We start from the raw sequence: 57,671 nt of genomic DNA, 5'->3' as shown, positions 1-57,671 counted from the left end.
GGGCAAGACCATCCTGGTCGTCGAAGACGAGGCCGACCTGGCCAAGATGCTCCGCTTCAATCTGGAGCGCGAAGGGTACAACTGCCGATGCGTGGCCGACGGCCGCGAGGCGGTCGCGAACGCCCGGCGCGATCCACCCGACCTCCTGCTCCTGGACCGCATGCTCCCGGGAATCTCCGGCGACGAAGTGCTGCAACAGCTCAAACGCGAGCCACTGACCGCCACCATCCCCACGATCATGCTCACCGCCAAGAGCGAGGAAACGGATGCCCTGGTGGGCTTCGCCTTGGGGGCCGACGACTACGTCACCAAGCCGTTCTCCATCAAGGTCCTTCTCGCCCGGATCGCCGCCCTCTTCCGACGAACGGAACCCGCGGAGCTGGATAGCCAAGTACTGGCCATCGGGCCGATCCGGCTGGACAGCGGCCGCCACGAACTCCACGTCAACGGCCAAGGCGTGTCCCTGACCGCCATGGAGTTCCGAGTCCTGCGAGCCCTCATGGGAGCCAACGGACGCGTCCTCTCCCGCGGGCAGCTCATCGAGTCCACTCTCGGCATGGGAGTCGCCGTCACCGACCGGGCAATCGACGTCCATATCACCGCCGTTCGCAAGAAACTCGGCGAGGCCGCGGCGTGGGTGCAAACCGTTCGGGGCGTCGGCTACACCTTCCGGGAGCCGATAGAATCCGAAACATGAAGCCCGAACAGGCTCAAACATAGCCCAGGAGAGCCCGCTCCACGAACCTTTTCGACGACCTGCCACGCCGATCGGTCTGACTTCGGCTGCCACCAATCCTGTTTCACTGGAACCGGGATCACGGCCGACGAGCTCCCCGTCGATTGAGCAACCACCCTGGTGCAACGAACACACGGTCCGCAATCAGTTGTCGTAGATCTCGTAACAGCGCACATCGCTCGAGGACGGCCGCCGCAACTCCACGGTGATCACACCATCGGAATCGCACCGGTACACCTCGCACACCGGCTGATTGGCGAAAGCATCGGTGGCGTGTATGTCCGCTACGCTGAGCGGGGCACTCAACGGCTGGCCCGGATCGTAAGGGAAGAAGATGTCCGACCAGGCACGGACGTTTCCGTCGGGCAGCCCGTCCCGCCCGATCGCAGTGCACTCCAGATACCGCAGGTGGCCGACGTTGTGGGCCGGATGATACCAGGCAACCCTTTCAAGAGGCTTCTCACCCTTACGCGGAATCGGCGTACCGGCCGGGAAAATGGTGTCGAAGGTCTCGATCCGCCCGTGGTCGCGAAGCCTGAGCAAGCCGAAGTGGCGGGCAAATACGTCGCGAAAGGTGACCCGGTCCATCGCGCAGATGGCGGCTCCCATGGCCACCGACCGGAACGGCTTGTCGGTCAGAACGACTTTGCTGGCCGGGAACGCCTCCGCTACCATCTGGCCGACCAGCGGCAGCTTGGACGAGCCGCCGACCAGGTAGACGGTCAGCCGCGAACCATCCTCGATGCCCGGCTGCTTGATGGCAGCAGACTCGATCACGCCCTTCAGCATCTTGACCGCCGGCACCAGCATCGGGCGGATGCGGTCGTAGTAGGCCACCACCGGAATCGTGACCGGCCGGCCGTCAAGCCCATAGTCCGCAGGGTTGAGGAACAGACTCCGAACCGCCCCGGTCGAGATGCTCTCCTTCTGAGAGCGGGCCTGATGAATCAGGGCCTGCCGCGTCAAAGGACTCATCACCTGGTTTGGCCCACCCAGCTTGGCCAAAAACATCTCCAGCAGAACCCGGTCAAAATCGTCACCTCCCAGGTCCTCGATCCCCGCAGATGCGATCACCCGGAAGTCCTGGTTCTCGATCCAGACCAGCGATGCGTCAAACGTGCCACCGCCGAGATCGAAAACCGCCACCGCCATCGGCTCCGATTCCTTGCCGGTCTTGCGGCCACCCTTCTTGCCGCGGCCGGCCGTGAGCCAGTCGGCCAGTTCGATGGCCGACGCCGTGGGTTCGTTGAGCGTCCCGATGACCTCGAAACCCGCCTCCCGGAAGCAGGCCCGGGTGATGTGCCGCTGGGCGCCGTTGGCATTCGCCGGCCAGGTGATGACCGTTTCGAGCAACTCGTCGTCCGGGATCATCTGCGACTGACGGATCGAACTCGCCAGCGACCTCAGAAAACCGGTCAGCAGGGCGGCCGTCTCCTGCGAGTGGCCGTCGCCGCGAGCGGTGTAGTCCCGAAGCTGCCGCTTGAGCGACGGAACAAACAGATACTCCGCCGATGCCGGCAACTGGGCGAACCGCCGCTCGGCCTCAAGACCGAACCACTGGCGGCCGGTCGCCCGCTCAACCAGAATGGCCGAAGGATAAGTCTCTTGAACAACCGTACCCGCGCCGGTCTGGGCCCCGTGAAGGACAATCGAGAACATACCCCGATCGTGGATCGCGGCCACGGTATTGGTCGTGCCGAAGTCGATGCCCAACCGGGCCATGTCCTTACCTCCTGTTGACCAGCACCTTCGCGGCCACCAAAACCTTGCCGCGCGCAGAGCGGAAACCGGGCTGGACAGTCTGACCCACACTGTTGGCGGCCAGATCCTGACGATGACACTCCCCCACCGCCAGATGAATAATCGGATCGAACAGCTCGCCAAGCCGAGGCTCGTAGCTCTGTACCCCCGCAAGCATCAAAACGTGGTCCAGCGTCTCCTTGCCACGCTGGGCAAAATCGTCGTCCGCCGCCTCCTGGCCGTTGCCATCGACCCGCTGGGCAAACTCGTTGCGAAGACTGATCAACGGCGGCAGCATCTCGGCAAGCTGGTCATCGATCACTTCGGCAACAAGCCGCTGGAATGTGGCCGTCGCCCGGTCCAGGGGAGCCGTCCGCACCACCGCGTGACCCTTGCCGCATTGCGCTGCCGCCAACTCGGTCAGCCGACTCATGGCCGAGTTCATCTGGTTGTTCATCGCTTCAATCGCCGCGGTGATATCGGCCTCCGCCCGAGCGAGAATACGGGAGGCCGCGGCCTTGTCCTCTCCCACGCGGACCGTACCCGCACCCGCGCCCTTCGCGGCGTCTGCCTTGTGGGCGACGTCGTCCGCCCGCTTCACCGCCTTCGCCGCGGCCGGAGACCTCTCCGCAACCGCTGACGCCGGTTTCGTCTTGGCCTTCGTCGCCACAGCCCTACCCGTCGATGCGGTGGCCGTGCTTCGTGACGCGGTACTCTTCTTCGCCATAAGTACACCTCGTTCCCGATGTTGCAGCCGGATGGAGATTGCGCGGCATCGGCGCCCGGCATAGCAACCGCGCCACCGGACGTCAACGTCGCCCCACATTATACACCGTCCCGGCCAAGACGCGAGAGGTAATCACGTCAATGCCCACCGCCGCAAGACGAACATCCGTCGCACGCGGCGAACCGCCGCCAGCCAGCCACCCCCGCCCTTCGCAATCAAGGACAGGGGCATGGCAAGCCAGCCAGCGACCCCGGCCACTTCGGCCCGGCCAACTCCTCACAAGGTCGACAAGTCCCGGCGAACGAAAACGAACCCACCCACCGTCCAGAGCACGCTCCCCAAGCCAAGTAGGACCAAGATGTCAGCCACCGGCCAGCGCCCACTGCGGATGATCAAGAGCGGATTGTAGTAGTGCAGCAGCGACAAGAACGACAGGCGATCCGCCAGTGGCCAGAACTGGCCCAGGAAGTTCAACAGAAACGAAGCCAACACGAAAGCCAAAACCCAGCCGACCGCCCTCCCACGTCGGTCACTCATCGCGGAAATGAGCCAGGCCAGCCCCCCCACCGCCACATACAAACTGAAGAGGTTGACCACAACCATCGTCAGAGGCCGAGGATCAAGCCGCAATCCTTCGGCGGACAACCGGCACCCAATGAGATGCCCGATCACCGCCATCAACATGAGAACAACGCCCGCCGCGAGCCACGCCACCGCCCCTGCCACGTACACCTGCCAACGCGAGACCGGCAGACCCAACAACATGTCGACCGTCCCGCGATCCACCTCCCCGGCCGGGACAAGCGTGCAGTACGCAATGGCATGAGCCCACAGCAGAGCCAGAACCACCGGATGCACCCAGGTGAGAGCCCCGATCATCTCCGGTCCCAGCCCCCCGGAGATCTTCGTGCCCAGCAACGCCTGTAGAATGCGCTGCACAAAAACCAGCTGTGACAGCACCGCGCCAATCTGTTCCTGCACCCGAGGCAAAGCCCGAGCCAGGAGCGCTTCCGCCAGCCCCAGCCCTGCACCCAGGAGCAGCGTCAGAAACCCCACGTCACGCAGCGACTTGGCCAGCAGACCCCTGTTCATGGCGCCTAGCCCCCTTGCCGATAGTACCCGCGAAACAGCGTGTCCAGATCCGGTCGTCCAACGCTGAAATCCTCGATCGGCCGGCCAGCAGCCCATTGCAGCAGATCCTCCGGAGAGCCGGCCAGCAGACAGCTCCAGGTCTGCCCATCACGCCGGCGAACCTCGAGAAACGGCGGCGGAACCTGCTCGGCCTGGGCCACGCCCTTCCACCGGATCATGACCTCCCGCCGCGAACGGCCGCGGAGCTCGTCAAGACCGGCGTCCACAATCACCCGCCCTTCACGCACGATGGCCACCCGGTCGCACAGCTGCTCCACCTCACTGAGCGTGTGGCTGGAGAAGAAAACCGTGTGCCCGGCAGCCGCCAGTTCGCGAAGATGACCGTGCAGCTGCTCCTGCATCAGCGGATCAAGAGCCGTGGTCGGCTCATCCAGGATCAGCAGACGCGGCCGGTGAGCCATGGCCAGGATCAGGCCAAGTTTCTGTCTCATGCCCCGCGACATCTGCCGGGCCTTGACGCGGAGGTCGAGATTGAACTCCTCAGCCAGACGGCGCCCCTCAACCATCAGATCGCGACGCCGGATCGCCCCGAAGAGCCGAAGGGCCTGCCGCCCGTCCATCCAGGGATGGAGGCGGAGGTCACCCGGAAGGTAGCCCACCTCCGCCTTCGCCCGGTGTGAGCGCTGCCAGCAGTCCAGGCCAAACAAGCTCGCCCGGCCCGAGGTCGGACGCAGGAACCCGAGAAGTACGCGGATCGTAGTCGTTTTCCCGGCACCATTGGGACCGAGAAAACCGGACAGGACCCCCTCCCGCACCACCAGGTTGAGCTCCTCAATTCCGGTCCGCCGGCCGTACCGCCGCGTCAGTGACTCCGCAACGATCGCATCCACCGCAAGACCCCAACACCCCGCCCGCTGGATCGAAATCCAGTCCGACGACCCGATCAGCCGCACCCGTACGCCTCAACACGGTTATAACCCACACACTCGCCCCGCAACAGGGACCGTAGCCCGGACCGACGCTATCTCGAGAACACCCGACAAGACGCTTCGCCAAGCCCGCCAGCACACCAACACTGGACAGCGATTCCTTCAGCCACCAGACCCTACAACCCAGAATAGATCAGTCCGGGATCCCCCGGTAACATGACGGTAACATGCCGCCGGTAGACTCCTCCGCAGCCATCGTCGGCCAGGGAGACGCCAATCATGCCAAAAGCCAGCCTGCTACTCCTCCGCAATGCCCTGCTGTCCGCAGCGGCCCTGGCCGCCACCGGGACCCCGGCGCCCGCCGCCCCGCCGAGAGTCACTACCTCCACCCCGTTGCCGGACGCAACCAGTGTCGACCCCGCCCTCAGCTCGATCCGTGTCACCTTCGATCAGGACATGAACACCCGCGGCTTCTCCTGGGTTGGCGGTGGACCCACCTTCCCCACCACACGAGACAAGCCCCGCTGGATCAACGCTCGCACGTGTATCCTGCCTGTCCGGCTGAAACCCAACCACGAGTATTGGCTGAGCATCAACAGCGACCGGTTCCAGAACTTCCGCAGCAAAAGTGGCGAACCGGCCATCCCCTACCCCATCTCGTTCAAGACCGGCCCGTCCAAGGCCGGCACCAGGGCGACATCGGAACCGGCAGCCGAAGAGGAAGATCCGGAACCAGACCACGAGACGTCCACCCTGGAGTTCAAGCTCCAGGATACCTTCGGCCGGGAGATCCGCTCGAGCGACTATGTCCGCACACCGGTGGCGATCATCCTCGGCGCATGCTGGTGCGGCGGATGCCAGCAGGACGCAGAACCGTTCGCAGATCTGGCCGCCAGCTTCGGACCGCGCGGCGTGCAGTTCATCCGCAGCGTCTCCGGCGACAACGAGCTGGAATCGCTCGAGTTCCAGCGGCACTACCGGCTACCCTTTGTCAACGTGCTCGACCCCGATCGCACCTTCGAAAAGAGGTACAACCCCGATGGGTGGACCTTCATCATGCTCGTCGATCACTCGGGTCAAGTGGTCTACCGGGCCAACAACCCGAAAATGACCTCCCTGGCCGCCAGCCTCGAGAACCTCGTCCAGCCCCAACCGGAAGCCCAGGTGATCGTTCGCGACGGGGTATCGTACATGCGGGCAACACTGGAACGGTCGGGCGAAATCGACAAGGCGCGCCCTTCGGAACGGTTCCCCGCTTTGGCCTGCGGACCGGACAAAACCACTTACCTCGTCTTCTCCGGCAACCGTCGGGGCAACAACGACATCTTCGTACGGGTCCACGACGGCCGGGGCTGGTCGCAGGACCGACCGGTGGCCGCCACCGAGGCCGACGAGTTCGACGCCTCGGTCCTCGTCGACCACCAGAAACAGGCCTGGATCAGCTGGACAAGCAACTCCGACGGCAAGAAATACAACGTGTTCGTCACCTCCTTGGACGCGACCGGCAAACCGGCCCCCGCCATGCAGCTCAGCCACGCCGACAACGACGCCATGCACGCGAGAATGGCCTGCGACCGAAAAGGACGGATCTGGTGCACGTACTACCGCTGGCACAGAATGGGTCGGTTCTCGCGCGACAAGGAGGTGTATGTCCGGCGGTACGACGGGAAAGAATGGTCGCCGGAAATGCAGGTCAGCCCGACGGATGTGCCCAACTACGAAGACCACAGCGATCCGACCGTCGCGGCCTATCGTGACGGCATCCTCCTGGGCTGGAGCTGGGATTATCACACGCCACCGGGCTACACCCGGGATGCCGAGTGCCCAACGATCTTCCTCCGCGAGGTCGGCCAGGACCTCCGCCTCGGCCAGGCCAGGCACGTCAGCGGGCGATCCATCGACGTCACTCCCACCCTCGTCGTCGACCGCAAGGACCAGATCTGGTGCGCTTGGGACGCACTCGGCTGGGATGACGACGCGGGCGCCAACCGCAAGACGGTCCAGGTCACCCAACGAGACATGAGCGCCACCCGCCCCCAGCCCGCCCAGGCACTGAGCCCCCCGAGCACCAACGTGTGCACACCCATCCTGGCCGTCGCCCCCGACCAAACCGTCAGCCTGGTGTGGAGTCAGAATCAGCGCCGCACAGGCTGGACGCTGCAACTGGCAAGCTGGAGCCCCCTGCAATCGAAATGGTCCGACGCAACCGAGATCGAGGCAGACGGAAATCCCCGCTTCCCGTCCGCCACATACGACGCCGCAGGCACGCTGTGGGTCGCTTACTCGGCCGAGGGCCCCGGCGGACGCGAGATTAGAGTGAAGACAATAACCCGCAAGTGAGCGCTCCCGGACCATCCGGCTCCACTTCGGCAACGTCTCCCGGTGCAGCCTCGAAACCTCGCACTCGACCGCAGGATCGACTCAGCCACCGCCGAGGATACAATACGCCAACCTCATTCCCAAAGGAGTCGTCTCATGCCGAGTCAACGGGTAGTCATGCTCCTGCTGCTGATGAGCCCATCGCTTCAGGCGGGAACGGAACTGGGCGTGAAGGACACCCAATTCACATTGAACGGCCGGCCGGTCTTCCTCCTCGGCATCAGCTACTACGGCGGCTTGGATGCCTCCGACGAAACCGTTCATCGCGACCTGGCTCGCCTCCGGGAAAGCGGATTCAACTGGATCCGGGTGTGGGCTACCTGGCACTCCGGCGAGAACAACGCTTCCGCGGTCGATGCTCAAGGGAAAGCTCGCGAGCCCTACATGACACGCCTCAAGGCCCTGGTCGCCAAATGCGATCGGGCCGGGCTCGTCGTGGACGTGACGCTCGCCCCGCAGCGGGCCTCCCCCGACGGCAGGAAGCCGGGATACCTGGCAACATTCGACAGTCATCGCCGGGCGGTCGAGACGATCACGGCCACCCTGCGCCCACACCGCAACTGGTACCTCGACCTCGCCAACGAACGCAACATCCGTGACCCCCGATACGTCAGTTTCGATGATCTCGTCAAGCTCCGTGCGGCCGCCAGACAGGCCGATCCCACCCTGCTGGTCACCGCGTCCCAAGGCGGCGACATCGATGAACGCGAACTGCGCGACTACTTGCTCAAGGTCAAGGTGGACTTCATCTGCCCACACCGGCCGCGCGATGCCGCTTCGCCCGCCAGCACCGAGGAGACAACCCGCCGATACTTCGCCCGGATGCGGGCCCTGGGACGGGTGGTCCCCGTCAACTACCAGGAACCGTTCCGTCGCGGCTACGCCGACTGGCAGCCCCGAGCGGAGGATTTCCTGACGGACGCCCAAGGCGCCCGGCGAGGAGGAGCCGCCGCTTGGTGCCTGCACAACGGCTCCCAACGCCAAGGCGGCGAGCCTTTCCGATCGTTCGACCTGCGAAAGAAGTCGCTGCTCGAGCAACTGGACGAGCAGGAACGCCGGGCCATCGAGTTGCTCAAGACGCGGGTCGGCTCAACACGTCCGCAATAGCCTGATGCCCGCGCCCGCAACCACCCCAAGCCCCAGGCTACAGCCACTCCTTCAGCTCATCCTCACTCGCAATGAACCTGCCCGTCGGCCGGCTGTCACTCCAGTCGACCACCCCCAGTCGGATGCACCCCTCGCAGAAGGTACTGAGAAGCGACCGCTCACCTCGGTCCCGGATCACCTCGATGCCGACCGCCCCCGGCCAGAAAGACCGGCGCCTGCCAAAATCAAAGGCGTCGTTCCTGTCACTCTCGATGATCCACGAGTACGTGCTGTCGCCGCGAACCTTGGCCTTGACCAGCAGGATCCACCGGCCCGCGCGGTTCAACAGGCTGGCCGATTCGAGGCTGCCTTGAGGATGCCCACCCTCCAGTCGGGCTTCATAGCCGTCAGCCGGTCCGACGCAGATCGGGCCGTGGTCCCGCCAGTCGCGGAAATCGGTGCTCGAGACCATCGCGATACACGAGGCACCTTCTCGGGTGTTCGCGGTGTAAATCAGCCAGTAAACGCCTCCATTCGCGCAGATGCTGGGGTCGCGGCAGCTGGAAATCCCGTCAACGCGCCAGAAAGCCCACGACTTGCCCTTGCAGGGCGACAGCGGATTGCTGTTCCACCGCTGCCATGTGAACAGGTCCTCGCTCGACGCAAAGCCGATGTCCTGGCTGATGTACCGATTCACCCCTGTGTACGCCATGACGAACCGGTCGCCCCGGCGAACAATGCACGGGGCCCAGAGGTGAGCTTCCTCCCAACTGTCCGGCCGAACGATCATCGCCGGATCGTGCACCTCCCAGTCAGTGAAGTCGGCCGTCGAGGCATGACCCAGGTAGATCTCGTGACCCGGATAGAACGGTGTCCCCTCCTGCAGCCGCCGCTCGATGTAGAAGAAGTGAAAGCGGCCCAGGCCCTCCGCCACGGCAAAGTCGGCCACCTTCCCACCCACCGGCCGAAAACCGGCCCTGACCATATCAACCCTGCGGCGGCGATAGAACGCCTCCCGCTGGGCGAAGAGCGTCTTCTCAAACTCGATCACGTTGCTGGATTCGGCAGCCCCGGCCGCACGCGGCCCGTTGACCACCAGCCCCAATAGCCCGGCACCGGCACCTTGGAGACACACCCGTCGATTGAACCGCCCGCAACCCTCAGACATGGTCATCATGGATGGCAACCTCTCATGAACCGTCCCCCACGGCTTCAGTCGGCAACAGGTCAATCTAGCCGATACGAGAGAGGATGGCTATGCTGAAACCCGGAATGTCCGTCCGACTGGAGTCCATGTTGCCGCATGCGGCGGGCCCCACGAGCTCTACGATCTCCAGAAGGACGCCGGCGAAACCACCAACCCGGCCGACCAGCCCGAATACCGCCAGCGGCTGGTCACCCTGCGAACCCGGCTGTTCAAGTGGTTCGACAAGTACGCCGAGGCCGGACGAGATCCCATCGGCCATGAGTACCTGCGACCAGACAACACGGAGTGAGCGGCCAGGTCACCCGATCGCCGGCAACTCAACCCACGCCCGCTTCCGCCAGGACTCCAGTCCCTTCTCGGCGAGCTGCACACCTTTGGCACCTTCGAGCAGACTCCATCGGAAGGGATCACCCTTGACCACATGCTTGAGGAAAAGCGCCCACTCCACTTTGAACGCATTGTCGTAGTCCATGGTCGTCGGCACGGGCCCCCAGGTGTCGAAGTGGTTGATCGGACTGTCAACGTCCGGATTCCAGACCGGGCGCGGCGTGGCCGCCGCCGGCTGGATCAGGCATTGCCGCAACCCGGCCACAGCGCTGCCCTGGGTGCCGTCCACCTGCAGCGTGAGCAGGTCGTCACGCCGCACACGCACACACCACGAGGAGTTCATGTGGGCAATGATCCCCCCTTCGATCTCAAAGGTGGCATACGCGGCATCATCGGTGTCGCAGTCGTAGGGCCGGCCGTTTTCGTCCCAACGCTTGGGAATGTGCGTCGCCCCCAGGCAGGAGACACTCTTGACTGGACCAAAGAGATTGTCGAGCACGTAACGCCAGTGGCAGAGCATGTCGAAGATGATGCCGCCGCCGTCGGCCTTGCGGTAGTTCCAGGACGGCCGCTGGCAGGGAACAACATCACCTTCGAAGACCCAGTAGCCAAACTCGCCGCGAACCGACAGGATCCGCCCGAAGAAGCCCATATCACGCAGCATCTTGAGCTTCAACAGACCGGGCAGCCAGAGCTTGTCCTGAACCACCCCGTGCTTGACGCCAGCCTTGGTAGCCAGCCGATACAGCTCCAGGGCTTCCGCGGTGGATAGCGCGGTGGGCTTCTCACAATAAACGTGCTTCCCCGCGGCGATCGCTTGCTTCACCGCAGCCACACGACGGTCGGTCGTCTGGGCGTCGAAGTAAACCGTATACCGTGGATCGGCCAGGGCCTTGGTCACGTCCGTCGTCCATGCGGCAACGCCAGACATGGCCGCCAGCTTCTCGAGCTTGACCGGATTACGCCCAACCAAGATGGGATCGGGCATGATGACCTCCCCCTCGCCGATCCTCACCCCCCCTTGCTTGATGATCGCCACGATCGAGCGCATCAGATGCTGGTTGGTGCCCATGCGTCCGGTAACGCCGTTCATGATGATGCCAACGGTATGGGTCTTCACTTGTCCCATGGCTGCTCCCTCGTCTTTCACGCAATGGTCTTGAACATGCATTTCTCGGGAATGAACATCACCGGCACGGCCGGAAAGGCCCGGGTCAAATGATCGGCCAGCTTACGCAGGCCAAACTCCTCCGAGCAACCGTGATGGACGACGATCACCGGGTATTCCATATCCACGGCCAGGGCCCCGTCGCGCCAGTAGCAGAAGCCGTCGTCGGTGGCAATGACCAGATCGGCCTTCAGTTCGCCCACCATCCGCCGGAACGGCGTGATCGCCCCGGTACCGATCGCCACCGTGCGGATCTGCTTGCTCTCCGGGCCAATGAGCTCGACAGCCTGCTGGCCGAGAAACGCGACCTTCGCCGCCACCTCCCGGGCAAAATCGTGGACCGTCGTGCTCGGAACCTCGTACACGTGGCAGAAGGTGTCCTTCCTCACCAGCCGGGTGAGCCCCAGAAACTCTGCCCAGGCGGAGGGAATGCCCTCCTTCTCCACGCGGTCCCAGACGTCATGACAGCGGACAATGACCAGCTTGCTTTCACGCACGAACTCGCGTTTCTTGCGGGCGGCTTCAAAGGCGAAAACCGACTCGTCCTTGTCGACATGATCGTAAAAGGTCGGCTCGTGGCACACGAACAGGTTGCAGCCCTGCTCAACCGCCTGGCGCAAAGCCCAGGTGTAGCTCATCCAGGCGACGGCCATCTTCTTGACCACCGTGGCCGGATCACCGGCCTTGAAGGTGTCCACCGTATCCTTCAGGTCCACCCATGGACCCAGACGCATCAGATAATCGTGGACGTCCTGGGCAGTCACCCGGCCGGCACTCCCGCCCGACTGGGCCCGCAACGAGTTGGCCGAAACCGCGGCCGCCGCTCCCAATAACCCGCTTCTGATGAACGCTCTGCGATCCATGGGCTTCACTCCTCGGCCGCAACCACACGGCCCCGGCATTGTACCGGCTGGGAGGGCAAAACGGCCAGCCGTCGGCGATCCCAGCTTTCAGCCGTCAGTCTCCACCGGATGGAAGCGACAGAAAAACCTGTCTTTGGGGATTTAAACTGCTACAATCTGGTTCGGCAGGATAAGAGGTGCACGCCTTACTGATGCCCCTCCGTAGACATTCATACAAGTCACCCGGCACTCCGGCGGGAACCACGGGCGCGGGCCTGAAGAGGGACCATCAGCGTCCACTTGTGGGTTCGTTCACTTGCATTCCCTCCTGAGCGAGCTGGGACCCGAACTGTCACGCGGCTCAGGTGAGGCCGGTCCGCGGGAGCGACCGAGCCCGCAGACCAGTGGATCAATCCGACGTCACCCTTCACCAGCGTCGGGAAAGGAGTATCCAACGAGAGACAGGCTCTCGAGAGTGCTGTGGATCGTCGTGCTGCTGCTCACTAGCGTGGCAACCGTCGAACAAACCGCCGCTCAGTGTCGGGTCGGCGAGTTGGGCGGCTTGAAGGGCCTGATTGGCTTCTGGAATTTCGACGAAGAGGAGGGTGGCCGAAACCAAGTCCTCGGCAGGCGATAGAATGCGATGCGCCTGAGTCATTCGACGGTCATCGGGCAGCGCCTGCCCAGCGTGTCGCCGGGAAGGCCACCAGGGCCGAAGGAGACCACTTGGGCTCTCGTTCCGTCCGCGGGGGTCATCGATTGCCCCCTGCCGCCGTGGAGACCGCCGACCCGAGGCGTGGCCCGGCCCCTGAAGACTTGTCGGGATCCGGGAAAGCCAAATTGCATTCCCGACAGCCTGCTTTACAATATCTTTCTGGGCGTACCGGTTCTTGATTCTCTGGGCCTCGAGCGGCTGTCACGCCGACTCACATACAGGAGGAGTGACCATGTGTAAGCAGTGTTCCGGACTCAGGGGCGGCTTCTCTCGCCGTGACGTTCTGCTCACCGCGGCCAGCACGGGGCTGGCGGGCAGTCTGCTCCGCAGCGGGGTCTCCCTGGCCGCCGGGGCTGACGGCCAAGCCTCCGTGTCGGCCGGCAACCCGACGGTCATGGCCGTCTTCCTGCGCCCCAGAGAAAAGTACTGGCTCGGATGGCCGGGCACCGCATGGGATGTCGAGGGGTTCGTCAAGAAAGCCAAAGAGGCGGTCGCTCGATTTGCCGGCGAGCTCAAGGTTGACATCAAGTGGGAGGCCGAACCGCTGTACGACGATGCCGCCGTCGACGCCTTCGTCAACAAGATCAAGCGGGACAAGCCGCAGGGCGTTCTCGTGTTCCCGCTCCATATGGAGTATTGGAGCCGCATTGACAAGATCGCGAAGGCCAGCGAGCCCACGCTCATCTTCGCCCCACTCGGCGTCTGCTTCACCGGCCACATTCAGAACCTCGGCAAACAGCCCAAGGTCTACCTGGCCTCATGCGGCGACTTCGAGTTCAAGCCGGTGCGGTTCGCACTCAAGATGGTCCGGGCCAATCACGACATCCGCCACACCAAGGTCGCCGTTCTGGTCGGCAAGAACACCAGCGAGCAGGTGCTTGAGCCGCTGGGGCTCAGCATCCGTCACTTGCCGCGCAGCCGCTTTCCCGAGGTCCTCAAGACCGTGGAACTCAACGACGAGGTGAGAGCCATCGTCGATGACTACAAGAAATCCGCAGCCAAGATCGTGGAGCCCAACGAGGAGGACCTGGTCAACGCCGCCAAGAACTACATCACTGCGGCCAAGATCATGGCCGAAGAAGGCTGCCAGGGAATCTCGCTCGAATGCCTGGGCCTGGTCGTCGAGAAGATCATGACCTGCCCGCCATGCATGGCTTGGTCGAAGCTGCTGGACGCCGGCGTCTCCGCGACTTGCGAGGCCGACGTCAACGCGGTCATGTCCCAGGAACTCTGCCTCAAGCTCCTGGGAAAGCCGGGCTTCGTTCAGGACCCGGTGCCCAATACCGTGGACAACACCTTCATCGGTGCCCACTGCGTCTGCGCCACCAGGCTGAACGGCCCGGACCAAGAGCGCGCCAAGTTCATTCTCCGCAGTCACTCAGAGTCGAACCTCGGCGTCTCCGTACAGGTCATCTGGCCGGTGGACACCGACGTTACCATCATGCAGTTCGTCGGACCGGGCAAGATAATCCTCGGCCAGGGCAAGGTCCTGCGGAACTTCGACACCCCGCCGGCGGGCGGATGCCGAACCTCAGTTGAACTGGCAATCGACGGGCCGGCCGACACGCGCGATACCAAGGGTTTCCACCAGCTCTTCATCGCCGGCAAACACATGCGCGACTTCCAGGCGTACGGCCAACTGTACGGAATCACGACCGAGCACATCTGAGCCCGGTCGGCGAACGGCAGCTCAGGAGTCCATCCCAAGCTCGCGGATGCCGGGCGGTGGCAGGCCGGTTCCAGGCGCAGCTCGGGATGGGCTCGTTTTTACAGGGGAGTGACTTCGGGCGGACTCTCCAAGCCAATGCATTCCGCCAGGTAGGCGGCCAAGTCGCCCAACTCCTTGAGAATGTGAAGATTGACCGACGATTGAACCTCCGGCGCCAGGCCGGGAACCGACTTGGGCAGATAAAGCTCGTACCGCGCCGTCGCAGTGAAAAGGCTCGGGGCCGGTCGAGCCAGCACGCGCACGATCACCGGCCACCGGTTGAACTGCCCCTTCGTCAGCCGGTCAGGCACCGGCGACCCCATGCCCAGCAGGCTCCTGCGCCACAGGCCCCGCCGAAACTCGAGCCGGAAGCGCTCGCGACGTTCGCAGGTGTAGTCCCCCCCCGGATACGACGCGAAGAAAGCCTCCAGCACCTCCACGAGCCGATCGTAGGGCGGGACTTGAATCTGGTATTCCCAGGTGTAGGAACTCGTCATGGAAAAAGCCGAAACGTCGAGACATCGAGCCGGGAAAAGGACGCCGCCCTGATGCCTCAAACCGCCAACCGGACACCGGCCTCAGAGGACGCGGCAGCTTGCCCGTCGAGCTCTCACCGGCGGCCGACCACTGACTGTTTACCGTCCATCCGAACCGCCCCCCCCCCTGTCAACCTCCTTCGCCTGTCAACCTCTGTTACGCCGGCCACGCCTGATCGGTATAATAGCTCCCCAGTCGGCGACGTGAAAGGCGGGGAGGAATCGGGTCGATCAAAGCCTGATGACGCGTTGGATAAAGCATATTCTGGTCGCAGTCCTGCTGGGCGGCGGGGCTTGGCTCTCGGCGGAAACGGTCATCCTCACTAACGGTGACCGGATCGAATGCGAGATTCTCCACCAGTCGCCCTCCGAGATCTCCATCCGTCGACTGTCGGACGATGGCCGGGTCCGGTTCGTCCAGACCATCGCCCGTTCGAGCGTTCATGCCATCGAACCGGGGGCGATTCCCAAACTGATCCCCAAGGTGCAGAGCCGCCCCGCCGAGGAAGCCGACGGCCCGCCCAGTACTCGACCTGCAGCAAGCCGGCCTGCCGCGGCCAAGGCCAGGACAAAAGTATCGACCCTCGCTCCGGCCGATCGCCAGGAACTGCTCAAGCTCGCCATCGATCAGTGGAGAAAGCAGGAGTACGGCTCGGCCGGCCTTAACCTCTCGCGACTGATCAACAACCTGAACGAGACGGATCTGGCGGTCATCTCCGCCCAGACGGAAAAGGCCCTGGACATGTCCCTCGGGCACCTGGCCGCCGAAGCCCACTTTCGGGCGGCTATCGACGTCGGCCGGGATCGGGTCAGCCCTCTCCAGTACGTCACCGGCTATGAAAAACCCTATCTCATTCCCCGGATGGTCGACGCGTATGAACAGGCCCTGGTTGAGGAGGTGGGCGTGACTGGCAGAACCCTCTCGACCCGATCGCCCAAGCGGACCAGGCGACGCGAGGAGAGCCGTACCCCGGAAACCGGGCCCGTGACTACCAGCCAGCCTGACACCACCCGGCCCAGTGAGCCCCCCTCCCCACGGACCGTCGCGGCCTGGCTGGATCGGCCAGAAGCGTTCAATCTGCCCAGGGAAGAGGCCCGGCCGTTTGCCCGCCAAGTCATCTTCGCCGTTAAGCTGATATCCGAAATCGCCCGGCTCGATCCTGAGACTCGGGCGAACCGAAACCGGCTGGAGGAGCTGACTCGGTCCAGGCGGAAGCTCTACGCCCTCTATCGCGTGGCCATCGCTCGGGCAGGAGGCGCGCTGACCCCTGAGGAGCGGGAAGCTCAACAGGCCGGCATCGAGGAACAACAGGAGCGGTTGCGCAAGATCGTCGAGTTGAACCAGAAGAAGCAACAGGAGATGATGGACAAGGCTGTCCAGATCGCCAAGCAACGCGGCGCATTGCCCGCCGACGCTCAGGTGCCAACTTCGGCTCCGGCCGAACTCCAGGGTAGGCTGCCCAGCCCTGCCAACACCGACGACGTCACGACTCTGGACTACATCTTGAGAAACAGAGCCCAGGAACTGGACAACGAGAGGTAGGCAATCATCGGCTATTGCGAATCGAGCTCTGGAGAAGACGGAGGCCGCATCCGAGGGAGCGCCCCGCGCACCCACTCGCCACAAGCACTCTCCTCTCCCGGTTCCCGGCACCGATCGAGTGGTTTTCAGCCCTCCAACCCAAAGTGTCCCCGCTTTCGGCGTTTCGGCTTTCTTGCCTAAGGAGTTCGCTCTTGGCTTCCCAAGTCATTCTGCAGACCAGTATCCCCGGCTTCCCCGTCCGGCGCGGCAAAGTGCGCGACGTCTATGATCTGGACGATCGGCTCCTGATCGTGGCCAGCGACCGAATCAGCGCCTTTGACGTGGTCATGCCCAACGGCATACCCTTCAAGGGCGAGGTCCTGACCCGAATCAGCGCTTTCTGGCTCCGCCGGCTCAGCATCGCCCGCCACCATCTCATCGAGTTGATCGAGGACCAGGCTCCTCAGGAATTCGCGCCCTACCTCGACCAGCTCCGCGGCCGCGCCATGCTGGTCAAGAAGACCAAGGTCGTCCCCATCGAGTGCGTGGTCCGCGGCTACATCACCGGTAGCGGCTGGAAGGAGTACCTGAAGAGCCAGTCCGTCTGCGGCATCAAGCTCCCGGCCGGTCTTCGCCAGTGCGACCCGCTGCCCGAGCCGCTGTTCACTCCATCCACCAAGGCCGAGGTGGGTCACGACGAGAACATCTCCTTCGAGCGGGCCTGCGAGCTGGTCGAGCCCCGCCTGATGGAGACAATCCGCGATCGCAGCATCACCATCTACCGCGAAGCCGCCGAGTACGCCCGAGGACGAGGAGTCATCATCGCCGACACCAAGTTCGAATGGGGCCTCGATGGCAACGAGGTCATCCTCATCGACGAAGCTCTGACTCCAGATTCCTCGCGATTCTGGCCAGCCGCCAACTACTCCCCCGGCCGCGATCAGCCCAGCTTCGACAAACAGTACGTCCGAAACTACCTCGAAACCCTGAACTGGAACAAAACCCCGCCCGGTCCAACCCTGCCAGAGGAAGTCGTCGCCCATACAAGCAAGAAATACATCGAAGCCTACGAGAAACTGACCGGCCGGCCGTTCCCAAATCGCTGAACATCAGCGTCGTGCATCCGCCCATCACCGTCGATCAGCGACACCTGCTCCACAGGGACGAGGCACTGCCCAAGGGACGGACACCTGCCAGCCACTGCCAAGCGAACATAACCACTTTGTCAACAAATGCTTATAGTCAATTGCAGGCCGCGGAAACGCCCACCCTTGACGCGGTCCCACGCGCGTTTCATGCTCCTGTTTCATGCCAGGGTTTTGCGCGATCCGCATCGTCGTCCTCTGTCTGCACCCACCATCACGCCCGGCCGGTCATCTCGCGCCTGTACCCGGACCAGACTGATGAGCCCCCCGACATCGACGCGATCGCCGAACACCTCACCCGTTTCTCACTGGCGGCCCGGACACTCCTGCCGCCCCATGCAGCCGAGGTGGAATCATGAGTCTCGTCGCCCCGAGAGCGCCGTTCTCCGAGCAGGTTGACACACGGGTTCCACAGTTGATATACACCTTCAAGCGTGGGAACGGGCTGCGTCCCTCGGCCGACCAGCGAGCCTTCTCATTGAGGCCCTGGCCATCCGGCCGGCCATTGGGGCCTCCGCGCCGCCGACACCCGAGGGCACGAGGATCAGAAGCCCGTCCCTGCGACGGCGGGACGGAAACCTCGCCGACCGACAACAGCAAACGAATAGCCTGTCGCACACGATCTGCTGAGGCGGGCTCTACTGGAGGACGACCGTGATACGATCAACCATGCATTTCCTCAGACTCGGCTCCCTGTGGACATTGGCCTTGAGTGTGGGCTGCTCTGTCGGACCAAACTACCAGCCCCCCACGACCACCATGCCGGCGGGTTATTCCGGGGTTTCGGCCACACAGCCCGCCGCCACCCAGCCAGCCCAGCTGGATCGCTGGTGGGAGATGCTCAAGGACCCGATGCTGAACTCGCTGGTCGAACGGGCCTCCCAGACGAACCTCGACCTGCAGTTGGCCGAGGCGAGAATCCGCCAGACCCGGGCTCAACGCGGAGTCATCGCCGCCGATCTCTGGCCCCAGCTCAACGCCGCAGGCTCGTATGACTACATGGGCAGCAGTCTGAACACCCGCGAGGAGACCGCCGGCGCCGCCGGCATCGGCCGGCAGCTGCGCAACACCGCCGCCAGTTCGGCACTGGGTACCCTGCAGTCCAACGGCGCGTTTGGCCCCGGCCCGCTCGCCAACGCGGCGGTCACCACCCTGCGTACCGGCTTGGCCCAGAACGCCCCCCGTAGCGGGAGCCGGGTGAGCCATCGCGGGTCAAACTTGTTCCAGGCCGGCTTCGACGCGTCATGGGAACTCGACCTCTTCGGAGGAATTCGCCGTGAGGTCGAAGCCGCCGACGCCGACATTCAGGCGGCCGAGGAGGCCCGATCCGACGTGCTCGTCACGCTGCGCTCGGAGGTCGCCCGCAACTACGTCGAGGCCCGAGTCTATCAGCGGCGGCTGACCATCGCCCGCGAGAACATCAAGACCCAGCAGGAAAGCCTCGAGTTGACCCGGGACCGCTTCAGGGCCGGCTTGACCAGCGAGGTGGATGTGGCCCAGGCCACCGCCGCACTAGCCACCACTCAGTCGCAGATCCCACTACTCGACTCCCTGTGGCAGCAATCCGCCCATCGCCTGGCCGTGCTCCTCGGGCAGGAACCCGCCGCCTTGCTCGCCGAGCTGACCCGCGAAGCGCCGATTCCGACCGTGCCGCCCGAAATCCCTGCCGGCCTGCCTTCCGAGCTGCTCCAGCGCCGTCCGGATATTCGCCAGGCCGAACGCCAGCTGGCCGCGGCCACCGCACGCATCGGCGCCGCCACCGCCGACCTCTATCCGGCATTCTCGCTCACCGGCTCGGTGGGCTCACAGAGCCACGACGCCCGGCTGATGCTCGATCGCAACAGCTTCCTGTGGTCGCTCGGCCCCGCGGTCCGCTGGCCAGTCTTCGATGCCTGGCGGATCCGATCGAATATCGAGATCCAGAACGCGATCCAGGCTCAGGCTCTTACCACCTATCAGCAGACCATCCTGATCGCCCTGGAGGAGGTCGAGAACGCCCTGGTCGCCTACCGCCAGGAGCAGGTGCGCCATGTGTCCCTCGCCGAGGCAGTCAACGCCAACCGAACGGCTCTCACCCTGGCCAACGACCGCTACGCCAAGGGCATCGATGACTTCCTGACTGTGCTGGAATCGCAACGCGCACTCTATCAGACCGAGGATGCCCTAATTCAGAGCGAAGGCACCGTGGTCTCCAACCTGATCGCCCTGCTCAAGGCGCTCGGCGGCGGCTGGCAGCCGACGCCCGCGGCCCCCTGACGGCGCCGACCCAGCTCACCACCAAGGACCCGAGGAGAAAAGCGGCACTTGACCTCTGGCCAACGCACTTCGGCCAGGGCCTCCGCTCACCCACCCATCGATCGTTACCAGGACACCGTCGACGCAGCCCCCCGAATCCAAGGCCGCACAAACGAAACCAGCCGCCTCATCGCTTCCGGCTAATGGCCGCGGGCCGTGTTCGCCCCGTGGAGCGATTCCGCGCGGCTCAGCTTGGGCCACGAGTAGCCATAGAGCGATATCAGCACGAAGCACAGCAACGGGACAATGAAGCCCCGGGACATGTCGTAGTGGTCCGCAACCGCCCCCATCAGCTTGGGCAGCAGAGCCCCGCCCACGATAGCCATGACGATGTAGGCCGACGCACCTTTCGCCTTGTCACCCAGCCCGAAGATGCCCAACGCAAAAATGGTCGGGAACATGATCGACATGAAGAAGTAGCTCACGAATACGCATATGACCGAGACCCAGCCGAGCTTGAGGAAGATCACGAAACAGGCCACGGTATTCAGCAGCGCGTAGAGACCGACAATCTTGTGGGCGGAGACCCGCCGCAGCAGCGCCGCTCCTACCACCCGCCCCAACAAGAAGCAGATGAATCCGAATGACGCTAGCGTGGATGCAAACTGGTTGGTGACTGCCACCACCCCGTCCCGGTATGACAGCTCCTTCGAATAGGCATCGGCCAGAAGCAGGCGGTTGAGTCTCGACTCGTTTCGGCCCTTGGCATCCTGAGCCAGCACTTGTCTCGTCGCCTCCTGCAGGGGGATCCCCTCGAATCGTTCCGGGCTGTACACGCTCTGTTTCAGGATGAGCGTGTTCAGGTCCTGCATCACCGCCACCCGGGCCGCCGTCTCACTGGCCGCGCCCTCCTTGTACTGTCCTAGGGTCTCTCGGGTTGAATCCGAGAGGTTCCCGGCCAGGTACTCCGACAGCGGATCCGACGGCGCACCCAGCTTCGCGACCAGAGACGACATGTCCTTGAAGTCAGACCCGGCGAACGTCGTCCGGGTCTCCACCCAGGTGCTGTCCGCCTTCAACCACGAAGCCGGCAGCGAGGGCGGCTCCGAAGTCATGTAGTTGATCAGGAAGCTGAAAATCCCCGCTTGGGCGGCCACATAGAAGAACTGGGCAAGCACCGCACCCGTGAAATGCTCGTGCGACCAGATGCTGTGATGCGTCAGTCGCTTGGTCACGCCGATCAGCCAGACCGCCGCAACCACCAGGGCCAGGCATCCAACAGCGAAAAGCGTCAGCAGCAAGGCGGTGTCAGCGGTCACGACCAGGCCCATCGCCGAGGCAAACGCTGCCAGAGTCGGACCGACATGCAGCGAGCCAAGGGCCAGCCACAGAATCATGCCGAAAACACCGAACAACGCGCACACATTGCCCAGCAGCAACAGGAACGACAAGCCACGGTTCACATGCCGTGTGACCGGGGCCTTTCCGCCGGCGTCATCCCTGCCGCCGATACCGTAGTCGTCCTTGGCCTTGATGTCCGGAACCGGAGCGAAGAAGAAGACAACGGCCAGCAGCAGCACCACCACACCCACGCCGGCGTAGGGGATCCACAGCGTCTCCGAGCCGGTGCTCCGACCGGACGCGTCCTTGCCATAGAAGAAAAGACCGCCGGCGATCGGCCCCAGCACCCAGCCGACGCCGTTGCAGGACTGGGCGAGGTTGATACGCGTGGCCGCATAACGCGGCGGCCCCAGCACCGTGGTGTAGGGATTGGCCACCGTCTCCAGGAACGTCAGACCGGAGGCCACCACGCACACCCCCAGCAGAAACGCCCAGAACGCCGCAATCTTCGCGGCGGGAATGAACCAGAAGCCGCCCACGGCCACCAGCAGGAGCCCGGCAATGATGCCACCTCGGTAACCCAGACGCGTCGCCAGCCAGCCCGCCGGCATCGACATGAGGAAGTAGCCCATCCAGTGCGCGAACTGCACCCAGGCCGACTGCGAAAGGCTGAGGTGCAATTCCTCCTGGAAGTGCTTGTCCATCACGTCAATCATGCCGTTGCAGAACCCCCAGAGGAGGAACAGCGAGCTGACCAGACAGAACGTCAACAGAACATTCTTGCCGTCGACGACAAACATGCTCTCGGAACGCCCCAGCATCGGTGCCGCGTATTCAAGGGCGCTCTGACCGTCGGTGGCCATGGACTTGCTTCCTTTGTCTTCGGTCATGGTATTCGGCTCTCTTTAGACGCAGATCACCCACCACAGATCCGTGGGCGGCCAGTTTTCACATCAGGGCGCGCCGGGCCGGATCACTTCTTGAACACGGTCTTGATGTCCTCGAGCGGCACACCCAGCGTCGCCTTGGCGATCTCGTCGAGCGCGGGCTCCGGTCCGGTCAGGTGGATCGTGCGATGCGTGTGCGTCAGGCTCTTGCCCGGAGCCAACGCGGCAGCCGGAGAGGAAGACTCAAGCTCGTAGAACGGCCCCATCGGCTTGGCACCCGGAGCGGGTGGCCCATCGTTGTAGCTGTTGGCCGCATCGCCACTGAAGGGATTGTCCTGCAGTTTCCACAGCGAGTTGACGTAGTCGGTCACGCCCGCCGGCTGGTTGAACTGCACGATGGTCAGCACCTTGCCGTCCGCATCATAGCTGCCCAGAATCGCCTTGCTCCGCTTCGGACTGATGCCGATCTTGCTGCGGTACTGGCCGTCGGCACGGAGAAAAACCACATCCTCCCGCACCACCAGCCGATCCGGCGGCACCTGGCCAAAATAGTCCGAGGTCACCTTCACACCGAGTTCCGCCTCCGGTCCGGCCTTGATCGGCACAACAACCGTGGTGGACGGCGACGGATTGAACATGCCCAGAATCCAAACCGACAGGAGTCCCGTCTCCTTCTTCCACGCGTCCTTACCCTTGTTGACGATCTTGTTGTTCGAGGCGTAGGCCACGACGCCCACGTCCTTGGCAGCCTTCACCCCCAGCTTCTCCCAGGCAACATCCGGCGAAAGCAGGCCCACTTCGCGCTCCACGCCCACCTTGAAAACCGTGCCCGAGTAGTTGGTCAGCGAGAACTCCGCACCGAACACGGCCTTGTCGTCCGCCTTGCTCAACACCTTGAAGGGCTCCGTGTCGAAAATCGCCGGCGTCTGCCAGTCGGCGAACTCGAACTTCTTGCCCTTCTCGAAGAAGATCGAGAACTGGCCACCCTCCGGCCCCATCCAAAAACGGTCTTCGCCGCCGAACGCGTTCATGTGCGGCAGGATCTTCCCCGAAGCGATCAGCTCGCGGTTGATCCAGCCGAAACTCGGGCCGGCGTCGCCGCCCGTCGTGCTGGTCATCACCCGGCCCTGCCAGGCCGGCACGAGGGCCACCTTGGCCAGGCCGGCCTTGTCGCTCAGGACAATCAGGTCGGTGTGCTTCTTCAGGAACGCACGGTCATCGCCGAAGTTGGCGCCGAGGGCAAAGTGTGGGATTGAGGTCATTGCAGTAAAAGCGACCATCGCCGTAATGAAAAGTCTGTGGTTCATGGATAGTCCACAACGTGTGGCGCGACACGGCCCTCCGCCCCGGGACCGCGCCGCCGCCCCTGGCGGAATCGAGATTCCTATTCAACCGCCAGCGACAGTCTACCGCGCTCGAACCACCCGTCAAGCCCAGCTGGCCCTTTCCAAACCCCCTCGCCAAACCCTATCCCCTCGCCACCGATCTGGCCAAGGGAGACTACCTGGTCCTGGTTCGCAATCCCGAGGGTAACATGATCGAGCTGATCGGCCCGCTGAGCTGAGCACCGCAGGCCCGGATCCGACATCAAGTTCGAGGCCGCGGCCGGATTCCCGCAACCGGGGCCCGCTCGCGAGACCACCGCTCCAGACCAAGAGCCGCGAGCTCAAGCCCGCGGCGCCTTGCCTGGCAATCGATGGACGACGCCCGGACCGCAATCACGCGGTCACTCACTTCGCCACAGGGGTCTGGGAGACGGCCTGAGGGCTGGCCGGCCTGATCGGGATGACGATCTCCTTCATCTCCGCGTCGTCGGTGCGAATCGTGATCTTGTCGCCCGCGACCGGCGGGGTGTAATTCACCGGAAAGGTCAGATACAGCCGATACGACGCTCCATCCGGCTCGGGAAAGAACTGGGCCCCGATCTTGTCGTTGCTGCGCGTGATCTCCAGCATGTGGATCGGCGATGGCCCGTTGTTGGTGATGCTGATCTCGCTCTGCTGGACGCGCGGGGCCGGGGCCATCGACAGCTCCGCCGGCAACACCTCGATCCGGGGCGGCATGTACAGCGTCGCAGGCACCTCGACCGTCGGCTGATCGGGCTTGCCGGTCTCGATGCTGAGCACCCCCTTGTGCTCGCCCACCTCGAACGGCGGAACGGCGTAAACGGTCAGCGTGGCGTAAGCCGGGGTGTTGGGCAGGGGCTTGACTTCTCCACGGAACTTAGGAGAACTAGAGGTGATCTTGCCATACTTGATCTCGCCCTGCCCGTTGTAGATCAGCGTGGCCAGCCGAGGCAGATCGTGGAGCTTCGGGCGACGGGAAAAGTCCACCCCAGAGGAGGGATCGACCTCGACCAGCGGCCGAACCATCCCGCTCAACTCCACCACGGTGGGTGACCGGGCGGTGTCATTGGAGACGATGGTCAGCGTCCTGCTGAACTCCCCGGGCTGGTCGGGGGTGACAAGCTCCAGCTGCATGATCCCGGATCCGCCGGCTTCCACAGTCTTGGTGAAACCAGGATCGACCTTGACCCCCTCCGAGGGGCTGACATGGGTGATCTGCAGCGATAGCGTACCCTGGTTGCGGTAGCGGAGGCTGTACTTCACCGTCTCGGCGGCTTTGCGCCGGCCCACGTCCTGCTGCCGCGAGTCCACCCAGATCTTCGGCGAACTGATCGCGGTCTGGGGCGGCGCCGCCTCCAGCAGGGTGAAGGCCGCCGAAGGCTGAGGCTTGAGCCGCAGACTGGCCACCGTGCGGCCCTCGGACAAGGCTTCAATCTCGGCAGCAAGGGTCTGCTTGAGAGCCTCCAGGGCCGCCTCGCTCGAGCCCGCCCCGCGGTGGATGGCCTCCACCAGGCCGGTCTTGCCAATCACCACCAGGAGCGGAATCCCGTTGACGCCGAACAGACGTTTGGCCTGCTGAGCCGAGTCCAACAAAACGGATTGGCTGACGCCGTTCTGCTTGGCCGTCTCGGCAATTTCAAGCCCCGGCCTCAGCTGGTCCACCGATACGAAGTGAAAGTCCACGTTGTGACGCCCCAGCTCACTGGCCAGACGCTGCACCATCCCAAGCTGGCGGCGGGAGTTCTTGCACCAGCTGGCCCAGAAGTCGATGACCGTCACCCGGCCACTCCTGCCCCCCCCAATCTGCGTGCCCCGGCCATCCACCCCCTGAACCGTCACCTGCGGCGCAGGTCGACCAAGCAGTGCTTCTGGAGTGGTCTGGGCAAGCTGCTGCTGCGGCGGGGTATAGGACTGGGGCCGCATCTGGACCGGGATCGTGATTTCAGGCTGCTTCGGGTTGTCGGTGGTCAACTTCACCATCGCAGGCTTGTCCGGTGGAGGACTGAAGCCTGTCGGCAACGTCACCATCACCTGGAAGTCCTTGCCCGGCGTACGCTCGCTGACATTCACCTTGACCGATTCGTCCGAAGCCACGGCGTTGAGGATCTTCAGGGCTCCCTGAGCGTTGTACCGAATCTGAACCGGCCTCGGCATGGGCTGGGTGGGCGGCATGGCCAGAATGATCGAGATCGGCAGGACCTCGATGTCCGGCGGAGCAAACAGAGAGCAGCGAACCGACACCAGGGGCTGCTCCTTAAGCCCGGTCTTGAACTGCAGCTCCACGTAGTTGTTGCCCTGGTTGAAGGGCGGCTCCGCAGTCACCGTGACTTCGAAAACCTTGCCCGCCTCAACCTCGGCCACCTCGGCTTTGAAGACCTTGCTGGCCGTGGGCGATACCGGCTCAATCTTGATCGGCATGTTCACGTTGCTGGTGATCTTGACCTTCTGGGGCTTGAAGGGCTCGCCCAAGTACCGGCCAAAATTCACGCCTCCACCAATGGGCTCGAGAGCCAAACGCTCCTTCAGCGTGCCCTGCAGCGTGAGCCGGATGGTCGGATTCTTCGTGTCGTTCGTCGTCACATTGATGACCTTGGCAACGTGGCCCCTGAAGCCCGTGGTGCGGAGGACCGCCTTGACCTTGCCCGTCTGTCCAGGCTCAACCTTCTTGTCGGCCTCGACCACCGTGCAACCACAGGTGCCGACCACCTGGGGGAGAAGCAGCACGCCTTCACCCTCGTTGTGGAAAACAAACTCGTGCTCGATCAGATCGCCCGACCAGGCTTCGGGGAAATCGTAGACCACCTTCTCAAACCGGATCCGGGGCTGCGGACCGCTGGGTTGCGTCGCCGCCGCCGGCGGCCTCGGAGCCACCACCGCACCCGGGGCCGGCGTGGCGGCCCTGACCGCGCTCACCGACGGCTGACCGCCAACCTGCTGCCCGAGAGCCAGCCCACTCCCCAGAAACAACGCCACTCCAACCGCCAAACACCTGCATTTCAATCGTCGCATGATCCCAACCTCGACCCTTGTCATCGTGTGACCGAAAAAAACGATATGCCTCATCTACGCCAAAGTTCCAAACAAGGTTCAAACGCCGGCCGTCCGAAAGGGAGCCAACCGCGCGCACCCTCTCACTATAGCCGGCGCAGTACATGGTTGCCAGATCGGCAGGATACGGTCCCGAATCGAGACCCCGACCGCCATTTCACAGGGGTATGAAGGCATCCACACCGACCCATCCCGCGCTTCGTGCCCCGGGAAACCGTCCGCGGATGCCCATCTCACTTGCACACCCCCATTCTACTGCCGCCCAAGCGTCCGGGAGCCACCGCCCCATGCCAGGACCGAAAACCAGCACCAGACCCACAGGATGCCGTCCCCGACCCGCCCACGACCGTGCCCCCCATGCATCCACGAGCCGCCGTGCCACCTTCGGTCCCCCCCCTTCCCACGCCCACCCGGGCACGCCCGCATGTGCAGTTTAGAACGAAAAAAGACATGCACACACCAATCCGCCCTGATCCATTCGCCCACTTCCCGTCTGACGTGGGACAAGCGGTCCCCAGGTTCCTCTGTCGCCATCGCCGGGACCATCCCGCCGCCCGAGACCCGTCTGGCCGCTTGACCCCTTGTACGCCCCCCCTATCATGCTGCCCATGAGACTCATTAACGTCTGCGGCGCGCGCCCCAACTTCATGAAGATCGCCCCCCTGATGCGAGCCTACCAGGCTGAACCGGTCATCGAACCGGTCTTGGTTCATACCGGCCAACACTATGATCAGAAGATGAGCCACCTGTTCTTCGAGGAATTGGGGATCCCCCAACCCGACATCAACCTCGAAGTCGGAAGTGGCTCGCACGCCCAACAGACCGGCCTGATCATGCAACGCTTTGAGGCCGTCATCACCGGGCACAAGGCCGACGCCGTCCTGGTGGTCGGCGATGTCAACTCAACCATCGCTTGTGCCCTGGTCGCCGCCAAGATGGGTGTGGCCGTCTTCCACGTCGAGGCCGGCTTGCGCAGCTTCGATCGCACCATGCCCGAGGAGATCAACCGCGTACTCACCGATGCGATCAGCGACCTGTTGTTTGTCAGCGAGCCGAGTGGGCTCGAGAACCTCACGCGAGAGGGCATCTCCTCGAAAAAGGTGCATTTCGTCGGCAATGTCATGATCGACACGCTGGAACGCAACCGGCGGCGAGCGGAATCGTCCACCCTGTTGGAGGATCTCGACCTGCCGCCCGGCGGCTACGGCGTCATCACCATGCACCGACCGGCCGCGGTCGACCACCCCGAAATCATGGGGCCGCTGATTGACGCGTTCGCCGAGATCCAGCGAGACCTGCCCCTCGTTTTTCCTGTCCACCCCCGCACCCGCGCCCGGCTGGCCGAAACCGGTCTCGATCGCCGCATCGCCGACTTGGGGCGGCTGCGACTGATTGACCCGGTCGGCTACCTGGACTTCCTCAAGCTGATGGCCCGCGCGGCCATCGTCCTGACCGACAGCGGTGGCATTCAGGAAGAGACCACCATCCTGGGCGTGCCTTGCCTCACCCTGCGGGAGAACACCGAGCGGCCGGTCACCATCACCGATGGCACCAATCAGCTGGTGGGAATGGACCCGGCCAGACTCCTGGCCGCCTACCGGCAAATCCGGCACGCCCCGCCACGCTCGGCACACCGCCCCAACAAATGGGATGGGCAAGCCGCCCAGCGAATCGCGGGAATCATCGCACACTGGGGGAGAGGACAGTAGGTCCGACAAAGGATGAACCTGGATCCCATTGACCTGCTGATTCGCGTGCCGCTCGTGCTGCTGGCCCTGACCGTGCACGAGTTCTGTCATGCTTATTTCGCCTACCGAATGGGCGACCCGACGGCCGCCCGCATGGGCCGGTTGACGCTTAACCCCATCAGGCACCTCGACCCCCTGGGCGCGATCTGCCTGGTGTTCGCACCCATCGGCTGGGCCAAGCCAGTGCCGGTCAACCCGGCCAATTTCAGGAACCCGCGCACCGGCGATCTGGTCACCTCCGCCGCCGGCCCGGGCAGCAACCTCGTGATGGCCCTCGCTTTCGCCCTGCTCCTGAGAGCCGTGATTCACGCGGGCGGTGGCGTCCCATCGTTCATGGAGAACTCCGCTTCTCGGCCGCTCGACGCCGTGTTCCTGTTCTGCTTCGTCGGCGTGCTCATCAACGCCAGCCTGGCAGTCTTCAACTGCCTGCCGATCTACCCGCTGGACGGCTTTCATATCACCCTTCAGTTGCTGCCGCCCCGATCGCAGCAGGGCTTTGCCGATACCGCCACCTACGGCCCGTTCATGCTGCTGGGCTTCATTGTCCTCGACCGGGCGGTGGTTCTTGATCAGGAGACAGGCCAGGGCGTCCTTGGCCGACTCATCGAGCCACTGGTGAATGTGCTCTTGAAGTATGGGGCCGGAATGCACTGAACGCACGCCGGCGTATGAGGAAAATGTCAGTCATGCGAGTCCTATCCGGAATCCAACCCTCGGGACGCCTTCATCTGGGCAACTACTTCGGGGCGATGCGCCCGCAGATCGACATGCAGAAGAACCACGAGTGCTTCTACTTCATCGCAACCTACCACGCCTTGACCAGCCTCAACGACGCGGCAATGCTCGAGCAGTACACCCGAGAGGTGGCCACCGGATACCTCGCCCTGGGGCTGGATCCCGCCAAGACCGTGTTCTATCGCCAGACCGATGTGCCCGAGGTCAACGAGCTGACCTGGGTCCTGTCCTGCGTGACCCCCATGGGACTGCTCCAGCGATGCCACTCCTACAAGGACAAGATCGCCCAGGGGATCTCTCCCAATCACGGCCTGTTCGCCTACCCCGTGCTCATGGCCGCCGACATCCTCATCGTCAAATCACAGCTCGTGCCCGTGGGCCAGGACCAGAAACAACACGTCGAGGTTGCCCAGGACCTGCAGACCAAGTTCAACCAGGCGTTCGGCTGCGAGATCCTGGTCCGCCCGGAGCCGCTCATCGGCGAAGAGGTGGCGGTCATCCCCGGCATCGACGGGCGAAAGATGAGCAAGAGCTACGGCAACACCGTCGAACTGTTCGGCCCCGAGAAGGCCGCCCGCAAGCAGATTATGTCCATCGTGACCGACTCGACGCCGGTCGACCAGCCCAAGGATCCGGCTAAGTGCAACGTCATGGCCCTGTTGCGGCTGTTCGCGGCCAGGGACGAGGTTCGCCAGTGGGAAGAGCGGTATCGCAAAGGCGGCATGGGCTATGGCGAGGCCAAGAAGCGCGTGGCCGAGCTGTACGTCCAGACCCTCGGCCCGGCCCGCAAACGCTATGAGCAACTGGTCAAGCACCCCGAGGAGGTCGACCGCGTCCTGGCCGACGGAGCCAAACGAGCCCGAGAAGTGGCCGCCCAGACCATGCGCGAAGTCCGTAAGGCCTGCGGGCTCTTGACCGCCGGGTGAGAAAAGCGATGCCACCGCCGACCGCCCACCGCCGCCCGGCGGTCTCCACGCCGATAACCTACGCAATCTCGATGACCCGGCATTGCGGAATGGCCTTCAGCATCGCCTTGCCGTACCGCCGGGTCTTGATCCGCTTGTCCAGCACGACCACCCGCCCACGATCCGTCTTGGTGCGAATCAGCCGGCCGAAGCCCTGCTTGAACTTCAAAATTGCCTCCGGAAGCTGGTAGTCGATGAACGGGTTGCCGCCCGAAGCTCTGATCTGCTCGATGCGGGCCTCGATGATCGGCCGGTCGGGGACCGCAAAGGGAATCTTGACAATGATCACGTTGACCAGGGCGTCTCCGGGCACGTCCACCCCCTGCCAGAAGCTGTCCGTGCCGAAGATCACCGAGCCCCGCTCGCGACGGAACTTCTCCAGCATGAGCGAGCGCGGCAGCCCCTCGCCCTGAACCATCAATCCCAGACCCGCTTCCTCGAAGACCGGACGCAGGGATGCAGCCATCTGGTTCATCATCTGGTAACTGGTGAACAGCACGAACGCATGCCCCCGGGTCTCGAGCACATGCCGCTCTACGGCCGCGGTTGCGGCGGGCACGAAGTGGACCCCGTCCTCCGGTTCCGGCAGACCGGTTTCGATGTACAACTCGGCCTGCTCCTGGTAGTTGAACGGCGAGCCGAGCTGCAGCTCGTCGGCATCCTCCAGCCCCAGCCGCGATCGAATGTACCTGAAGCCGTCCTTGCGGCCAACCGACAACGTGGCGCTGGTCAACACGACGCTCTGAGTCTTGCCGAAGAGAACGTCCCCCAGTACCTCCGCAACCACGATCGGAGCCTCGCAAAGACACCGGGCAGGCCGCGGGCCTCCTGAAACTTCGATCCAGCGGACACTCGCCGCAGAATCGCTCTCCATCAGGTGCCGCAAGTCGTCACTCAACGCCCCCGCCCGGTCGAGAAGACTGGTCAACTCGTAGGCGTCGTCGGCCTTCTTGAGATCCTTGCGGACCCGCTCGAGCACTTCCTTGAGCCCCCGAAGGGCGGGCGTGAGCGAGTTCTCGATCGGCACGCGGCCCAGAATCCGCCCGTTCGGCCGTCCATCCATGTCCTGCCACTCACTCAAGTTGGCCCAGAACTGCTCGGCCACCTGGCGGACATGCTCGACCGCTTGGATCGCCCGCTCACTCGGGTGGATCTTGAGAAAACCCCGGCCGGTCCGGTCATGGTGCAGCCGGTTGAGCAGATAGCGGAGTTGTCCTTCCGAAACGCTGACCCCGAAGTACTCCGCGGCCACACTCTCGAAGCAGTGGGCCTCGTCGATCACCGCCAGGTCGTAGTTGGGCAGAATCCCGGCCTTCTCATTCACGCGCCGCAAAGCCAGATCACTGAGCAACAGGGCGTGGTTGACAACGAGAATCTGGGCATTCGCTGCCCGCCGCCGGGCACGCTGGTAGAAGCACTTGGGGTAATAATCGCACTGCCGGCCCAGGCAATTACCGTGCTCGCTGCGAACCAGCTCCCAAACCAGCGGATCCGGGCTCGGCGACAGATCCGACAGCGATCCATCCTCCGTCTTGTACGCCCAGTCCTCGATCCGCCAGAGCTCCTCAAGGTGCGGATGCGCCGCAAGCAGCAGCTTCTGTCTGTCGCTGGCCTGCTTGAGCCGCCGGATGCCAAGGTAATTGCCCCGCCCTTTAACCAGCACCGCCGTGAACTCGTCCGGCCAGATGGCCCGCAGGAAGGGAATGTCGCGTTCCACAAGCTGTTCCTGCAGGGCAATGGTGTGCGTGCTGATGATCACCCGCTGGTTGGCCGTCGTCGCCCGCCGAATGGCCGGGATCAGGTACGCAAAACTCTTGCCCACGCCCGTGCCCGCCTCGACCACGAGGTGCCGCGACTCCTCGAACGCCCGCTCGACAGCCGCCGCCATCTCCAACTGCTCCGCACGCTGCTCGTAGTTCGGCAACCGCCGGGCAATGGTACCCCCCGGTCCGAGAATGTCAGCGACCGTCATGACGCGGCCTCCTCCGCGGTCAAGCACATAACTCGCGGATGAAGTTGATGCTGAACAGCAGGGTCATGGCTGCGCAGAGTACCGCCGTGATCGTGATGACCACCGTCACAAACGTGGGACCGGGCATCCAGGTGCTCTCTTTCATGGTCGCGATGATGTGCGGGCGGGCGAGAATGAGCATGCAGATCACCATCGCCCCTTCGGTAGGCCACAGCGAAATCGAGTGCAGGAAGCTGTAAATCCAAACCCATTGCGGAACTACCCGCTTACGCCCCACGTCCGAGCCGTGAATGAAATGCCCACTGATGATGTACCGGCTCTCCGGCTCACCCGCCTCGTTCAGCACCGTCTCCTTCCATCCGTTGCGGGCATCACCGCCCAGCGCCGCGTAGCACACGGTGTAGACCAGGACGTTGATCAGCCCACCAAGGATGATCCAGATGCACATCAGATTGCGGGTTCGGCGCTGCAAGGTGTCGATCCTAAGTGCGCGGGCCCGGGGCCGCGGCAATCACACCCTCCGTCGGGCTCGATGCCGTTGCATAAAGCCTCTTCGAGATCCGGCCGGCACCGTAGGCCAGCCGGCCGGCCTCGATCGCATGACGCATGGCCATGGCCATCCGGAGCGGGTCCGCGGCTCCCGCAATCCCGGTATTCAGCAACACGCCGTCACTGCCTAACTCCATGGCAATGGTGACGTCCGAGGCGGTTCCTACCCCGGCATCGACAATCACCGGGTAGCTCGGGTCGTTCTCTTTGAGATACTCCAGGATGATGCGGATGTTGTTCGGGTTGAGCACCCCCTGGCCACTGCCGATCGGCGAGCCTGCCGGCATGACGCTGGTCGCCCCCGCCTCCTTCAGCCGCTTGGCCATCACCGGATCGTCCGAGGTGTACACCAGGACGGCGAAGCCCTCCTTGACCAGGGTCTCCGTCGCCTGCAGACTGCCCACCGGATCCGGCAGAAGCGTACGCTTGTCGGCCAGAACCTCCAACTTCACCCACTGGGCACCAGGATTGTCCAAGCCCTCCAACAGCTCCCGGCTCAGCCGGGCAGCGCGAATCGCGTCCTGGGCACTGAAGCAGCCGGCCGTGTTCGGAAGAACCGTATAGCGCTTCGTGTCCAGCGCGTCGAGCAGACTCTTGGGCCGCCGCCCACCCTCGGGAGTGAGCACGTCCCGGCGCACCGCAACCGTCACCACCTCGGCCCCGGACGCAGCGAGACACGCGTTCATCTGGTCGAAGTCCGCGTACTTGCCGGTGCCCACAAACAACCGCGAGGTGAACGTGAACGGCCCCAGTTTGACCGGATCCGACTCCATCAGCCGCCTCCAACGAGGGTCACAATCTCCACCCGATCCCCCTCGCGCAACAGGGTGACATCATAGGTTCGGCGCGGCACCAGTTCACAGTTGACTTCCACGGCCACATGCTTCGGATTCAAGTTGTAGGAAGCCACCAGCCCGCCGACGGTCATCTCCGAACCCAGATCCCTGTCTTTGCCGTTGACCCGCACGCGCATCGCACCCAACTCCTGTGACCAACGGCCGATTATAAGAAAGCCGATGGGGGCGATCAATCGGCGGAACTCACGCCGCCGAAAGCGTGATCCGGCCGCTCGATGGAGGGCGTCCTTGGCCGGACAGGCCGCACCGGTGAGCAAGAAACGGAAGCCTTCCCCCCCGGCCCGCACGCTGCGCCACCGGCCAGCCATCCATGGCGTCGGCTTCGCTGATCGCCAAGAGAGATCGCAGCGATGATGCCCGCGAACGAAAACAACTCCAGCGGCTGCGGATGACCAGGCGGATCGGAACTTGTAGACATGGGCGGCGCACGATCAGTGTCGTCGGTGGGCAATCAGCACCCCTGGCGTCCGCCGATGCACCCCGCGGGGCCGCAATCCGCCGCCCACGCCGTATGCCGCCCCATCAAACCGTGCCTCAGAGGCCGGTCGGGACTCAACGCCTCCCCTTCGGCGCTTCGGCGTTCCTTCCTATGCCGCCAGGTAATTGTCGTCCAGGATCGAGCGGATCTTCGCCAGAGCCTTGTTCTGGATCTGCCGAACGCGTTCCTTGGTCACCCCGATCATCGCCCCGACCTCCTCAAGCGTCTTGCCCTTGGCCGGCTGAGTCTCGGCATCCAAGGCGAACCGCTCGCGAAGCACGGTCTGTTCGATGTCATTCAGCGATGCCCGATTGCGGGCCAGGATGTCGCGTATCTCATCCACGCACTCGGTCTCGACATCACCCCGCTTGGTGTCCGCAAAGTCGCTCTTCTCCATGGTCGGGTCAAACTCGGTGGGAAAGTGGCCCCGGTACCGGCTGGCTTTCATCGCCACCCGCGAGAAGCTCTTGAGAATCGCCCGGCATGCATAGGTGCTGAACTTGAACCCGCGGGAACAATCGAACTTGTCCACGCTCCGTAGCAGAGCGAAGTTGCCCTCGCTGATCAACTCGTTGAAGTCCAGAGCGTTGAGCCGGGTCCGCTTGGCCATGGCCAGCACCAGAGGCATGTTCGCCTGCACGATCAGACCGCGAGCTTCCATCACCCGATGAGCCCAGCCCAGCAACTCCCGCACCGCGATCATGGGCATCCGCTTGCCACTGTATTGCCCGAGAATGCGGGTGATACGCATGCGGCTGTAATTGAACCGCTGGAACAGGAGCATCTCCTGGCTCGTGCTCAAGGTCGTCTCCCCCGGCTCCATGCTCAATTCCGGCTCATTCCGCTCGACAAAGTACGTGGTCTCCGGGGCGAGAACCGCCTCGCCCCCGAACAGGAGCTCCTCCGCAATGCCCTTGGCGAACAAGTCATGGCTCACGAACTCAACCGGCTCGGCCAGCAGCCGCAAGAGCAGAGCCCGTTCCTGCTCGTTCAAGCGATCCAGTTGGCTCATCGTCGGTCGAGTCGCTTCAGGAATCGCCAACGCGCAATCCTGCTCACCCTCAGTCTTCCGGACATGTGCGGTTCCCATGATCCACTCCCCGGTCCTCCAATCGGTTGCCCGCAGGACCGATGAAGGACCACCACTGTATGTACGATACGATTCGCCTGCCGTGCGAATCGCACTTGCCCCCGAACAACAAAAAGTCAAGAGGCAGGGCGCCGTGTTCGGTTGTGAGGAGTCTTGAGACGTCTCCATGAGAGCCACAGCAAAGACGTCCCGTTTGGGGAGAGACATCGGAGGGGAGTCCGATGTCAAATACAGTATACGTCACGTTCAGGTGTCCGCCAAGCGGTTTTTCGGGGACCCAACTCCCAGTCCTCGAGCACAACAACAGTCCCGTAACGTCTTGCGCAATTGAACGTTACAGCGACTGAGGATCTGCGAATCACATAACATGGGGTTTTCGCCCTATCCCCCGGACGCCAACACGCCGCCCGGGCGGCAAGCCATCCTTGACTTTGCCTCGCCGACCAGCCAACCCCAGTCGCCTCGTCTCGCTATCGTGGAGGATTCGAGACCCGGGCTCTCTCAGCGCCCCACCTACTCGTGACGCAGAGCTTCGATCGGATCCAGTCGCGCGGCCGCCGCCGCCGGATAGATGCCGAAGAAAAGCCCCACCGCCACCGCCAGGCCAAAACTGACCAGGATCACCCACTGGTGGATAACCGTCGGCCAGTGGACCCAGGATGTGATGACATGAGCTCCGGTCGCCCCGCTCACGATGCCCAGAATGCCGCCGACGGTCGTGAGCACAATGGCTTCAATCAGGAACTGAAGGATGATGTGCCGCCGCTTGGCTCCGAGCGCCCGGCGGATGCCGATCTCCCGGGTCCGCTCGGTAACAGTGGCCAGCATGATGTTCATGATCCCAATACCGCCGACCAGCAGCGAAATGCCCGCAATGGTACCCAGCGTGATCTGCCGTCGACGCTTCTCCGCCTCGGCGATGCGGAGCCGCTCCAGCGGCACGTTGATCGTGTAATCCTGCTTCGTGTGCCGGAAGCTGATCGCCCGGTGAACCATTTCGGACACTTCCCGCACGTGCTCGAGAGCATCGACCTCAATGTAGAAATCGCTATAGGCGCACTTGGCATACTCGCTGGTGCCGCTACTCCGCTGCACCTTGATGTCCCCATAGCGAGAATCGGCCGTCGCCAGCGGGATGAAAACCTCGCTGTTCAGATTGCGCTCCCCGATACCCCTGGCCGGCAGGCCTGCCGTCTCCACGCGATCCAGTACTCCAATGACCTCGTAGGGGATGGTGCCCGCAGTGAAGCTGTTGACGATGATCGATCGGCCAATGGGATCCTCATAGGCAAACAACCGGCTGCGGACCTCGGCACCGATGACGCAGACTTTGGCCAGCTGCGTGCTGTCCAACGACTCAATGGTCCGCCCCTGGCTGATTCCGATCCGAACCGTCTCAAAGAAGGCCGGATCGGCACCCACGACGGTCACCGGGTAACGACTGGGACCGCGGCACACCTCAAAGGCCACCTCTCGGAGCGGGACGATCCGCTCGATGTGCGGGATCGTCGCGTACATCAACCCGAGGTCCTCTTCCGTCAAACCGTATTCCAGGAGGCGGGACCGCCCTTCGGAGACATCACCGCCGGCCTGGGGCTTGACCGACTTGGCGATCACGTTGTGAGTACCCAGCAGGCGGATCAGGTTCATCTCCGCCTCCGAGGCCCCCTCGCTGATCGAGAGCATGCAGATGACCGCCCCCACCCCACAGATGATGCCCAGCGTCGTCAGGAACGAACGCAGCTTGTGCAGCAGGATGTTCTTGATGCCGAGCCGAATGGTCTCCGCGCTGATTCCGGTGAACATAGCCGGTTTATTGTAACCGGGACCACGTTCTCTCGGCAAAGGCCGGAAGCCACAAAGCCCAGTCTACGGATCCATCCCCCGAAGCGGCTGCCCGGCGGCCCGCGACCGCCCCCGTCAGTGCGTATCCGAGCTCGGCGGAAGCTCTGTCTCGTTTCCAGACGACCGGCCAGGCCCGGCAGACGCGCCTGCGGATGACTCCCCCAGGCCGCCATGCTGCTTGACGAAGATGTAGTAGAGCTTACCCTCCGCCAGCGTCCGCCCCGCCAGCTCGCCAATCTCCGGGCCAGTGCCCAGGAAAACATCACATCGCCCGGCTGCCCGAATCGCTCCGCCGGTGTCCTGATCCATGGCAAAGCCACTGTAGCTGTGGTTGCAGATGACCCCGCTCTGCGTACGGGCCGGCAACTGCGTGACCAGGAAGGCCGGGCACGCCCGCGGAAACACCTGTTTGTCGGTCGCAATCGAACGGAAGGGCGTCACCGGCACGTTCAAGCTGCCGAACGGCCCGCCCGGCCGCGGGGTGAAAAAGACGTACCGCTTGTTCAGCGACATGGCCTCGTCCAACTGGTCCGGATGCTGCCTGAAAAACTGAATCAGCCCCTGAAGCGACAACTGCTCCGGCGTGATCAGCCCACGCTTGACCAGGTCCTGCCCGATCGAGGTGTAGTCGTAACCGTTGTCGCCATGGTAGCCAATATCCAGCAGCGCCCCGTCCGCCATACGCAGCCGGCCAGAACCCTGCACCGTCACAATGTAGGTCTCGAATCGGTCCTTCAGATAACACAACTCCAGCCCCTGGCCCGCCAGACCACCCTTCTCAATCTCGATTCGACTCAGGTACGGGCCGCCGCCTTTACGCTGGTAACGCTGCGTCACCTCGTTGTGCTCCAGGTCCGGCGGCTGCCGGTAAAGCGGGTACCGGAACTCGCCCTCCGGCCTCAGCCGCGCATCAAAGGTCGGCCGGTAGTAGCCGGTGAACAACACCGTTCCCTTCTCGTCGCACCCGCGCGACATGTACACCTCAAACCGCTGCCGGATCAGCGAATCCAGCTCCTCGCCCGAACGCGCCGTGCGTAGCGTCTGCACAAACGCCTCCACGCTCGCCACCGCCCGCTCATGGGTGATATCACCGTAGGGAAAAGACCTCCGCGACGACGGCCGGCTCAGGAACTCCAGACTGTGCATCGCCGCTTCTTCAAGCCCCTTCCGGTGTTCGTAGCCGGCGCCAAAGTCGGGATACTGCTCGGGGCCAATCTTGACCAGGGCTAGCTCACCAGGCGGCAGGGAGGCACCATAGTCCTTCTTGTCCTCCAGGATCGGCTGGGTCTGCCTCGGTGGACATCCCGTCGATGATAGCGCCAGACCGCTCAGGACCATGTACCAGCCAAGACGTGACCAAGACACGTTGTGTCCTCCCTGACCAAGGAGCCGCCCCAAACCACCCATCGCACCCACACTCGTATGTGCCGGTTGGCTCGTCGCCGAAAGCCGTGACTCGTGGGGTGTGGATTGCCCGCCCGCCGACCGGCCGCGCCACGGACCGATCCGTCCGGATCAGGTGGCATTCTAGCCTCGCGATCGCCGCTTGTCTCGCGTAGCCTGCGCCAATGTGCAATTATCGGTCGTTGGACCACGCCACCATGAGGCCGGACCGGCCCTTTTGTCCTCCCCCACAATCGGGTACAGTTCACCGGATTCGGAGGTGCCCAGCGTGAGCGGAATACCCAACGGCCACCCAGTGATCTGCGTCTTCGGCAGCTACTCGCCCAAACCGGGCTCCCTCCTGTACCAGTTGGCCTATGACATCGGCCATGCCCTGGCCACGGCCGGTTACACCGTCGCCAACGGGGGATACGACGGCACCATGGAGGCCAGCGCCAAGGGAGCCAAAGACGCCGGCGGGAAAACCATCGGCGTCACCTGCTCAGCCTTCGATACCGCCCGGGGCCGAACCCTGGCCGCCAACCCCTGGATCGACCGCGAGATCCACCATACCGACGTCATGCTCCGCATCAAGGACATGATGATCATGTCCGACGGCTACGTGATCCTCGAGGGCGGCACCGGCACCATGACCGAGCTCAGCTTGGTCTGGGAGTTCGTCTGCAAGCAGCTGATCCCGCCCCGGCCGATCTTCGTGGTCGGCGATTTCTGGCGGCCGATGATCAAACGAATTATCGCCCAGCGGCCCGGACACGGCCAGCACGTCTACCTGGTGGATACGCCACAGCAGATTGTCGATATCGCGACCAGGACCGTCCCGCCCGATACCGGCCGGCTTGGGGCAGGCTCCTCCGTGGCGTCGCGAGCGCCTATCCCACTCCGGAGTGTGGAACAGGCTTCCAACCTGTCACTCGACCGGCAAAACGCCGGTCCCACACCTGACGCCTAGCCCTAAGTGAACATGTTTTTTAAAGGATGGCTTATCATGGCAGCACCCACCGGCAACGTGATGGATCGAATCGTCGCCCTCTGCAAACGCCGCGGCTTCATCTTCCAAAGCAGCGAAATCTACGGCGGCATCAACGGCTTCTGGGACTACGGCCCCCTCGGCGTCGAACTCAAACGCAACATCAAGGATGCCTGGTGGCACGACATGGTCCACTCCCGCGACGACATGGTCGGCCTCGACTGCGCGATCATCATGCACCCCCAGGTGTGGAAGGTCAGCGGACACCATGACCTGTTCAGCGACATGATGGTGGACTGCACCGACTGCAAGCGACGGTTCCGGGCCGACAAGGTGTTCATCGCCACCCTGGCTGGCGGAGCCGGGCCAGGCGCCGTGCTCGGCGTCGAGGCAGACGGTGTCGCCGGCGCGGCCGAAGCCCTGCCCCAGTCCATCGCCGCCTGGGCCAAACAAACCAACACCGCCGAGTTCAAGAAGGCCGAGGTCGTGGTCACCGGCTGCGAGGCCCGGGTCAAGACCGCCAGGGGCGAGTACACCGCGACAATCCAGCCCCTCTCCAAGATCAGCCCGGACACCCCCCGCCGTTGCCCAGAGTGCGCCCAGACGCTGACCGAGGCCCGTGAATTCAACCTCATGTTCATGACCTACGTCGGAGCCCTGATCAACGACGACTCCAAAGCCTTCCTCCGCCCCGAAACCGCCCAGGGCATCTTCGCCAATTTCAAGAACGTCTGCGATACCACCCGCATCAAGGTCCCCTTCGGCATCGCCCAGATCGGCAAGAGCTTCCGAAACGAGATCACACCCCGAAACTTCACTTTCCGCTCACGCGAATTCGAGCAGATGGAAATCGAGTTCTTCTGCCATCCGAGCGAGTCCAACAAGTGGTACGAGTACTGGCGGGACACACGCTTCAACTGGTACACCAGCCTCGGCCTGGCCAGCAGCAAGCTCCGCCTCCGCGAACACGATAAGGACGAGCTGAGCCATTACAGCTGCGGCACCAGTGATATCGAATACGCCTTCCCGTTCCTCGCCGCCGGAGACTTCGGCGAGCTGGAGGGCGTAGCCCATCGCGGCGATTTCGACCTCCGCAGCCATATGGAAGGCAAGCTGGTCAATAAGGACGGTAAGCTCGTCGTCGACACCGGCCCGGACGGCAAACCCAAGTGGAAGGGCAGCGGCAAGGACCTGAGCTACTTCGACGACGAACGCAAGGAGCGGTTCGTCCCCCACGTGATCGAACCGTCCGCGGGCGCCGACCGCGGCACCCTGGCGTTCATCTGCGAGGCATACACGGTAGACGAATCACGACCCAGTCCGGAACTGATGAAGTTCCACCCCCGCCTGGCCCCGATCAAGGCGGCCGTGTTCCCCCTCGTCGCCAAGGACGGCTTGCCCGAAATCGCCGAGCCGATCTATCGCGAGGTCCGCAAACGCTGGCCAGCCCAGTACGACGCCAAACAGTCCATCGGCAAGCGCTACGCCCGCATGGACGAGGCCGGCACACCCTACTGCTTCACCATCGACGGCCAGACCAAGGAAGACAACACCGTGACCGTCCGCCACCGCGATACCGGAAGCCAAAACCGCATCAACAAGAGCCGGGTCGTCGACTTCCTGACCGAGAAGCTCGAAAGCCACACGATGTGAACACGGCTTGCCCATCCACCTCCGCGTCACCCGCGTTCCGCCGCCGGGCAGATTGGCTGGTCGGCGCAGTGGTCTCACTGGCTGCGCAATGCGGCAAAAACCACGGACACCGCCAGAAGAATAACGCCCATCAGGGCCGCCGCCAGAAGAGAAAGTCTCCGACGCACGCTGGACCCTCCGTCATCCTCCGACTACGCCAGGTCAAACCGCTCCGAATGGTAGTCCCCGATCGGAATGCCAAGCCGACGGAGAGATCGCTCGACCGCATCCATCATCGTCGGCGGCCCGCAAATCAGGTATTCGTATCGCCCGTCCCGCGGCATGTGGCGGCCTAGAAGCTCCTGGCTCAGGAGACCCTTCTCGCCCGTCCAGCCGACCGGCGGGTTGGCAAGCACGTAAACCACCTTGAGCCTCAGCCTCGCCGCCAGCACATCGATCTCCTCACGAAATGTCAACCCATCGTAGTCCTGCCCGCCGTAGATCAGCACCAGTGGCCGACGATCACCTCGATCGGCCAGCGTCCGCAAGTGGCTCATCATCGGCGTGATGCCAATACCGCCCGCGATGAATACAAATCCGTAGGCTCGCACGTGGCGGTCGGCGCTTAACACGCCGAAGGGGCCGTCAACGTACACCCGCTGCCCCACCTGCACCTCGCGGATGCGCCGGGTGAAATCACCCAGGGCCTTGATGGTGAACTCCAGACGCCCGGGAGCACGCTCGGCACTCCCGGAAAACGAGAACGGGTGCTCCCGGTCCGAAAACGGCGAGTCCCCGACGGTAACCCAGGCGAATTGCCCCGGCTGAAACCGGATTCCCGGGTGGCCGAGCGGAGCGACCGCAAGAGTGTGGGCGTCACCGCGTTCCGGTCGCAGCCCCTCAACAACATACGGCGTGCCAAGCTCCAACCATGGCTTGATCAGCCGCACCCACAAGGTGAGCGATAGCCACATCAGCGTGTAACCCAGCCAAAAGAAGCGCTTCCAGGGAGTCTGCAGGTAGTGGTTGATCTCGAAGACGTGCACAACACCGCACAGAATGGCCAGCGAGGCAAGCACGCCGTGCAGCCGGCGCCAACCGTCGTAGCCGATCCTCAGGGGCCGACGAAAGAGCGAGGCTCCAACCAGAATCGTCACTGCGAGGGCCGCGTAGAAGCCAAAACGCGGGTAGAAAGGATGGTTGATGAAGTCGAACCGGATGAGGACCGCCGGAAGATCAACCAGGGTCAACAGGAGGGGATGGGCGAGAATGAAGCCGAAGGCGATGAGGGAAATCTGACGGTGAAAGCTGTAGACGATATCGCTGCCGTACGGCGCTTTGAGCCACTTGAACCGGGCCGTCAGGATAAACTGCAAACCCATCATGGCAAGCCCGACAAAGCCAAGGGCAACTGAGGCTTCTCGAATGAACTCACGCTTCGGTTGTGCAGCGCCGACGAGGACGATCAGCAGAGGGGCCAGTGCCAAGATGAGGTACAGCGTCAACCAGAGAGCGCCTTGGACGACGTAGTTGATCCGCATGACTGCTCAACACGCCCTGTGACAACCATCTTCGTCAAGACCGGTCGTGGTCGCGCCCGATCTCCCCGCCCGGCGCGGAAAGATGATAACCCGGCGCCGGTGAAGGAGCCAAACCACACCCGACGAGGCTGACGGGACGGCGCGCACGCCGCGGACGAGAAGTCACCAAATCGGCCCGCGTGCAAAAGGACTGAGCACCGACCGGGCAAATCGCCTCGGACGGCAGGTAGCCTCCTGACTCTGCACCCCATGCTCTCAGTCCAGCACCACGCCTACTCATCGGCCGGTACGCATGACTCATCACTTTGGCTCAGGCAATCCGCTCATCCACTCCCTCACCGCCATCGCGGCCGTCTGGACAATGCCCTCCGTTCCCGCACCCGAGTCCTGAGCCTCCATCATCCGCCGCACGAGAGCACTGCCGATGATCGCACCGTCCGCCTCACTGCACACCAGCCTGACCTGCTCGGCCTTGCTGATGCCGAAGCCAACAACCACCGGGCGGCCCGAGGACTTCCTCAACTCGCGGACGTTGGCAACCAGCTCCGGCGGCAGCTGGTCCCGCTCGCCGGTGATGCCCGTCACCGACATGTAGTAGACAAAACCCGTCGATAGCTCGGCCAGCCGCTCCCTCCGGTCCGGCGACGAGGCCGGCGAAACCAGCATGGACAGTCGCAGCCCAGCCTCGGCAATCCGGGCCGCCACTTGCGGGGCCTCCTCCAGCGACAGATCGGGCACAATCAGGCCGTCGATCCCACCGTCCGCCGCCATCCGCAGGAACGGCTGCAGCCCAATCCGATAGACGATCGAGTAACTCAACATGGCCAGCAACGGCAGCTCCCGACGCCGCCGGAACTGCTTGACCATCTCCAGGATGTCCTTCACACGGATGCCCGTGTCCAGAACCCGGGTGAACGACGACTGGATGATCGGCCCGTCCGCGATCGAGTCGGAATAAGGAAACCCGAGCTCGACAGCTGTAACACCCGTATCCGCCAGAGCTTCGAGCACCCGCTCAGTGGTGTGGAGGTCCGGCAGGCCGGCGGTCACGTAGGGTAACAAGCCCTTCCTCCCGACCGCTGCCAGCCGAGCGAAGGCCTGATCGATGCGATTCGATGACTCACTCATGGTCCGGCCAGAATACTCGCCGGAATGGGGTTAATCCAGCATCCTGGGCGATTGACCGATCAACGCCCGGAGTCGATACTGATACCGAACGCCTCCAGGGTGGGGGAACAGAGTAGGAGGCCCGCTCGCGTGAGAGCCCTCTGTCTCAAGGACACACTTCGATACGAAGCCGCCTATCCGGATCCCAAACCGGTCGACGGCGAGGCCCTCGTTGCCGTCAGGCTGGCCGGCATCTGCGCCACCGACCTGGAACTGGCCAAGGGCTACATGGGCTTCACCGGCGTGCCCGGGCACGAATTCGTCGGCACCGTGATCAAGGGCTCCCGCGCCTGGCGCGGCAAGCGGGTCGTGGCCGAGATCAACTGCATCTGCGGCAAGTGCGACATGTGCCAGCGCGGCCTGGCCAATCACTGCCGCCGCCGGACCGTACTGGGCATCGATCGGCACGACGGCGTCTTCGCCGAGCAGGTCGTGGTTCCAGAACGTAATCTCCACGAGGTGCCAGCCTCAGTCAGCGACGCCCAGGCCGTCTTCGTCGAGCCGCTGGCGGCCGCCCTCCAGGTCATCAAGCAGTCCCGGATCGAGAAACGAATGCGAGTCGCGGTGATCGGCTCCGGCCGGCTCGGCCTGCTCGTCGCTCAGGTGCTCAAGACCACTGGCTGCGACCTCGAGATCGTCGGGCGGAACGAACTCACCCTGAACTTCTGCGAAAAACGGGGCATCCGCGGAACCTCGGTCCGCGAACTCTCCCCTCGTGCCGACCGTGACGTGATCGTCGAATGCAGCGGCTCACCCGCCGGCCTGGACCTGGCCCTGGCCATGCTCCGTCCGCGCGGCACAATCGTCCTCAAGAGCACCTACGCTCAGCAGTCGCCGATCAACCTCACCCCCGTCGTCGTCCAGGAACTGACCGTCCTCGGCAGCCGCTGCGGCCCCTTCCCGGACGCCATCGCTACCCTCGCCCGCGGCGAAATCGACGTCGATTCCATGATCACCCGGCAACTGCCCCTCGACCGCGGCGCCGAGGCCTTCGAGATGGCCGCCGATCCCCGCTCCATCAAGATCCTCCTCAAAATCGGGTCATAGCCCATGCTTCAGACAACCCACGGCGATCTCACCCTGCTGCACTTTCCCCGCCTCGCCCGCGAGACCGGCCTCGCCCACGCCATAACCACCAAACCGCAAAACTACGCCCCCCACCGCGGCAACCACCGCGAAGCCGCCCTCGACGCGCGACAGAGGGTCTGCAAAATCCTCGGCCTGGAATACGACCGGCTCACCTCGCCCGAACAGGTCCACGGCGGCGAGGTCGTCGCCGTCGAAAACACCGACATCGGCCGGGGCCGCGATGGACGGGGCACGGCCGTTCGCTACGTGGATGGCTTGCTCTGCGACAAGCCGGGCGTCCCGTTAATCCTCCTCTCCGCCGACTGCCCGCTCGTCTGCGTCTATGATCCCCGGCGCCACGCGGTCGGAGCAGTCCACGCCAGCTGGCAGGGCACCGTCGCGCACGCCACAGCCAACCTCGTTGCCCAGATGACCCGGCTCTTCAACTGCGACCCCGCCCGACTCCTGGCCGCCATCAGCCCGTCCGCCGGCCCATGCTGCTACGAGGTGGGCCACGACGTCCGCCGCATCGCCCAAGGTAAGCTCGATCACGCCAACACGTTCTTCACCCCGCGCAACGACCGCTTCCTGTTCGATCTCTGGTCCGCCAACCACGCCCAGTTGACCGCATCCGGCGTGCACCCGGACAACATCGAGATCGCCAGCCTCTGCTCGATCTGCGACCACCACTTCTGGAGCCACCGCCGCGACGGCGCCGAGGCCGGCCGCTCCGCGCTCTTCCTGGCTCTGCGCGACCGCTGAATCCGGCAAGCAGCATGGACTATCCTCACCCAAGGCGAGACAAGCTCGCCAGACAGGCCCATCCAGCGACGAAAAGCCCACTCGCCTTCGGCAAGAAGCAAGAAGTGCTTTGACTCAGGTCGACCCGCGACGGTCCACTTGACGAACTCGGCGCCGTCGCCAGGCGAAACCGGTGGAAAGCCAGTTCGATCTGACCGCCCTCCCCAAGACACTCTGCCAATCGAACGCCCCCCCGGGCAGGGACAAGACGGAATCCGGCTCCGGACGACCACCCAGCTCGCCCACGCCCTCCTTGCCTGGCAGACCCACGGCTTCGCGGCCGGGTAAGCCCAGCACGATGAAAGCCAACCGCGGAAAACGGCGGATCATCCGCCCGATCACCATGGGTATCAGCATCGTGGCCAGCACGACCGCTGCGAACCAGAAATACACGCTCGGGACGCCCGGCCGGAGCCGCCCGACCAGCAGCGACAAGGGGTGGCCAACCATGATGACGTGCAGTAGGTAGATGTCGTATGAGTAAAAACCGATTCGAGCCAATACCGCCGCAGGACGCTCCGCATGCCGGTCAAGCAAGCCGCACCCCCAGAAGACCATCAATGCCCCCGAGGTGAAAGCAACAAGGGTCAGCACGCGCTTGGGCATCCCGCCGTCCAGGCTGGGCCACGGTCGTGTGACCAGAATGCACAACACCGCAATGAACACGGCGGCCGCGGCAGCCAGGTGTCCGACTCGCGGGCGCCATCCATCGGCGGCGTCGCGGCGATACCAGAACCCCAGAGCGAAAATCGGCAGGTAAGTCACCACGTCCGCCAGGCCAAACCACGACCAGCCTTCACCGTCCACCGGCCAGCGAATCGGAATCAGGGATGCGGCAGCCAGCACCACGAGTAGCATGCTGGTTCGGCGGGAAGGAATCGATCGCTGGAGCAGCGGCCAGATCAGGAAAATGAGCATCAGACAATGGAGAAACCACAAATGCCCGGCGATTCCGCTGCGCGGAACCAGGACCGAGTCCACCGTGGCCATGCAGCCCTGCCAGAAGGTGAGTCGGCCCGCGGTCCCACCCAACAGCGTCGTCTTGATCACAAGGGTCAGAAGCGAAACCGAGAGAAAGGGCAGCATCAACCGACAGAACTTCCTGCCTGCAAATCGGATGTAACTGGCCAGGTCAACGACCGTCTCGCGGCTCATACCCGCGGCGAACCCGGCCATCAGCATGAACGTCGGAATGTGCATCGATGAGCACGCACTCATCACCCAGTCAACGAAGCTGGCGTTCATCGTATCCACGTGATACCGATGAAAGTACTGGGGAACGTGGAACACGACTACGGCAAATTGGGCCACGGCCCGGGCCATGTCCACGTCCCGGCGGCGGCCAAGACCGGGGCGAGCGGCAGCAGAAACAGCGGTTGTGTCGGGCATCGCCATGTAACTGCGAGCAAGATCCGGAGGAGCCCGGGAATCCCACCGGCCGTTCAGCCAGCAATGCAGGGTCCGAGCCACCCTGCACCAGCTCCGATGAGCCGCATGTTAGCCCCGACGCCGCGGGGCGACAAGATCGCGGCTCCATCGTCCGTTCGGATGGCGTTCAGGAACTCGGGCAAAAGCTTGGGGCGATCATGGAAATCGAAGAACGGCACCGATCGACCAGGTCGGGAAGCCCGAAACCGCGAATCACCGGATCACCCGCGATGCTCGCCGATGATGCCCGCCCCCTCGGCCTCGACCATTTCTGCTTTCCTTGCTTCCCTGCTACAATGCCGGGGCCGCGCACTCTGTCCCTGCAGCCTGGAGGATCGCTGCCCATGAGTCGCTTCACTCTGGCATCGCTGCCATGCCTGGCCGTCCTCGTCGCACCGGTCTCCGCCCAGATCAGTACGCGGGTGGTCCTCGTCAGTCACCGCGTGGCCAACCTGGGCTCCGCACCGATGGAGAGCGTGACCGCCCACTGCATCCTGCCTGCTTCAAACCTGTATCAGGAGGTCCTGAACTGGCAAATCGACCCCGCACCCGCCCATACCCAGACCGACTCCGAGGGACAAGAGGTGGTGGTCGTCCCCCTGGGAACCATCCCTCCCGGTCAATGTCGCTCCGTACGCCTCGCCGCGTGGGCCCGGCTGAAGCCCGCCAACGTCCCGCTGGTCCGCAAGCCCGCCGGCATTGAGCCACTCGACGACCTGGTACGCGCCGCCCTGGTAGCCGACGATCTGCCCTTGCGCTTGCCGAAGGTCAAACCCCTGGCGGAGAAGATCGCCGCCAGCAAAACCCGCGACGTCGACCGCGCCCGGCTGTTCTATGAATGGATGGCCGGACATTGCCACTACGACATCGACCTGAAGGACGATCCGGCGGACGCCGTTCTGGCCGGCGTGCCCGGCTCGTGCACCGAACTGGCTTTCGCCTTCATCGCCCTCTGCCGCTCCGTGGATATCCCCGCCCGGCTGACGACCGCCTACGTCAACCGCCAGGACGAGCAGCCTTCAACCGATTGGCGAACCCACGCTTGGGCAGAATTCTACGCCGAGGGCATCGGCTGGGTCCCGGTCGACCCCACCAACCGGCTGAACTACCCCCGCCAGGACTACTTCGCCCGCCAGGAACCCAAGTACCTGACCGTACGCGACGACGGCGTGCCCCTCGATGAACCACCCGACCCCGCCTGGCGCATCGTCTTCGTCACCACCACGACACCCCTGCCGACCATGGCTATCAGCCGCACAGCCGTCTGGCACGCCTCGGTCGGCCGCACCGATGAGACCGCGTTCTTCGTCTCCGCCTGCGAGGCCCTCCGCAAGACCGAAGAGGAGGAACGCCTCGCGGCAGTGCAGGAGTGGTTCCGCGGCCGGCAGCCGCTCCGCGTCGCGTTCCTGCTCGAGGCCACCTTCGATCCCTCTGCAAGGATTCGAAAGATGGCACTCGATGCTCTCGGCCAGACCCGCGACGGCACCCTCATGATCCCCCTCATGGACATGCTCAAATCGGAAAAGGACGAGTCGGTCAAGGCCGCCATCCTGGCTGCCGCTCGGCAACTGCTTGACGATGCCGAGGGAGAACAACGAGCCCTCGTCGTGGCAGAATTGGCCAAGAGCCGCAACGAGGAAGCCCTCAAACTGCTCAAGGGAATCTGGAACGACTCCTCGCGGGCGGTGCGGGTCATGGCCGCCCAGATGCTGTACAAGTTCGGCGACAAACCCGCCGTACATGAAGAGTACCGCCGGCTGCTGACCGACGAGGACGACTACGTGCGGGTGCTGGCCGCCCTGCGATGGTCACGCATCGGTACCAGGGAATCACTCGAAGCCCTCATCGATTTCCTGGAGAGCAATGTCGACTGGGACCGCCGCAGGGTCTTCGAAACGCTGAGGCGACTCTCCGGCGACGGATTCGGCTACGTCCCGGCCGCGAGACCATCAAGCAACCGCGCGGCCATCCGCAGATTCAAGGACTGGGTCGCCAAGCAGCCGGCCATACGACCCCCGACCTCGGCCCCCGAGGAGTCGGATACGCCCGAGCGCCGGGAGTAGGAATCGGGCGCCCTCACTCCTGGCGGCCAGCGAAGAACGGAGTCACGATCGTGCGTCTTGTCCCCCCTCGCTTGAGCTCGACCCTCTGGTTGATTTGCCTGGCAGCCACGGCGCTCCGCACCGAGCCGACGCTCGCGCAATCTCCAGGAGAAACGAAGATCACGCCGGCCATCGGTATGTGGTACACCGTGTGGTGGACCCAGGACGACCGCTACCACCATTGGGCCAATTGCCACGTCTTCCCCACCCGCGGCTGGTACACGGCCGGCGACCCGAAGGTGATCGCGGATCACTACGCCCAGTTGCGCGATATGGGCGTCGACTTCCTGGTCCTGGACGACACCAACTGCATCGGCAACGACGGCGGACAAATCAACGACAACATCCGGGCATGGTTCGACTTCATGGACGCCAGACCGCCAGTCGAGCGGATCCCGATGTGCATCGGCAGCGGCGGGGAGATGCGCGCCGAGGGCCGCACCGGTCAGCAGCGGGCGGCCGATTTCTACGCCAGCCATTGGGCCAGGCGACCGTCCTACTTCCAGCTCGATGGCAAACCGCTCCTGCTGGTCGATACGGACAAGAACTACGGGCCCGGCGACTGGGACGACCCGCGATTCACCGTGCGATGGGCATACAACGGAGACAACCACGCGACCATGAAACAACGGCAGACCTGGGGCTGGGGCTCCTACGAGCCGGCACCCGTTCTCGAGGAGTGCATGAGCATCTGGCCGGGCCATCGGTTCCCCGGATTCGTGGCCCGGCAAGGCAAGGACCCACTCGAGGAACCGCGCGAGGGCGGCCAACTCTATGTTCGTATGTGGCTGCGAGTGCTCAAAGCCCGGCCTCGCTTCGTGACCGTCGCCGACTACAACAACTTCGAGGAAGAAACCGCCATCGAACCCAGCTATACTTGGGAAGACCCTCGCGGACACGCGGTCCCGGATCTGTATGTGCGTATCACCCGGGCCTATGCCCGCCTCCGAACCGGGATACTCGTGGCCGGCGAGTTCTATCGCGACGAGGACAGGCCGAACGTGTACCTGTACGACGGCCAAAGGCTCGTCCACCAGGGAGCTATGCCCCGCCGGGCAGTCGTCATCCTGACCCCCTCGGGAATGCTCGACCAAATCCGGCAGCGGACGAACACCGGCACCACACCGGCCGCCCCAGAGAACAAACCACAATGACCCCGCCCCACTCCCCCCCCTCGACGCCCACAGGCACGCCATGGCTGATCATCGGTCTCTGGGCCCTCTGTGGCTGCTCCACCACCACCCTCCAGGCCGGCCATGACCACCCCGACCAAGATGACGTGATCATCAAGGAAGGCCGATTCCTGCTGGCTCACGCGGGCCAGGACAACCGGCAATCAGCGAGCCGACCGTTCGTCCCCTGGGGATACAACTACGACCGGACCGTCGTCAACGGGCGTGATCTCTTGCTCGAGGACGTCCTCCGCGAACAGCCGCAAAAGGTCGCCCGTGATCTGGCAACCATGCGGGCAATGGGCGGCAACGTGGCCCGCGTGTTCGTGGCCACCGCGGACATCCTGGACGGCCCCGAACAGCCCAGCCCCGAGGGTCTGCGAAAACTGAGTCTGCTGCTCGACGCCACCCGGCGCGGCGGCATGCGGCTGATCCTCGTCGGGCTGGCCAATCTGCGCCCAGACACGGCGCCCGCCTGGCTCCAGAAGGCCGACGACGCCACCATGAAGATCACCCAGATCACCTTCTGGCGAACCGTCGCTCGGCAGTGCCGCGGCGAGCCGACCATCTTCGCCTACGACCTGCAGAACGAGCCGGCTGTCCCCTGGAACGACACCCAGTTGTGGGTCATCGGCTGCTTCGACATGTCCGGCGGACAGAAGTTCTGCTATGTGCACTACCTCTGCCGGCAGATGGGCATGCAGTGGACACAGTACATCCACAAACGGTTCGCCAACCAGGCCGCCCTCCGCCGCCATTGGCCGGATTACCCCCGGCCGGGAGAATCATGGACGGCCATCGCTATCCCCAAACAGGATCCGAAGGACCCACGCTACGGCGAGTACTTCGGCCTGCACGCGGAGCTGATGGCAACCTGGGCGGACCGGCTCGCGAACGCGATCCGGGCCGAGGACCCCGGACATCTCATTACCGTCGGGGCACTCAACCCGCCAGCCTTCGCCCGCACGGTCGACTTCCACTCCTTCCATTTGTACCCCGAGCGCGTACCCGCCGGCCAGGACTTCTTGGCCCTCAACCGCGATCGATGGCGGCGGCGCATCGCCGAGGTGCCCGACCGCAAACCGGTAGTGATCGAGGAGTTCTACCCTATGGTGGTACCCCAGGGAATCACATTCCAGCAGACCCTCGACACAATGCTGACCGCAACCAGGCCGCGAGCGTCCGGCTGGATCAGCTTCTACTGGGGTCCGGCCGCCGAACTCAACTGGCCGGTGCCGATGATGCGCCCGTTGTACGAGGACTGGCTCAAGGTGTGGAACGAGACGGGCAGACGCGAGTCGCCCCCCGCAGCCCATGAACGCTGACCCCACAACAACGGTACGACCGACCAGCACGCAACTCGTCCGGCTCTCAAGACCGCGACGAACTGCCCGACGCCAGCTGGTACGCCGCATATAGGACCGCACCAACCAGCACGGCCGCATCACCGAACACGCAGGATACGATGTCGTAGCGGCCCTTGTTCGTGATGAGCACGTATTCGTCCGTGTAGCGGCGGATGGGCCCGAGCAGAATCTCGCCCAGCTTGCCCACACCACCGCCGATACTGACCCGCTCGGCACTGATGAGCGTCAGTACGTTGGCCAGGCCGATCGAGAACGAGTGAGCGATGCGATCGATCTCCGCCAGGGCAAAAGCGTCACCGGCCGTCGCCGCAGCCCCGAGCGCCTGGCAGGTGATCCGGCTGACGTCCTCGCCGCAAGACACCATCAGTGCCGATTCCCCGGGCACATAGCCGGGGCTGCGCAGCCGCCGCTCGATCGCCCAGCCGCTGCACAAATCCTCAACCTTCCGCGGAACGCCCGGAACGCCGGCCGTCCAGTCCGGAAGGTAAGTGTGCCCAAAGTAGGCCCCGCCGTAACCCTGCCCGTCAAAACACTGCCCGTTGAACACGAACACCCCCCCAATCCCGCTGCCAATATTAGTGTAAAAGAACTGCCGCACCCCACGGCCGCTGCCCAGATGATACTCGCCGTACCCGCCGGCTACCGTGTCGTTGAGGATAATGGTGGGCAATCCAGACCGATCCTCAAACCACTGCTTGAGCATCATGTCCTTCCAGCCCTGAACCTGCACGCTGGTCAGAATGCGCCCGGTCGAAGACTCAATGAACCCGCCAAAACCGACGCATATCCCCGCCACCCGCCCACCAAAACCCTGCGCTCGTTCGATCAGGCCATCGATCTGCCCGCCGACCCACCGCAGAATGCCCGCCGCGCCTTCCGCAAGGACAACCTCCTCTTGCACCAGATGGAGAATCTCACCCTGGTCGTTGCCCAGCGCAACCTGGGTCTTCGTACCTCCGATCTCGACACCCACGAATAGCCGCCCCATGCACCAGCCTCCCCTCGACTACGGGGCCACGCCGCCCGGCAACCAGTCCGGACAGCCAGCTGAAAAACACGCGACAACACCTGCCGCAGATCCGAGCCGCGCGGCTAGCGTACTGATGCTCAACCACCGTCGCAACACCACCACTCCTCTCCCCGCCGCACCGGCCGACAGACAAGCACGTCAACCGACCGCGAAACCCACCCACGCAACCGGACACCCCTCGGACCCCACCCAAACCCGCGGTGGACGAGGAGGAAACGCCCGAGCCCGCCGTCCGACAGAGTGAGACCGCCCGGGTGCCACAAGCCGATTGAGGAGTCCCCCCTCGGCGATTAGAATGTCGACGCCCGAAACACGATCTCCCGAGCCCGTTCGAGAGGTGCGACCCATGGCCCACCAGTTCGAGTTAGGTTTCCTCGGCGCGGGAAACATGGCCGAAGGTATCGTCGCCGCCGTCGTCGGCACGAAGCTCTATCCTCCCGAGCAACTGATCGTGGCCGACCCCCTGCCCGCACGCCGCGAGTTCTTCCAGCGGCAGTTCGGCGTCCCCGCCACCGGAGACAACCGCCGGGTGACGGCCGAGTGCCGGCGCATCGTCCTGGCAGTCAAACCCCAGGGCTTCAACGAGGCCGCCGAGGCGATCCGCGACCTGGTCCGCGGCGAGCAACTCCTGATCAGCATTATGGCCGGTATCAGTACCCGCCGGATCGCAGCGGCATTTCCCGGAACCATACCCAGGATCGTGCGGGTCATGCCCAACTTGGCCATCAAGGTCGGAGCCGGCATCGCCGGACTGTGCCCCGGTGAGCAGGCCACCGAGCAGGATCTCGCCGAAACCCGGGCCATCTTCGATGCCGGCGGCGCAACCGTGGTACTCTCGGATGAGTCACTCATGGATGCGCTGACGGCCGTCTCCGGCTCCGGGCCAGCCTATTTCTACGCGTTTGTCGAGGCCATGGCCGCCGGCGGCGTATCCTGCGGATTGAACCAGACCGACGCCCTCAGACTCGCCGAATACGCCTGCCTCGGCGCGGCCCGAATGATGATCGAGACCGGCGAACCGCCCGCCGAGCTCCGCCGCAAGGTGACCAGCAAGGGCGGTACGACCTTCGCTGCCCTGGAACACTTGGAGAGAGCAGGCGTACCCGAAGCCATCCACGACGCCGTGCGCGCAGCCTGTCAACGAGGACAGGAACTGGGAAGAGAAGGCTGAGAATGGAAAATACAAAAACAGACTGACCCGCTCCAGACACCGGTGCCAATACGCAAACCGGGCGAATGGTGGCATGAAATCGAGGAAGTGTTTCACACAAACTAGCGGATCGTGCGGCCTCATGACCACGCAACACTTGCTGATCGCCGATCGCTGACCACTGATCACTGGCCCTTACCCAAGGATAACCCATGCTCGCAATGCAGCTTCGAATCGAAGGACTCGACCTCACAATCATCATCGCCTATTTCGTGATCGTCATCACCATCGGCTGCCTGGCGGGTCACCGGCAGCGAAAGTCCTCTCAGGGCGGAAAGGACTACTTCCTGGCGGGGGGAACCCTGACTTGGCCGATGATCGGCTTGGCCCTGTTCTCAACCAACATCTCGACCATCCACCTCGTCAGCCAGGCCCAGGAAGGCTACATGAACGGCCTGGCCTGCGGTAACTTCGAGTGGATGGCTCCCTTCACCCTCATCGCCCTCTCACTGTTCTTCGTCCCGTTCTACATCCGCTCCAAGGTCACCACCCTGCCCGACTTCCTGGAAAAACGCTACAGCCGGGCAAGCCGCAACTGGCTGGCCGTCCTCTCGATCGTCTCCGCGATCTTCATACACATCGGTTTCTCGCTCTACACCGGGGCCGTCGTCCTCCGAGGCATGTTCGGCATCGATCTGTACACCAGCATCATCGGCGTGTCCGTGCTGACCGGCCTCTACACCATCGTCGGCGGCTTGCTGGCCGTCGTGCTGACCGAGTCCATCCAGACGATCATCCTCCTCGCCGGGGCCATCTGCATCACCCTGTTCGGCCTGCACGAGGTCGGCGGGTGGTCGGGCATGGCCGCCCACGTCGAGCCGGTCAAGCTGACCATGCTGCGATCCGCAGACGATCCCGCCAACCTGCCCTGGTACTCGGTATTCCTGGGCTACCCGGTCATCGGCCTGTGGTACTGGTGCGCCGACCAGACCATCGTCCAGCGCGTGCTCGGAGCCAAGAGCGAAAACCACGCCCGCGTCGGACCACTGTTCACCGGCTTTATCAAAATCCTCCCCGTCTTCATCTTCGTGATGCCCGGCACAATCGCCCTCGCCCTCGTCAACCAGGGCAAAATGTCACCGCTGGCCATCAAGGCAACCGAGCCAAAACCGGGAGCGGCCAACGACCTCCCCGAGGTCGAGCAGAAGGTCTACGACGCTCTCCTGGCCCGGGGAACGGGGAGTGAATCACGCGCCCGCGTCGATGAAATCGCCAAGGAAACCGGGCTCCAGAACACCACCGTGGTCCAGACCACCAACCAACTGGTCCACAAGAAACTGGCCCGCGTTCGATCCGACGATGTCTACGCCCACATGATCATGGAACTGCTCCCCGTCGGCCTCAAAGGCGTGGTCGCCGCCGCCCTGCTGGCCGCCCTCATGAGCACCGTCTCCGGAGCCCTTAACTCCATCGCCACCCTGTTCTGCTACGACATCTACAAACAGCTCCGCCCCAACGTCCCCGACCGAACCCTGGTCCGCATCGGCCAGGGAGTCACCCTCGTGGCCATGATCATCTCCATCCTCTGGACACCCGCCCTCCAGCACTACGAGAGCATCTACCAGGGAGTCAACACCCTCATCTCCTACATCGCCCCACCCATCACCGCTGTCTTCGTCCTGGGCGTGTTCTGGCGCCGAGCCTCGGCATCCGGCGCGTTCATCACCCTCGTGGCCGGATCGGCAATGGGCATCCTGGTCTTCTTCCTGGACTGGAACAAGCACGCCGCCTGGCTCACCCCCTACATCACCTGGAAAGTACCATTCATGATGGCGGCCTTCTACCTGTTCATCGCCTGCTCCGCAGTCATGGTGGTGGCGTCACTCGGGCGACCCGACCCGCCATCCGCAGAAAAGGACGCCCTCTGCTGGAGTAGCCCACTGGCCGCCCTGCGCGGCGAAGCCTGGCCGGGACTCGGTAACTACCGCGTCCTGGCCACTATCCTGTTCGTGATCATGGTTGCCCTGTACATCATTTTCAGATAGGAACAACCGCCAGCCCGGCCCGCGACCAGAAACCCCGCGGCCGTACCGTTCGAGTGGAGTCCACCATGAAACACTTGTTGCCCGCTGCGTTGACCATCACCGCATTGTCCTTCTCGCCCGGCTGCAAGGAGCGCTCGCCCGCGCCCGGAGCCCAGTCCGCCCCGGCCTCGCCCACCGCCCACACCGCCAACCGCCACATCGCGGTCATCCCCAAGGGCATGACCCATGAATTCTGGAAGGCCATGGAGGCCGGGGCCCGCAAGGCCGCCGCCGAAATCGGAAACGTCGAAATCGATTACAAGTCGTCGGCCAAGGAGGACGACACCCAGACCCAGATCAGCCTGGTGCAGAACTTCGTGAGCACCAGGGTGGACGCCATCGTGCTCGCCCCCCTCAGCGATCAGGCCCTCGTCGCCCCCGTCCGCCTCGCCGGACAGGCCAAGATCCCCGTGGTCATCGCCGACTCGCCCCTGGCCGCCCAGGTCGGCAAGGATTTCATCGCCTACGTCGGAACCGATAACTACAAGGCCGGCGTACTCGCCGGCAAGCGAATGGGCGAACTCATGCAGAACCAAGGAGCCGTCATGGTCCTACGCTACGCGGAAAGCTCCGCCAGTACGCGACATCGCGAGGACGGATTCTTGAACACGATGAGCAAGGAGTCCCCCGGCGTGGCTATCATCGACCCGCCCCAGTACGCCGGCTCAGACGTCACCGGGGCCAAACGGGCGGCCGAAAACATGATCACCGCCCACATGGACAAGTTCCAGGGCGTCTTCTGCCCGAACGAAACCACGACCGCCGGCATGCTCATCGCCTTGGAGGCCCGCCAACTCGCAGGCAAGATCCAATTCGTCGGCTTCGACTCCCAGCCCCGACTCATCGCCGGCCTCAAGGACCGCAAACTCATGGGCATCGTCCTCCAGGATCCCTACAAGATGGGCTACCTCGGCGTTAAGTCCGCAATCGACTACCTCGAAGGCAAGACCGTCCAGCAGAACGTCGATACCGGGGCCACCCTCGCAACACCAGACAACCTGGAGACACCCGAGATCCAGAGACTGCTCTACCCCCTGGGTAAGTGAATACCCCAGACCGCCGATCCTCACCCTCACCCATCCACCGGATCGCCCCGGCCCAGGCCAACCACACCACCCTAAAACCCACAAACGCCGGACCGCCCCGCCGCCAGACCGAGAGCCGGGAACACCAGCAGAGCCCTGCGAGCTCGAACACGCCCCTTAACCACCCTCCACACCCGACACCATGGCCCAGCAGCACACCACACGACCAAACCCTCTACACCATCCGGGCACCCCACAACCACCCCGCCGAGTAACGCCAAACAGGATAGACCGGCGAAAAGATGTCACCACCCTATTGACAAGCATGACCATGATGCTTACCTTGCGGCCCCATCAGATCGTGGTCATGAGCACGCCGATAGGCGGTTATCAGCGGCTCATGTCAATAAGGTACGAACGAAAGGAGTCCTACATGAAGAAGGCATTGTTGGTGGCGGTGGCAGCGTTTGTCTCGATGTGCCAGTTCGGCTGCAACCTCAAGACGATCCACGATGTGGCTGTCCACATCATCGGAATCGGTGACCTGTTCAACATCGGGCCCTTCAACTGACCACCTCGCAGCCGGGGACGATGGTGCTGTCCAAAACATGGACACCACCACCTCCCCGGCTGTTTCTTTGCGCCCATCCCGCCGCTCGAATACCCCCCCAACACCCCGAAACGCCACCGGACCCCCCACAAGAACCCCCCCCCCCACCGCCCAACCGACCCCCCCCCCACCCACCCCCCCCCCCCCCCCCCCCGCCCCCCCCCGCCC

General features: G+C 63.9%; 47 protein-coding genes (1 of these 47 running past the window's edge). 24 read left to right on the top strand and 23 right to left on the bottom strand.

Annotated elements, in window-relative coordinates:
* Nucleotides 1–697, top strand: partial view of a response regulator gene (locus tag KA354_11455; protein MBP7935254.1) — the 3' portion only. Its footprint begins 8 nt before the window's first position; 697 of the gene's 705 nt are visible here — the last part of the coding sequence; its start codon lies off the left edge, out of view; it ends in the stop codon at nt 695–697.
* Between the two features lie 183 nt (nt 698–880).
* Here the strand turns inward: KA354_11455 and KA354_11450 are convergent, their stop codons facing one another.
* From KA354_11450 to KA354_11435, 4 genes are all read right to left on the bottom strand, one after another.
* Nucleotides 881–2,458 (bottom strand): Hsp70 family protein, encoded by a 1,578-nt coding sequence (locus KA354_11450; GenBank protein ID MBP7935253.1) that lies wholly within the window; start codon nt 2,456–2,458, stop codon nt 881–883.
* A gap of 4 nt (nt 2,459–2,462) precedes the next feature.
* Complete coding sequence (grpE, locus tag KA354_11445; protein ID MBP7935252.1) at nt 2,463–3,203, bottom strand: nucleotide exchange factor GrpE; 741 nt, start codon at nt 3,201–3,203, stop codon at nt 2,463–2,465.
* Nucleotides 3,204–3,479: 276 nt separating this feature from the next.
* A complete protein-coding gene (locus KA354_11440) occupies nt 3,480–4,295 on the bottom strand; it encodes an ABC transporter permease subunit (protein MBP7935251.1) in 816 nt (271 codons plus the stop codon).
* Between the two features lie 5 nt (nt 4,296–4,300).
* A complete protein-coding gene (locus tag KA354_11435) occupies nt 4,301–5,248 on the bottom strand; it encodes an ABC transporter ATP-binding protein (protein MBP7935250.1) in 948 nt (315 codons plus the stop codon).
* Nucleotides 5,249–5,503: 255 nt separating this feature from the next.
* Here KA354_11435 and KA354_11430 point away from each other — a divergent pair, with 255 nt between their 5' ends.
* On the top strand, nt 5,504–7,564 hold the full coding sequence (locus KA354_11430) for a TlpA family protein disulfide reductase (GenBank protein ID MBP7935249.1): 2,061 nt from the start codon (nt 5,504–5,506) through the stop codon (nt 7,562–7,564).
* Nucleotides 7,565–7,699: 135 nt separating this feature from the next.
* Nucleotides 7,700–8,710, top strand: coding sequence for a hypothetical protein (locus tag KA354_11425; GenBank protein ID MBP7935248.1), 1,011 nt, complete (start codon nt 7,700–7,702; stop codon nt 8,708–8,710).
* A gap of 37 nt (nt 8,711–8,747) precedes the next feature.
* Here KA354_11425 and KA354_11420 read toward each other — a convergent pair whose 3' ends face one another.
* Genes KA354_11420 through KA354_11405 form a run of 4 tightly spaced genes read right to left on the bottom strand, consistent with a single transcriptional unit; the run spans nt 8,748 to nt 12,254 of the window.
* Nucleotides 8,748–9,866: a hypothetical protein gene (locus KA354_11420; GenBank protein ID MBP7935247.1), complete on the bottom strand. Its 1,119-nt coding sequence runs from the start codon at nt 9,864–9,866 to the stop codon at nt 8,748–8,750.
* A 55-nt stretch (nt 9,867–9,921) separates the two neighbouring features.
* Nucleotides 9,922–10,155, bottom strand: coding sequence for a hypothetical protein (locus KA354_11415; GenBank protein MBP7935246.1), 234 nt, complete (start codon nt 10,153–10,155; stop codon nt 9,922–9,924).
* A gap of 39 nt (nt 10,156–10,194) precedes the next feature.
* Nucleotides 10,195–11,343 (bottom strand): Gfo/Idh/MocA family oxidoreductase, encoded by a 1,149-nt coding sequence (locus tag KA354_11410; protein MBP7935245.1) that lies wholly within the window; start codon nt 11,341–11,343, stop codon nt 10,195–10,197.
* 26 nt (nt 11,344–11,369) lie between these two features.
* Nucleotides 11,370–12,254, bottom strand: coding sequence for a Nif3-like dinuclear metal center hexameric protein (locus KA354_11405; protein ID MBP7935244.1), 885 nt, complete (start codon nt 12,252–12,254; stop codon nt 11,370–11,372).
* A 454-nt stretch (nt 12,255–12,708) separates the two neighbouring features.
* Here KA354_11405 and KA354_11400 point away from each other — a divergent pair, with 454 nt between their 5' ends.
* Both KA354_11400 and KA354_11395 read left to right on the top strand, forming a co-directional pair.
* On the top strand, nt 12,709–12,870 hold the full coding sequence (locus tag KA354_11400; GenBank protein ID MBP7935243.1) for a hypothetical protein: 162 nt from the start codon (nt 12,709–12,711) through the stop codon (nt 12,868–12,870).
* A gap of 310 nt (nt 12,871–13,180) precedes the next feature.
* Nucleotides 13,181–14,617 (top strand): hypothetical protein, encoded by a 1,437-nt coding sequence (locus KA354_11395; GenBank protein MBP7935242.1) that lies wholly within the window; start codon nt 13,181–13,183, stop codon nt 14,615–14,617.
* A 98-nt stretch (nt 14,618–14,715) separates the two neighbouring features.
* Here KA354_11395 and KA354_11390 read toward each other — a convergent pair whose 3' ends face one another.
* Nucleotides 14,716–15,153: a hypothetical protein gene (locus tag KA354_11390; GenBank protein MBP7935241.1), complete on the bottom strand. Its 438-nt coding sequence runs from the start codon at nt 15,151–15,153 to the stop codon at nt 14,716–14,718.
* A 280-nt stretch (nt 15,154–15,433) separates the two neighbouring features.
* Here KA354_11390 and KA354_11385 point away from each other — a divergent pair, with 280 nt between their 5' ends.
* The 4 genes from KA354_11385 to KA354_11370 all read left to right on the top strand — a co-directional run bounded on the left by KA354_11385 (nt 15,434) and on the right by KA354_11370 (nt 20,115).
* Nucleotides 15,434–16,735: a hypothetical protein gene (locus KA354_11385; GenBank protein MBP7935240.1), complete on the top strand. Its 1,302-nt coding sequence runs from the start codon at nt 15,434–15,436 to the stop codon at nt 16,733–16,735.
* A gap of 191 nt (nt 16,736–16,926) precedes the next feature.
* Nucleotides 16,927–17,820: a phosphoribosylaminoimidazolesuccinocarboxamide synthase gene (locus KA354_11380; protein ID MBP7935239.1), complete on the top strand. Its 894-nt coding sequence runs from the start codon at nt 16,927–16,929 to the stop codon at nt 17,818–17,820.
* On the top strand, nt 17,706–18,218 hold the full coding sequence (locus tag KA354_11375) for a CerR family C-terminal domain-containing protein (GenBank protein MBP7935238.1): 513 nt from the start codon (nt 17,706–17,708) through the stop codon (nt 18,216–18,218). Before KA354_11380 ends, KA354_11375 begins: the two co-directional genes overlap by 115 nt.
* A gap of 295 nt (nt 18,219–18,513) precedes the next feature.
* Nucleotides 18,514–20,115: an efflux transporter outer membrane subunit gene (locus tag KA354_11370; GenBank protein MBP7935237.1), complete on the top strand. Its 1,602-nt coding sequence runs from the start codon at nt 18,514–18,516 to the stop codon at nt 20,113–20,115.
* Nucleotides 20,116–20,294: 179 nt separating this feature from the next.
* Here KA354_11370 and KA354_11365 read toward each other — a convergent pair whose 3' ends face one another.
* Both KA354_11365 and KA354_11360 read right to left on the bottom strand, forming a co-directional pair.
* Entirely contained in the window at nt 20,295–22,298 is a 2,004-nt protein-coding gene (locus tag KA354_11365; protein ID MBP7935236.1) for an MFS transporter, read from the bottom strand.
* Between the two features lie 110 nt (nt 22,299–22,408).
* Nucleotides 22,409–23,602 carry a hypothetical protein gene (locus KA354_11360; GenBank protein MBP7935235.1) on the bottom strand — a complete coding sequence of 398 codons (1,194 nt, stop codon included), beginning with the start codon at nt 23,600–23,602 and terminating at the stop codon, nt 22,409–22,411.
* Nucleotides 23,603–23,643: 41 nt separating this feature from the next.
* Between KA354_11360 and KA354_11355 the strand changes: the two genes are divergently transcribed.
* Nucleotides 23,644–23,886, top strand: coding sequence for a hypothetical protein (locus KA354_11355; GenBank protein MBP7935234.1), 243 nt, complete (start codon nt 23,644–23,646; stop codon nt 23,884–23,886).
* A 166-nt stretch (nt 23,887–24,052) separates the two neighbouring features.
* Here the strand turns inward: KA354_11355 and KA354_11350 are convergent, their stop codons facing one another.
* On the bottom strand, nt 24,053–26,677 hold the full coding sequence (locus tag KA354_11350; GenBank protein MBP7935233.1) for a DUF1573 domain-containing protein: 2,625 nt from the start codon (nt 26,675–26,677) through the stop codon (nt 24,053–24,055).
* 638 nt (nt 26,678–27,315) lie between these two features.
* On the opposite strand from KA354_11350, the gene wecB reads away from it, so the two are divergent.
* Genes wecB through trpS form a run of 3 tightly spaced genes read left to right on the top strand, consistent with a single transcriptional unit; the run spans nt 27,316 to nt 30,125 of the window.
* Nucleotides 27,316–28,425, top strand: coding sequence for a UDP-N-acetylglucosamine 2-epimerase (non-hydrolyzing) (gene wecB / locus KA354_11345; protein MBP7935232.1), 1,110 nt, complete (start codon nt 27,316–27,318; stop codon nt 28,423–28,425).
* Between the two features lie 12 nt (nt 28,426–28,437).
* Nucleotides 28,438–29,118 (top strand): site-2 protease family protein, encoded by a 681-nt coding sequence (locus KA354_11340; protein MBP7935231.1) that lies wholly within the window; start codon nt 28,438–28,440, stop codon nt 29,116–29,118.
* Between the two features lie 32 nt (nt 29,119–29,150).
* Complete coding sequence (gene trpS, locus KA354_11335) at nt 29,151–30,125, top strand: tryptophan--tRNA ligase (protein ID MBP7935230.1); 975 nt, start codon at nt 29,151–29,153, stop codon at nt 30,123–30,125.
* A 58-nt stretch (nt 30,126–30,183) separates the two neighbouring features.
* Here the strand turns inward: trpS and KA354_11330 are convergent, their stop codons facing one another.
* The 7 genes from KA354_11330 to KA354_11300 all read right to left on the bottom strand — a co-directional run bounded on the left by KA354_11330 (nt 30,184) and on the right by KA354_11300 (nt 38,320).
* Nucleotides 30,184–32,136 (bottom strand): DEAD/DEAH box helicase, encoded by a 1,953-nt coding sequence (locus tag KA354_11330; GenBank protein ID MBP7935229.1) that lies wholly within the window; start codon nt 32,134–32,136, stop codon nt 30,184–30,186.
* A 19-nt stretch (nt 32,137–32,155) separates the two neighbouring features.
* Nucleotides 32,156–32,608, bottom strand: coding sequence for a hypothetical protein (locus KA354_11325; protein MBP7935228.1), 453 nt, complete (start codon nt 32,606–32,608; stop codon nt 32,156–32,158).
* 10 nt (nt 32,609–32,618) lie between these two features.
* Nucleotides 32,619–33,458: a thiazole synthase gene (locus tag KA354_11320; GenBank protein ID MBP7935227.1), complete on the bottom strand. Its 840-nt coding sequence runs from the start codon at nt 33,456–33,458 to the stop codon at nt 32,619–32,621.
* Nucleotides 33,458–33,658 (bottom strand): sulfur carrier protein ThiS, encoded by a 201-nt coding sequence (thiS, locus tag KA354_11315; protein MBP7935226.1) that lies wholly within the window; start codon nt 33,656–33,658, stop codon nt 33,458–33,460. The genes KA354_11320 and thiS overlap by 1 nt, the downstream gene beginning before the upstream one ends.
* 471 nt (nt 33,659–34,129) lie before the next feature.
* Entirely contained in the window at nt 34,130–35,110 is a 981-nt protein-coding gene (locus KA354_11310) for a sigma-70 family RNA polymerase sigma factor (protein MBP7935225.1), read from the bottom strand.
* 513 nt (nt 35,111–35,623) lie between these two features.
* The gene (locus KA354_11305; GenBank protein MBP7935224.1) at nt 35,624–36,916 is read right to left on the bottom strand and encodes an ABC transporter permease; all 1,293 of its coding nucleotides are present in this window, start codon (nt 36,914–36,916) and stop codon (nt 35,624–35,626) included.
* A gap of 114 nt (nt 36,917–37,030) precedes the next feature.
* The gene (locus tag KA354_11300; GenBank protein MBP7935223.1) at nt 37,031–38,320 is read right to left on the bottom strand and encodes an MltA domain-containing protein; all 1,290 of its coding nucleotides are present in this window, start codon (nt 38,318–38,320) and stop codon (nt 37,031–37,033) included.
* A gap of 307 nt (nt 38,321–38,627) precedes the next feature.
* Between KA354_11300 and KA354_11295 the strand changes: the two genes are divergently transcribed.
* Together KA354_11295 and KA354_11290 are read left to right on the top strand one after the other, a co-directional pair.
* Nucleotides 38,628–39,308: an LOG family protein gene (locus KA354_11295; GenBank protein ID MBP7935222.1), complete on the top strand. Its 681-nt coding sequence runs from the start codon at nt 38,628–38,630 to the stop codon at nt 39,306–39,308.
* A gap of 60 nt (nt 39,309–39,368) precedes the next feature.
* On the top strand, nt 39,369–40,979 hold the full coding sequence (locus tag KA354_11290; protein MBP7935221.1) for a glycine--tRNA ligase: 1,611 nt from the start codon (nt 39,369–39,371) through the stop codon (nt 40,977–40,979).
* A gap of 191 nt (nt 40,980–41,170) precedes the next feature.
* Here the strand turns inward: KA354_11290 and KA354_11285 are convergent, their stop codons facing one another.
* Nucleotides 41,171–42,499 carry a ferric reductase-like transmembrane domain-containing protein gene (locus KA354_11285; protein MBP7935220.1) on the bottom strand — a complete coding sequence of 443 codons (1,329 nt, stop codon included), beginning with the start codon at nt 42,497–42,499 and terminating at the stop codon, nt 41,171–41,173.
* Nucleotides 42,500–42,799: 300 nt separating this feature from the next.
* Nucleotides 42,800–43,627: a tryptophan synthase subunit alpha gene (gene trpA, locus KA354_11280; protein ID MBP7935219.1), complete on the bottom strand. Its 828-nt coding sequence runs from the start codon at nt 43,625–43,627 to the stop codon at nt 42,800–42,802.
* Nucleotides 43,628–43,651: 24 nt separating this feature from the next.
* Here trpA and KA354_11275 point away from each other — a divergent pair, with 24 nt between their 5' ends.
* Together KA354_11275 and pgeF are read left to right on the top strand one after the other, a co-directional pair.
* Nucleotides 43,652–44,713, top strand: a complete 1,062-nt coding sequence (locus tag KA354_11275) for an alcohol dehydrogenase catalytic domain-containing protein (GenBank protein ID MBP7935218.1) — start codon at nt 43,652–43,654, stop codon at nt 44,711–44,713.
* A gap of 3 nt (nt 44,714–44,716) precedes the next feature.
* Nucleotides 44,717–45,496, top strand: coding sequence for a peptidoglycan editing factor PgeF (pgeF, locus tag KA354_11270; GenBank protein ID MBP7935217.1), 780 nt, complete (start codon nt 44,717–44,719; stop codon nt 45,494–45,496).
* Nucleotides 45,497–45,610: 114 nt separating this feature from the next.
* Here the strand turns inward: pgeF and KA354_11265 are convergent, their stop codons facing one another.
* Complete coding sequence (locus KA354_11265) at nt 45,611–47,005, bottom strand: acyltransferase (protein ID MBP7935216.1); 1,395 nt, start codon at nt 47,003–47,005, stop codon at nt 45,611–45,613.
* 302 nt (nt 47,006–47,307) lie between these two features.
* On the opposite strand from KA354_11265, the gene KA354_11260 reads away from it, so the two are divergent.
* The 3 genes from KA354_11260 to KA354_11250 are packed head-to-tail and all read left to right on the top strand — an operon-like array spanning nt 47,308 to nt 51,562.
* Nucleotides 47,308–49,026 carry a hypothetical protein gene (locus tag KA354_11260; protein MBP7935215.1) on the top strand — a complete coding sequence of 573 codons (1,719 nt, stop codon included), beginning with the start codon at nt 47,308–47,310 and terminating at the stop codon, nt 49,024–49,026.
* A gap of 50 nt (nt 49,027–49,076) precedes the next feature.
* Nucleotides 49,077–50,219: a hypothetical protein gene (locus KA354_11255; protein MBP7935214.1), complete on the top strand. Its 1,143-nt coding sequence runs from the start codon at nt 49,077–49,079 to the stop codon at nt 50,217–50,219.
* The gene (locus KA354_11250; GenBank protein ID MBP7935213.1) at nt 50,216–51,562 is read left to right on the top strand and encodes a hypothetical protein; all 1,347 of its coding nucleotides are present in this window, start codon (nt 50,216–50,218) and stop codon (nt 51,560–51,562) included. Before KA354_11255 ends, KA354_11250 begins: the two co-directional genes overlap by 4 nt.
* 46 nt (nt 51,563–51,608) lie before the next feature.
* Here KA354_11250 and KA354_11245 read toward each other — a convergent pair whose 3' ends face one another.
* The gene (locus KA354_11245; GenBank protein ID MBP7935212.1) at nt 51,609–52,592 is read right to left on the bottom strand and encodes an ROK family protein; all 984 of its coding nucleotides are present in this window, start codon (nt 52,590–52,592) and stop codon (nt 51,609–51,611) included.
* A gap of 388 nt (nt 52,593–52,980) precedes the next feature.
* Between KA354_11245 and KA354_11240 the strand changes: the two genes are divergently transcribed.
* From KA354_11240 to KA354_11225, 4 genes are all read left to right on the top strand, one after another.
* Complete coding sequence (locus KA354_11240; GenBank protein ID MBP7935211.1) at nt 52,981–53,805, top strand: pyrroline-5-carboxylate reductase; 825 nt, start codon at nt 52,981–52,983, stop codon at nt 53,803–53,805.
* 191 nt (nt 53,806–53,996) lie between these two features.
* Nucleotides 53,997–55,829 carry a sodium:solute symporter gene (locus tag KA354_11235; GenBank protein ID MBP7935210.1) on the top strand — a complete coding sequence of 611 codons (1,833 nt, stop codon included), beginning with the start codon at nt 53,997–53,999 and terminating at the stop codon, nt 55,827–55,829.
* A 65-nt stretch (nt 55,830–55,894) separates the two neighbouring features.
* Nucleotides 55,895–56,914, top strand: a complete 1,020-nt coding sequence (locus KA354_11230; GenBank protein ID MBP7935209.1) for a substrate-binding domain-containing protein — start codon at nt 55,895–55,897, stop codon at nt 56,912–56,914.
* 412 nt (nt 56,915–57,326) lie between these two features.
* Nucleotides 57,327–57,464 (top strand): hypothetical protein, encoded by a 138-nt coding sequence (locus KA354_11225; protein ID MBP7935208.1) that lies wholly within the window; start codon nt 57,327–57,329, stop codon nt 57,462–57,464.
* Nucleotides 57,465–57,671: the final 207 nt, after the last annotated feature.

This window comes from Phycisphaerae bacterium (assembly GCA_018003015.1).
Taxonomy (GTDB): Bacteria; Planctomycetota; Phycisphaerae; order UBA1845; family PWPN01; genus JAGNEZ01.
This window is presented reverse-complemented; position numbering and strand designations above follow the sequence as displayed.

What these genes read in the sequence shown, in the direction of transcription:
- KA354_11450 (MBP7935253.1), bottom strand. Translation starts at nt 2,458, where the DNA reads ATGGCCCGGTTGGGCATCGACTTCGGCACGACCAATACCGTGGCCGCG.
- grpE (MBP7935252.1), bottom strand. Translation starts at nt 3,203, where the DNA reads ATGGCGAAGAAGAGTACCGCGTCACGAAGCACGGCCACCGCATCGACG.
- KA354_11440 (MBP7935251.1), bottom strand. Translation starts at nt 4,295, where the DNA reads ATGAACAGGGGTCTGCTGGCCAAGTCGCTGCGTGACGTGGGGTTTCTG.
- KA354_11430 (MBP7935249.1), top strand. Translation starts at nt 5,504, where the DNA reads ATGCCAAAAGCCAGCCTGCTACTCCTCCGCAATGCCCTGCTGTCCGCA.
- KA354_11425 (MBP7935248.1), top strand. Translation starts at nt 7,700, where the DNA reads ATGCCGAGTCAACGGGTAGTCATGCTCCTGCTGCTGATGAGCCCATCG.
- KA354_11420 (MBP7935247.1), bottom strand. Translation starts at nt 9,866, where the DNA reads ATGATGACCATGTCTGAGGGTTGCGGGCGGTTCAATCGACGGGTGTGT.
- KA354_11415 (MBP7935246.1), bottom strand. Translation starts at nt 10,155, where the DNA reads ATGGCCGATGGGATCTCGTCCGGCCTCGGCGTACTTGTCGAACCACTT.
- KA354_11405 (MBP7935244.1), bottom strand. Translation starts at nt 12,254, where the DNA reads ATGGATCGCAGAGCGTTCATCAGAAGCGGGTTATTGGGAGCGGCGGCC.
- KA354_11395 (MBP7935242.1), top strand. Translation starts at nt 13,181, where the DNA reads ATGTGTAAGCAGTGTTCCGGACTCAGGGGCGGCTTCTCTCGCCGTGAC.
- KA354_11390 (MBP7935241.1), bottom strand. Translation starts at nt 15,153, where the DNA reads ATGACGAGTTCCTACACCTGGGAATACCAGATTCAAGTCCCGCCCTAC.
- KA354_11385 (MBP7935240.1), top strand. Translation starts at nt 15,434, where the DNA reads ATGACGCGTTGGATAAAGCATATTCTGGTCGCAGTCCTGCTGGGCGGC.
- KA354_11365 (MBP7935236.1), bottom strand. Translation starts at nt 22,298, where the DNA reads ATGGCCACCGACGGTCAGAGCGCCCTTGAATACGCGGCACCGATGCTG.
- KA354_11360 (MBP7935235.1), bottom strand. Translation starts at nt 23,602, where the DNA reads ATGGTCGCTTTTACTGCAATGACCTCAATCCCACACTTTGCCCTCGGC.
- KA354_11350 (MBP7935233.1), bottom strand. Translation starts at nt 26,677, where the DNA reads ATGCGACGATTGAAATGCAGGTGTTTGGCGGTTGGAGTGGCGTTGTTT.
- wecB (MBP7935232.1), top strand. Translation starts at nt 27,316, where the DNA reads ATGCTGCCCATGAGACTCATTAACGTCTGCGGCGCGCGCCCCAACTTC.
- KA354_11340 (MBP7935231.1), top strand. Translation starts at nt 28,438, where the DNA reads ATGAACCTGGATCCCATTGACCTGCTGATTCGCGTGCCGCTCGTGCTG.
- trpS (MBP7935230.1), top strand. Translation starts at nt 29,151, where the DNA reads ATGCGAGTCCTATCCGGAATCCAACCCTCGGGACGCCTTCATCTGGGC.
- KA354_11330 (MBP7935229.1), bottom strand. Translation starts at nt 32,136, where the DNA reads ATGACGGTCGCTGACATTCTCGGACCGGGGGGTACCATTGCCCGGCGG.
- KA354_11320 (MBP7935227.1), bottom strand. Translation starts at nt 33,458, where the DNA reads ATGGAGTCGGATCCGGTCAAACTGGGGCCGTTCACGTTCACCTCGCGG.
- thiS (MBP7935226.1), bottom strand. Translation starts at nt 33,658, where the DNA reads ATGCGCGTGCGGGTCAACGGCAAAGACAGGGATCTGGGTTCGGAGATG.
- KA354_11310 (MBP7935225.1), bottom strand. Translation starts at nt 35,110, where the DNA reads ATGGGAACCGCACATGTCCGGAAGACTGAGGGTGAGCAGGATTGCGCG.
- KA354_11305 (MBP7935224.1), bottom strand. Translation starts at nt 36,916, where the DNA reads ATGTTCACCGGAATCAGCGCGGAGACCATTCGGCTCGGCATCAAGAAC.
- KA354_11290 (MBP7935221.1), top strand. Translation starts at nt 39,369, where the DNA reads ATGGATCGAATCGTCGCCCTCTGCAAACGCCGCGGCTTCATCTTCCAA.
- KA354_11285 (MBP7935220.1), bottom strand. Translation starts at nt 42,499, where the DNA reads ATGCGGATCAACTACGTCGTCCAAGGCGCTCTCTGGTTGACGCTGTAC.
- trpA (MBP7935219.1), bottom strand. Translation starts at nt 43,627, where the DNA reads ATGAGTGAGTCATCGAATCGCATCGATCAGGCCTTCGCTCGGCTGGCA.
- KA354_11275 (MBP7935218.1), top strand. Translation starts at nt 43,652, where the DNA reads ATGGGGTTAATCCAGCATCCTGGGCGATTGACCGATCAACGCCCGGAG.
- pgeF (MBP7935217.1), top strand. Translation starts at nt 44,717, where the DNA reads ATGCTTCAGACAACCCACGGCGATCTCACCCTGCTGCACTTTCCCCGC.
- KA354_11260 (MBP7935215.1), top strand. Translation starts at nt 47,308, where the DNA reads ATGAGTCGCTTCACTCTGGCATCGCTGCCATGCCTGGCCGTCCTCGTC.
- KA354_11250 (MBP7935213.1), top strand. Translation starts at nt 50,216, where the DNA reads ATGACCCCGCCCCACTCCCCCCCCTCGACGCCCACAGGCACGCCATGG.
- KA354_11245 (MBP7935212.1), bottom strand. Translation starts at nt 52,592, where the DNA reads ATGGGGCGGCTATTCGTGGGTGTCGAGATCGGAGGTACGAAGACCCAG.
- KA354_11240 (MBP7935211.1), top strand. Translation starts at nt 52,981, where the DNA reads ATGGCCCACCAGTTCGAGTTAGGTTTCCTCGGCGCGGGAAACATGGCC.
- KA354_11235 (MBP7935210.1), top strand. Translation starts at nt 53,997, where the DNA reads ATGCTCGCAATGCAGCTTCGAATCGAAGGACTCGACCTCACAATCATC.
- KA354_11230 (MBP7935209.1), top strand. Translation starts at nt 55,895, where the DNA reads ATGAAACACTTGTTGCCCGCTGCGTTGACCATCACCGCATTGTCCTTC.
- KA354_11225 (MBP7935208.1), top strand. Translation starts at nt 57,327, where the DNA reads ATGAAGAAGGCATTGTTGGTGGCGGTGGCAGCGTTTGTCTCGATGTGC.